At 68.8% G+C, this 57671-nt stretch carries 47 protein-coding genes and 7 pseudogenes (1 of these 54 cut by a window edge); 36 read left to right on the forward strand and 18 right to left on the reverse strand.

The window, feature by feature from the left end:
* Window positions 1–84: 84 nt before the first annotated feature.
* Window positions 85–492 (reverse strand): peptidoglycan-binding protein, encoded by a 408-nt coding sequence (locus ACFV8T_RS33250; protein WP_385334847.1) that lies wholly within the window; start codon window positions 490–492, stop codon window positions 85–87.
* A 290-nt stretch (window positions 493–782) separates the two neighbouring features.
* On the opposite strand from ACFV8T_RS33250, the gene ACFV8T_RS33255 reads away from it, so the two are divergent.
* The 3 genes and pseudogenes from ACFV8T_RS33255 to ACFV8T_RS33265 all read left to right on the forward strand — a co-directional run.
* Complete coding sequence (locus ACFV8T_RS33255; RefSeq protein ID WP_385334849.1) at window positions 783–1748, forward strand: helix-turn-helix domain-containing protein; 966 nt, start codon at window positions 783–785, stop codon at window positions 1746–1748.
* A gap of 452 nt (window positions 1749–2200) precedes the next feature.
* Window positions 2201–2494 (forward strand): hypothetical protein, encoded by a 294-nt coding sequence (locus ACFV8T_RS33260; RefSeq protein ID WP_385334851.1) that lies wholly within the window; start codon window positions 2201–2203, stop codon window positions 2492–2494.
* 302 nt (window positions 2495–2796) lie between these two features.
* Window positions 2797–3014 (forward strand): annotated as a pseudogene (locus tag ACFV8T_RS33265) (M55 family metallopeptidase); the annotation flags it as partial.
* 23 nt (window positions 3015–3037) lie between these two features.
* On the opposite strand, the gene ACFV8T_RS33270 reads toward ACFV8T_RS33265, so the two are convergent.
* Complete coding sequence (locus ACFV8T_RS33270; RefSeq protein ID WP_385334951.1) at window positions 3038–3322, reverse strand: hypothetical protein; 285 nt, start codon at window positions 3320–3322, stop codon at window positions 3038–3040.
* Window positions 3323–3752: 430 nt separating this feature from the next.
* On the opposite strand from ACFV8T_RS33270, the gene ACFV8T_RS33275 reads away from it, so the two are divergent.
* Both ACFV8T_RS33275 and ACFV8T_RS33280 read left to right on the forward strand, forming a co-directional pair.
* Window positions 3753–4061: a transposase gene (locus tag ACFV8T_RS33275; RefSeq protein ID WP_385334853.1), complete on the forward strand. Its 309-nt coding sequence runs from the start codon at window positions 3753–3755 to the stop codon at window positions 4059–4061.
* 497 nt (window positions 4062–4558) lie between these two features.
* Window positions 4559–4683, forward strand: a pseudogene (locus ACFV8T_RS33280) (IS5/IS1182 family transposase); the annotation flags it as partial.
* 258 nt (window positions 4684–4941) lie between these two features.
* Here ACFV8T_RS33280 and ACFV8T_RS33285 read toward each other — a convergent pair.
* Window positions 4942–6276, reverse strand: coding sequence for an aspartate aminotransferase family protein (locus tag ACFV8T_RS33285; protein WP_385334855.1), 1335 nt, complete (start codon window positions 6274–6276; stop codon window positions 4942–4944).
* A 90-nt stretch (window positions 6277–6366) separates the two neighbouring features.
* Here ACFV8T_RS33285 and ACFV8T_RS33290 point away from each other — a divergent pair, with 90 nt between their 5' ends.
* Entirely contained in the window at window positions 6367–7116 is a 750-nt protein-coding gene (locus ACFV8T_RS33290; RefSeq protein ID WP_385334857.1) for an SDR family oxidoreductase, read from the forward strand.
* A gap of 42 nt (window positions 7117–7158) precedes the next feature.
* On the opposite strand, the pseudogene ACFV8T_RS33295 reads toward ACFV8T_RS33290, so the two are convergent.
* From ACFV8T_RS33295 to ACFV8T_RS33320, 6 genes and pseudogenes are all read right to left on the reverse strand, one after another.
* Window positions 7159–7629, reverse strand: a pseudogene (locus tag ACFV8T_RS33295) (DUF6309 family protein); the annotation flags it as partial.
* Window positions 7626–8426, reverse strand: a complete 801-nt coding sequence (locus ACFV8T_RS33300; RefSeq protein ID WP_385334859.1) for a phytanoyl-CoA dioxygenase family protein — start codon at window positions 8424–8426, stop codon at window positions 7626–7628. The gene ACFV8T_RS33300 and the pseudogene ACFV8T_RS33295, both read right to left, overlap by 4 nt.
* Before the next feature lie 613 nt (window positions 8427–9039).
* Window positions 9040–9276 (reverse strand): alpha/beta hydrolase, encoded by a 237-nt coding sequence (locus tag ACFV8T_RS33305; RefSeq protein ID WP_385334861.1) that lies wholly within the window; start codon window positions 9274–9276, stop codon window positions 9040–9042.
* Window positions 9277–9420: 144 nt separating this feature from the next.
* A pseudogene (locus ACFV8T_RS33310) lies at window positions 9421–9735 on the reverse strand (transposase); the annotation flags it as partial.
* Between the two features lie 433 nt (window positions 9736–10168).
* Window positions 10169–10735, reverse strand: coding sequence for a hypothetical protein (locus tag ACFV8T_RS33315; RefSeq protein WP_385334863.1), 567 nt, complete (start codon window positions 10733–10735; stop codon window positions 10169–10171).
* Between the two features lie 339 nt (window positions 10736–11074).
* Window positions 11075–11380, reverse strand: a pseudogene (locus ACFV8T_RS33320) (IS701 family transposase); the annotation flags it as partial.
* Between the two features lie 4 nt (window positions 11381–11384).
* Here ACFV8T_RS33320 and ACFV8T_RS33325 point away from each other — a divergent pair.
* From ACFV8T_RS33325 to ACFV8T_RS33340, 4 genes and pseudogenes are all read left to right on the forward strand, one after another.
* Window positions 11385–11603, forward strand: a pseudogene (locus tag ACFV8T_RS33325) (SpoIIE family protein phosphatase); the annotation flags it as partial.
* A 246-nt stretch (window positions 11604–11849) separates the two neighbouring features.
* A complete protein-coding gene (locus ACFV8T_RS33330; RefSeq protein WP_385334865.1) occupies window positions 11850–12440 on the forward strand; it encodes a hypothetical protein in 591 nt (196 codons plus the stop codon).
* 16 nt (window positions 12441–12456) lie between these two features.
* Window positions 12457–13467 carry a hypothetical protein gene (locus ACFV8T_RS33335; protein WP_385334867.1) on the forward strand — a complete coding sequence of 337 codons (1011 nt, stop codon included), beginning with the start codon at window positions 12457–12459 and terminating at the stop codon, window positions 13465–13467.
* Between the two features lie 21 nt (window positions 13468–13488).
* Complete coding sequence (locus ACFV8T_RS33340) at window positions 13489–14823, forward strand: Dyp-type peroxidase (protein ID WP_385334869.1); 1335 nt, start codon at window positions 13489–13491, stop codon at window positions 14821–14823.
* Window positions 14824–15348: 525 nt separating this feature from the next.
* On the opposite strand, the gene ACFV8T_RS33345 is transcribed toward ACFV8T_RS33340, so the two are convergent.
* Window positions 15349–16470 carry a PP2C family protein-serine/threonine phosphatase gene (locus tag ACFV8T_RS33345; protein ID WP_385334871.1) on the reverse strand — a complete coding sequence of 374 codons (1122 nt, stop codon included), beginning with the start codon at window positions 16468–16470 and terminating at the stop codon, window positions 15349–15351.
* 168 nt (window positions 16471–16638) lie between these two features.
* On the opposite strand from ACFV8T_RS33345, the gene ACFV8T_RS33350 reads away from it, so the two are divergent.
* Together ACFV8T_RS33350 and ACFV8T_RS33355 are read left to right on the forward strand one after the other, a co-directional pair.
* Window positions 16639–17670, forward strand: a complete 1032-nt coding sequence (locus ACFV8T_RS33350) for a helix-turn-helix domain-containing protein (RefSeq protein WP_385334873.1) — start codon at window positions 16639–16641, stop codon at window positions 17668–17670.
* A gap of 137 nt (window positions 17671–17807) precedes the next feature.
* On the forward strand, window positions 17808–21203 hold the full coding sequence (locus tag ACFV8T_RS33355; RefSeq protein ID WP_385334875.1) for a S8 family serine peptidase: 3396 nt from the start codon (window positions 17808–17810) through the stop codon (window positions 21201–21203).
* Between the two features lie 23 nt (window positions 21204–21226).
* Here ACFV8T_RS33355 and ACFV8T_RS33360 read toward each other — a convergent pair whose 3' ends face one another.
* The 3 genes from ACFV8T_RS33360 to ACFV8T_RS33370 form a co-directional block, all read right to left on the reverse strand.
* On the reverse strand, window positions 21227–21625 hold the full coding sequence (locus tag ACFV8T_RS33360) for a hypothetical protein (RefSeq protein WP_385334877.1): 399 nt from the start codon (window positions 21623–21625) through the stop codon (window positions 21227–21229).
* Between the two features lie 351 nt (window positions 21626–21976).
* Window positions 21977–22996: a proline racemase family protein gene (locus ACFV8T_RS33365; RefSeq protein WP_385334879.1), complete on the reverse strand. Its 1020-nt coding sequence runs from the start codon at window positions 22994–22996 to the stop codon at window positions 21977–21979.
* A gap of 691 nt (window positions 22997–23687) precedes the next feature.
* Entirely contained in the window at window positions 23688–23885 is a 198-nt protein-coding gene (locus ACFV8T_RS33370) for a hypothetical protein (RefSeq protein WP_385334881.1), read from the reverse strand.
* A gap of 229 nt (window positions 23886–24114) precedes the next feature.
* Between ACFV8T_RS33370 and ACFV8T_RS33375 the strand changes: the two genes are divergently transcribed.
* From ACFV8T_RS33375 to ACFV8T_RS33390, 4 genes are all read left to right on the forward strand, one after another.
* Entirely contained in the window at window positions 24115–25098 is a 984-nt protein-coding gene (locus tag ACFV8T_RS33375) for an NAD(P)/FAD-dependent oxidoreductase (RefSeq protein WP_385334953.1), read from the forward strand.
* A gap of 103 nt (window positions 25099–25201) precedes the next feature.
* Window positions 25202–25618 (forward strand): thioredoxin family protein, encoded by a 417-nt coding sequence (locus tag ACFV8T_RS33380; RefSeq protein WP_385334883.1) that lies wholly within the window; start codon window positions 25202–25204, stop codon window positions 25616–25618.
* 494 nt (window positions 25619–26112) lie between these two features.
* Window positions 26113–26982, forward strand: coding sequence for a class I SAM-dependent methyltransferase (locus ACFV8T_RS33385; RefSeq protein ID WP_385334885.1), 870 nt, complete (start codon window positions 26113–26115; stop codon window positions 26980–26982).
* 110 nt (window positions 26983–27092) lie between these two features.
* On the forward strand, window positions 27093–27473 hold the full coding sequence (locus ACFV8T_RS33390; RefSeq protein WP_385334887.1) for a hypothetical protein: 381 nt from the start codon (window positions 27093–27095) through the stop codon (window positions 27471–27473).
* Between the two features lie 197 nt (window positions 27474–27670).
* Here the strand turns inward: ACFV8T_RS33390 and ACFV8T_RS33395 are convergent, their stop codons facing one another.
* Window positions 27671–28270 carry a helix-turn-helix domain-containing protein gene (locus tag ACFV8T_RS33395; RefSeq protein ID WP_385334889.1) on the reverse strand — a complete coding sequence of 200 codons (600 nt, stop codon included), beginning with the start codon at window positions 28268–28270 and terminating at the stop codon, window positions 27671–27673.
* A gap of 92 nt (window positions 28271–28362) precedes the next feature.
* Between ACFV8T_RS33395 and ACFV8T_RS33400 the strand changes: the two genes are divergently transcribed.
* Together ACFV8T_RS33400 and ACFV8T_RS33405 are read left to right on the forward strand one after the other, a co-directional pair.
* Window positions 28363–29343, forward strand: a complete 981-nt coding sequence (locus ACFV8T_RS33400; protein WP_385334891.1) for an NAD(P)/FAD-dependent oxidoreductase — start codon at window positions 28363–28365, stop codon at window positions 29341–29343.
* Between the two features lie 183 nt (window positions 29344–29526).
* Window positions 29527–30888 (forward strand): annotated as a pseudogene (locus ACFV8T_RS33405) (PLP-dependent aminotransferase family protein); the annotation flags it as partial.
* A gap of 283 nt (window positions 30889–31171) precedes the next feature.
* Here ACFV8T_RS33405 and sigJ read toward each other — a convergent pair.
* Window positions 31172–32113 (reverse strand): RNA polymerase sigma factor SigJ, encoded by a 942-nt coding sequence (sigJ, locus tag ACFV8T_RS33410; RefSeq protein ID WP_385334893.1) that lies wholly within the window; start codon window positions 32111–32113, stop codon window positions 31172–31174.
* Between the two features lie 180 nt (window positions 32114–32293).
* On the opposite strand from sigJ, the gene ACFV8T_RS33415 reads away from it, so the two are divergent.
* The 13 genes from ACFV8T_RS33415 (at window position 32294) to ACFV8T_RS33475 (ending at window position 48548) form a co-directional block, all read left to right on the forward strand.
* Window positions 32294–32731, forward strand: a complete 438-nt coding sequence (locus ACFV8T_RS33415; RefSeq protein WP_189281718.1) for a carboxymuconolactone decarboxylase family protein — start codon at window positions 32294–32296, stop codon at window positions 32729–32731.
* A gap of 257 nt (window positions 32732–32988) precedes the next feature.
* Window positions 32989–33591 carry a helix-turn-helix domain-containing protein gene (locus ACFV8T_RS33420; protein ID WP_385334895.1) on the forward strand — a complete coding sequence of 201 codons (603 nt, stop codon included), beginning with the start codon at window positions 32989–32991 and terminating at the stop codon, window positions 33589–33591.
* A gap of 387 nt (window positions 33592–33978) precedes the next feature.
* On the forward strand, window positions 33979–35355 hold the full coding sequence (locus ACFV8T_RS33425; protein WP_385334897.1) for a serine hydrolase domain-containing protein: 1377 nt from the start codon (window positions 33979–33981) through the stop codon (window positions 35353–35355).
* A gap of 226 nt (window positions 35356–35581) precedes the next feature.
* A complete protein-coding gene (locus ACFV8T_RS33430; RefSeq protein WP_385334955.1) occupies window positions 35582–37171 on the forward strand; it encodes an ABC transporter substrate-binding protein in 1590 nt (529 codons plus the stop codon).
* Between the two features lie 59 nt (window positions 37172–37230).
* The gene (locus ACFV8T_RS33435; protein ID WP_385334899.1) at window positions 37231–38196 is read left to right on the forward strand and encodes an ABC transporter permease; all 966 of its coding nucleotides are present in this window, start codon (window positions 37231–37233) and stop codon (window positions 38194–38196) included.
* Window positions 38193–39146, forward strand: a complete 954-nt coding sequence (locus ACFV8T_RS33440; protein ID WP_385334901.1) for an ABC transporter permease — start codon at window positions 38193–38195, stop codon at window positions 39144–39146. The genes ACFV8T_RS33435 and ACFV8T_RS33440 overlap by 4 nt, the downstream gene beginning before the upstream one ends.
* A complete protein-coding gene (locus tag ACFV8T_RS33445) occupies window positions 39143–40108 on the forward strand; it encodes an ABC transporter ATP-binding protein (protein WP_385334903.1) in 966 nt (321 codons plus the stop codon). The genes ACFV8T_RS33440 and ACFV8T_RS33445 overlap by 4 nt, the downstream gene beginning before the upstream one ends.
* Window positions 40105–41142, forward strand: coding sequence for an ABC transporter ATP-binding protein (locus tag ACFV8T_RS33450; RefSeq protein ID WP_385334905.1), 1038 nt, complete (start codon window positions 40105–40107; stop codon window positions 41140–41142). Before ACFV8T_RS33445 ends, ACFV8T_RS33450 begins: the two co-directional genes overlap by 4 nt.
* Window positions 41143–41212: 70 nt before the next feature.
* Complete coding sequence (locus ACFV8T_RS33455; protein ID WP_385334907.1) at window positions 41213–44593, forward strand: serine hydrolase; 3381 nt, start codon at window positions 41213–41215, stop codon at window positions 44591–44593.
* A gap of 1 nt (window position 44594) precedes the next feature.
* Entirely contained in the window at window positions 44595–45782 is a 1188-nt protein-coding gene (locus tag ACFV8T_RS33460) for a M20/M25/M40 family metallo-hydrolase (protein ID WP_385334909.1), read from the forward strand.
* 14 nt (window positions 45783–45796) lie between these two features.
* Entirely contained in the window at window positions 45797–46696 is a 900-nt protein-coding gene (locus tag ACFV8T_RS33465; RefSeq protein ID WP_385334911.1) for a GNAT family N-acetyltransferase, read from the forward strand.
* Complete coding sequence (gene menC / locus ACFV8T_RS33470; protein ID WP_385334913.1) at window positions 46693–47799, forward strand: o-succinylbenzoate synthase; 1107 nt, start codon at window positions 46693–46695, stop codon at window positions 47797–47799. Before ACFV8T_RS33465 ends, menC begins: the two co-directional genes overlap by 4 nt.
* Before the next feature lie 509 nt (window positions 47800–48308).
* Window positions 48309–48548 carry a hypothetical protein gene (locus ACFV8T_RS33475; RefSeq protein ID WP_385334915.1) on the forward strand — a complete coding sequence of 80 codons (240 nt, stop codon included), beginning with the start codon at window positions 48309–48311 and terminating at the stop codon, window positions 48546–48548.
* Between the two features lie 76 nt (window positions 48549–48624).
* Here the strand turns inward: ACFV8T_RS33475 and ACFV8T_RS33480 are convergent, their stop codons facing one another.
* Window positions 48625–50220, reverse strand: a complete 1596-nt coding sequence (locus ACFV8T_RS33480) for a PucR family transcriptional regulator (RefSeq protein ID WP_385334917.1) — start codon at window positions 50218–50220, stop codon at window positions 48625–48627.
* A 729-nt stretch (window positions 50221–50949) separates the two neighbouring features.
* Here ACFV8T_RS33480 and ACFV8T_RS33485 point away from each other — a divergent pair.
* From ACFV8T_RS33485 to ACFV8T_RS33500, 4 genes are all read left to right on the forward strand, one after another.
* The gene (locus ACFV8T_RS33485) at window positions 50950–51603 is read left to right on the forward strand and encodes a transcriptional regulator (protein WP_385334919.1); all 654 of its coding nucleotides are present in this window, start codon (window positions 50950–50952) and stop codon (window positions 51601–51603) included.
* Window positions 51600–52733, forward strand: a complete 1134-nt coding sequence (locus ACFV8T_RS33490) for an aminotransferase class I/II-fold pyridoxal phosphate-dependent enzyme (protein ID WP_385334921.1) — start codon at window positions 51600–51602, stop codon at window positions 52731–52733. The genes ACFV8T_RS33485 and ACFV8T_RS33490 overlap by 4 nt, the downstream gene beginning before the upstream one ends.
* A complete protein-coding gene (locus tag ACFV8T_RS33495) occupies window positions 52730–53671 on the forward strand; it encodes an ornithine cyclodeaminase family protein (protein WP_385334923.1) in 942 nt (313 codons plus the stop codon). Before ACFV8T_RS33490 ends, ACFV8T_RS33495 begins: the two co-directional genes overlap by 4 nt.
* Before the next feature lie 232 nt (window positions 53672–53903).
* Window positions 53904–55454 carry an alpha/beta hydrolase gene (locus tag ACFV8T_RS33500; protein ID WP_385334957.1) on the forward strand — a complete coding sequence of 517 codons (1551 nt, stop codon included), beginning with the start codon at window positions 53904–53906 and terminating at the stop codon, window positions 55452–55454.
* A gap of 30 nt (window positions 55455–55484) precedes the next feature.
* Here the strand turns inward: ACFV8T_RS33500 and ACFV8T_RS33505 are convergent, their stop codons facing one another.
* On the reverse strand, window positions 55485–56456 hold the full coding sequence (locus tag ACFV8T_RS33505; RefSeq protein WP_385334925.1) for a fumarylacetoacetate hydrolase family protein: 972 nt from the start codon (window positions 56454–56456) through the stop codon (window positions 55485–55487).
* Window positions 56457–56708: 252 nt separating this feature from the next.
* Window positions 56709–57080, reverse strand: coding sequence for a MerR family transcriptional regulator (locus ACFV8T_RS33510; protein WP_385334927.1), 372 nt, complete (start codon window positions 57078–57080; stop codon window positions 56709–56711).
* 67 nt (window positions 57081–57147) lie between these two features.
* Between ACFV8T_RS33510 and ACFV8T_RS33515 the strand changes: the two genes are divergently transcribed.
* Window positions 57148–57671 carry the start of an MFS transporter gene (locus tag ACFV8T_RS33515; RefSeq protein ID WP_385334929.1) on the forward strand. The gene runs 712 nt beyond the window's last position, so only the first 524 of its 1236 coding nucleotides appear in the window; the start codon lies at window positions 57148–57150; its stop codon lies beyond the right edge, outside the window.

Here is a 57671-nt window from a genome sequence, read left to right on the forward strand (position 1 = left end):
CTCCCCAGGGGGTTTTGTTGTTGTGGTTCCCCCCGGCTGGCCAGCCCCCCCCCCGCCCAGACCCACGCGGTATTCCGATGCGGTTCAGCAGCCAGTGGCGTTGAAGTCGGAGAACGCCGCCTTGGTACTCGATCCTGCGATCCCGTCGACCTTGAGGCCGTAGCCGAAGAGGTTCAGGTAGCGCTGCAGCCCCTTGATGGTGGTGGGTCCGACGACTCCGTCGACAGGGACGCCGAAGAGGCTCTGGGCCGCCTTCCAGCTGCTGCTGCCCAACTGTCCGTCGATCGAGCCGGGGTTGTGGCCCATGTCGCGCAGCCAGCACTGCCAGTTCTTGGCCCGGGTCGTGCTCAGGCCGAGGTTGTTCACCGCGAGGATCGAGACGTCTCCGGTGGTCACCGAGGCCTTGACGGCGGCTGGCTGGGACGCCGCGAAGCCGGCACTCGCGCCCGCCAGGCTCCCGGCGGCGATCCCGATGACGGCAGTGGCGCTCACGAGCGTCCTCGTCACAGCACGTCGCATTGTTTCCTCTTTTCCATCGTAGGAAGTTACGCAAGGCCGGCGATCCGGCCAGGCAGAATCAGCCTGTCGTTGAGCCCCGCATCTGTCATGAGCACTCAGCGCACTCGGCTTGGCGCACAGCGACCAACCGCAACCTTGGCCTTTCAAGGCTTCCGAGCAAGCCTCCTCGGTGCACGCGTCGATTGACGCAGAAGTCTCTTTCAATCGCACCGACAAGGGCCGAGACTGCGGATTACGCGATGCCGCGACGGGGGGGAATCATCATGGTGACCGTGCTGGATACCACCTGCCTGCCGCCAGCCGGGAGAACGACCGCGTGGGCGGAAACTACGGCGCTGGCCTTGGTGAATACTCGCTTCAGATTTCCCGATCCGGCGAATTTCGGAGCCTTCATACGCGCGACAACATTGGGTCCGGCACAACTGTCGATGATGTCCTACGCGCAGTTGTTCTCCTACCGCTCGGCACAACTGATACGTAAGTCGGATCCGGAGTTGTACCAGATCGCCATGATCACCGAAGGAGAACAGGTCATAGAGCAGGCGGGGAACAGAGCCGTTCTGGAACCCGGCGACATCGTTGTGTACGACAGCTCCCGGCCTTTTCAGGCATCCGCTCTAGGCGTGCGCGGCTGCAGTTCTGTGCTCCTGCAGTTTCCCCGGCACCTCATGCCGCTGCCTGACAAGGTGGTCGCACCCCTGTGCGGGACCGTCCTCAGCGGAGCCGCCGGTGTGGGGCATGTCTTCTGTCAGACCCTGGTCAGCATGGTGGCGGCGGAGCCCGAGCTCAGTGTGCATGACCGGCAAAGGCTCGGCACGACCGTCATCGACGTCGCGACCGCGGTCATCGCCCAGCACACCGACCGAGCACCCTTGCTGCAGCCGGAAACCCGGAAAGCGGCGTTGTACAGCGAGATCACCGCGTACATAAGCCGACACCTGCACGATCCGGACCTCAAGCCAACGGCCGTCGCCGCCGTGCACAACATCTCTCCGCGCTACCTGCACCGCGTCTTCCAGGACCACGGGACCACGGTGAACACATTCATCCGCCAAGGGCGGATCGCCCGTTGCCGGAGAGACCTCTTGGACCCTGCGCTGCACGACACACCCGTCAGCGCGATCGGTGCTCGCTGGGGCTATGCGCGGGCCTCCGATTTCACCCGTGCCTTCCGCACCGCGACAGGCATGACACCCACCGAGTACCGAGGCAGCAACAGCCGTGCATAGGCCTCGCACGGAACATCGCAGATCTGCGACGTTGCACCGTCGCGGCGGGACCGCGCCCTTGGACGACGAGTGCCGTCTGCCTGCAGCACGGTCCCGCGCTGCGTGCAGCAGCTGCCAACCGCTGCATCGGCGGGGCCGGCCCGCTACCCGAGCAGCACCCGTGTGCCGCCTGGCCCGTGCAAATGCTGCACACCACCGGCGCGCAGCACGACCGAGAGCAGCACCAGTGTCCTCTGACAAGCAATCTTGAACGCACTCAGAGGTCAGTACGGGAGCACGGGCGCGAGCTCCGTCCAACAGGCTCACAGCTCACCTCGTCTACCTGGGGAAACGGTCTGTGAACCTCATAGCCTCACAGCTTCGGCTGCCTGTGTGACACCTGGGCTCTTCCCCCGTCTGGCAGGCTGTGGTGCGCGGCGAGCTGGTGCGTCTCGCTGCGGAAAGGGGGTCCGGTGACCGGGTTCGACCGTGAGCCGGCGGAGGTACGGATACCGCGCCCGGCCCTGGATGCCATGGCCGCGGCGCTGAGCGTGCGCACGGTGGCGATGCGTACCTGGCCCGACGGCATCGAGTGGATGTACCCGCTCGGGACGTGGGAGGAGCCGCACCTGGAGGTGGCGCTCATGCCCGGCGGCGACGAGGTGTGGCTGCGGATGTCCACCGACCGTTCCAGCTTCGCCGTGTGGACCATCCAGCAGTGGCTGGACTTCGCCGGAGAGCTGCCCGGGGCCACGCCTCCGGACTGAACCGGCCGGAGCCGGTAGCCACGGGTGGATACGCGTTGCCGCCCGGGTGGCTACCGGTGGATACGGCCGTGGCTACGATGCGAAACGCCCTGACCACGGCAGTTGCGAGACACTGCTGGCGAATTCGGTTCAGAAGCTCCTGCTGATCCTTGCGTGACAGAAAGGTGTGCTCTGGTACAGGCGGATGAGTCCGAAGCAGCCGTGCCCGTCCAAGCCGAAACCAGGTGGTCGCGATCTGGTGCAGGAACCAGTGGATGAGTGAAAGGCGTCTCCCAGGCGATCAAGCTTGAGGAGATGGCAGAGTGCGGATCTACATCAGTGCGGACATGGAGGGCGTCACAGGGCTCGTCGACGCCGACGACGTCCAGCCCGGCGGTCGGGACTACGAGCGGGGACGGCTGATGATGGCTGAGGACGTCAACGCCGCCGTCCCTGGCGCCGTCGCGGCCGGCGCACCGAGATCACCGTCAACGATGCCCGCGGCCCGATGCGCAACCTCCTACCCGCTGCGGGAGATCCGCATCGCTGTGCAGACAGTCCAACTCACCGGTCAGCACCTTCGACCCGCGCGATCAAGGCGTCGACGGAGACAAGACCCCGGCCGGTTGTAGCGTCAGCCCGTCCCCGGATCGCTCCGGGAGCTCGGTTGAGCATCGCTGTCTTCCACCAGAGGCGCATCACGGCGGGAACTGCGGCCGCTTCGGCCGCCAGGACCTCCCGGTAGAACTGAGCACGCTCCTCACCACTCAGTGAGTCGCCGATGGCGTTGATGGTGAGCGGGATCGCCGGAATCCTGCCGCCCACTGGGTGATCGGGTTGAGCAGTCATTGCCATCCTCCTTCGTTGTCGAATCCTCAGTGTCCTACGTACTGCCGACGAATGGGACGAAGTCTCTGGACGTAGCCCACTTCGTCGTGCCGTGACCAGCTTCTCCTTGGTCACGGCATCACCGCACCTGCGACTTCCGTTTGAGCAGCTGTGCACGCAAGTCAGGAGTGGCTGGGGTGGCTGCCGCGTCGGCCCGCGGCGGGAGGCCAGTTCCACGTACGGGATCCACCCAGCATTGCCAGCCTCCAGGTCCTGGGTCGAGACCTGGCAGAGCTCCGTGATCCTGCGGTCAGTGAGCCGGCAGGCAAAGCGGATCCCGGCGAGGAAGCAGTGGCAGGCCGGCCTGCTGGGTCACCGAGCGCTGAGGTTCCCCCGAGATGCGGGGAAGGTGACAGCAGGTCAGATGGGTCTCATGAGAGGAGCCCGGACGATGCCTGCCCCGAGGAAATATCCGCTGGAGTTGCGTGAGCGGGCGGTGCGGATGTACCGGACCGCCGAGCCGAAGCCCGTGATCCGTCGTATGGCCGAGGAGCTCGGCGCGCATCACGAGGCCCTGCGCAACTGGATCCGGCAGGCCGAGGCCGACGCCGGCGAGCGGGACGACCTGCTCGCGAGCGAGGAGAAGGACGAGCTCGCCCAGTTGCGGCGCGAGGTGCGGGAACTTCGCCGGGCGAACGAGGTCCTGCGGACAGCCTCGGCATTTTTCGCCGCCCAGCTCGACCCGACCCGGCCCAGGTGACGGCGCTCGTCGACGAGCACCCGCATCTGGGGGTCGAGCCCGTACTCCGGGAACTGAACATCCCCTCCGCCACACGGAGCGCACAGCGGCGCAGTAGCACCTTGAACACAGGCTGAACTGACACGCTCGTGCCATCTTCTTGAGCGAGAACAGTGCCGGGCGGCTACCTGAAGCGGGTACGGCGATCCGTTATGAGTGACGCCTCACGTACCGGCTCTGTCCGGTGACGCGCTCTGTAGGCGGCCTGCCGGCACGCGGGTCGGTCGTAGATCGAATCACGCCGATGTCCGTGCCCCGGGGCGAACTGTCGGCCACATACGGGGGCAGTGCACCACAAGATCGGTCTCCACGCCCAGGGCGTTCCACAAGCCGATGGCGACGGCCTCGGCGTAGTCGCGGCGCCACCGGCGCGCAGCAGCTTTGCAGGCTGGGCTGCAGAACCGCTTGTCACTGCGAGCCTTCGCTGGCAGCGGCTTGGAGCAGGGGATGTACGCGCATGGCTGATGCACCACCGCCGCCTCGCCCGCGATTGGAAACCCACCCACACCGATCCGCAGCCGTGATCCAAATCGCCGCCATCAACCTCATGACCCGACGCCTCACCCACTGGCGTGACACCTAACCCCAAATGGAACGGACAACCGAGAATCGAACGCTCACTCACAGCCATCGCCGTGAACATCGAACGACTCAGCGGCCGGTCAGTCACAGAGGAAACCTCTTCGCCAAGACCGCCGACCGCCTTCCTGACCCTCCTGGATCAGAACGAGAGCCCCCGGCCAAAGTCCTGGCGAACCCTTGGCAGCTGAGATCCACCAACCAAGATCGCCGATAGAGTCAAGCTCAGCTGGGCCTGGCGCCGAGGAGCGATGTCAGCCGGTCACAGGGCGTTGAAGGCTTCTTCCACGGCCTCGCACGTGGCGTCCAGGTCGTCGTCCGTGACTGCGGCGGGGACGAACCAGCAGGCCATGGCGAAGGCATTGGCGTGGACTCCGCGTTTGAGGAGTTCGTGGCGAAAGGCGTGGTAGCGGGCCTGGTCGGAGCGGAGCAGGTCGCGGTACTGGCGGGTGGGTGTGCCGTCGGGGGTGAAGACGGTCTGGAACATGGCGCCGACGCCCTGGACTACGCAGGGGACGCGGCGGTCGTGCGCGGCACGGCGGATCGTTTCCATGAGCCGCTGGCCGCTGTCCTCGATGTGCTTGGTGACCCCCGGCTGGTGCAGGTGGCGCAGGGTGACCAGCGCGGACGTCGCGCACAGCGGCGAGGAGTTGTAGGTGCCGCCGTGCTTGACGTCCCCTCGCGCCAGAGGTTCCATCACGTGGCGCTGCCCGGCGAACGCGGCGATCGGCAGGCCGCCGCCCAGTGCCTTGGAGAAGACGGCGAGGTCGGGCACGACGTCGAACAGTGCCTGGGCTCCTCCGGGGCCGGTGCGGAATCCGGTGCAGACCTCGTCGAAGATGAGCACGATTCCGCGTGCTGTGCACTCCTCCCGCAGCAGGTCGAGATAGCCCGGATCGGGCATGGTGCAGGCGTTGTTGGCGACGATCGGCTCGCAGATGACCGCCGCGAGTTCCCCCCGGTGGGCGTCCAGTAGGGCGCGGAGTGCCGGGGGGTCGTTCCACGGACAGACGACGACGTCGTCGACGACCCCGGCCGGAATGCCCGGGGAGTGGGGTACGGGGTGCGGCGTGGCGTAGGGGCCGGCCTCTGAGGGATCGGGGCGGTTGGAGATGGCCAGGGTGTCGGACCATCCGTGATAGTGGCCCTCGAACTTGAGGATCTTCGAGCGCCCGGTGTATCCGCGGGCGGCACGCACGGCTCCTTGCACCGCCTCGCTTCCCGAGTTGGCGAACCGGACGAGCTCCGCACAGGGCACCATCTCGCAGATCAGCTCCGCGAGTTCCACTTCAACGGTGTTGCAGGTGCCGAACATCGCGCCCGTGCTCAGGACGGCGGTGAGTGCCTCGGTGAGCTCCGGGGCGGCATGGCCCAGGATCGCGCTGCCGTAGGAGATGAGGTAGTCGAGGTACTCGTTGCCGTCGATGTCCCGGATGCGTGTACCGGACCCGCTGGCGATATAGAGCGGGTAGGGGTGTGGGCCGGTCGAGGTCAGTCTGGAGGAGGAGCTGATGCCGCCCGCCAGCGATGCCTGGGCCCGTTTGAACCAGGTGCGACTGCCGTCGGTCCCACCCAACGCCTTTATATGGCCGGTCATATGTGTCTCCTGTTTGGGTGAGGGTTGCTTGGGCACGTTCGGAGAGCCCTTCATACGCAGGGGTTTGCTTGAGGAGAGGACGGGCGGGACGTGACTCGGAAGACAGCGGTCGTCACCGGCGCGGGCAGCGGAATCGGGAGGGCGTGTGCGCTCGGTCTGCTGGCGGACGGCTGGACGGTGGTCCTGGTGGGTCGGCGCAAGGAGCCGCTGGAGGAGACGGCGGCGCTCACGCCCGCCGTCGGCCGGGACCGCGCAGTCCCGTTCCCCGCCGACATCACCGATGCCACCGCGGTGGACGACCTGTTCAGGTCCGTAGCGGAACGGTTCGGCCGGGTGGACGTGCTGTTCAACAACGCCGCAGACGTCATGCCCTACACCCCGACGGAGGACGTGAGCGTCGAGGACTGGCACCGCGTGATGGACTCCATCGCCACCGGGACCTTCCTGTGTTCCCGCGCTGCCTTCCGCGTCATGAAGGAGCAGACCCCGCGCGGTGGACGGATCATCAACAACGGAGCGCCTTCCGCTCAGGCGCCCCGGCCGGACTCCCTCGCGTTCACCGCAGCCAAGCACGCGGTCGCGGGGATCACTCGCTCACTGTCCTTGGACGGCCGCCGCTACGACATCTCCTGCGGCCAGATCGACATTGGCAACGTCACCCCGGAGGACCGCCCTCAGCCAGCCGTCCTACAGGCCGACGGGTCACGGCGGGTCGAACCCACCATGGACGTGAAGCACGTCGTCGACATGGTGCGCACGATGGCCGCTCTGCCGCGCGGGGTGAACATTCAGTCCATCCTGGTCATGCCCAGCGCCATGCCCTACGTGGGCCGGGGATAGCCCGGCCACATAGGCGGGGAACCAGTTGCCGGGCACCAGTTGCCCGGCCTGGTCCCAGGCGAGCATGCGGTGCAGTCCGTCCAGATGGATCAACCCCTCGCGGACAGCCAAGCCTTCGTAGTCGCGTCCCGAAACGGGCCGTGTACTCAGGAACAACGGGCGGCGGGGGGCCGTGCTCTGCCGGGCGAGTTTGAGCGCACACATCGGATTGGAGCGCGTGTACGAGGCGCCCAACCCCGCCAGCCGCTCCGCCGCTGCGGCCACCGTCAGCCCCGCCTTGGGGACGAGCTCCACCTCTCCGTCCTCACCCAGGTGCCAGGGGAGCACCACACCGCACACTTCTGGGCCCTCCAGCAGCACCTGATGCCAACGGCCGCCCAACTCCCGCTGCCCGTTGCGGATGTGCCCTTCGGCCTCGTCGTTGGTGTTGGCCTGATCAGACGCGTCGAAGGGGTGCTCCTGGGCGAAGTGGCCGATGACCGTCTCGAACCGGACCGCTCCCACAATCCTCATCTGCTGTACCTTCCCGCCTCTTCGTACTCACCGAAGTGCCGTTCGGCGAACAGCTCCGGACGCCCTGCGTCCAGACCGCGCGAGCGCGCCACTCTCAGCACCTGCCGCCAGTACGGCTTGACCGGCGGCCACAAAGTGCCCGTACGACAGTACGAGCCGTCGATCATGTAACGCGGCCCCGCGCTCGGGTTCGAGGCGGACGCGGCCCGGCGGGTGTGAAAGAGCGCCGAGTGGAGTATGACGGTGGACCCGGGCGGTAAGTCGTCGACGAGCACCTCGCCCGGCAGGACTGCCGTGCCCAGGTGGCTGCGAGCGTCCTTCTCCGCGACTTCCCGGTGCGAACCCGGCAGCACGGCCAAGCCACCCAACTCCGGCTTGAGCCCGCCTATGTAGTGCAGGGCATGGATCATCGGTAAGCGGCGCTCGCGCTGCGGCCGTTGTTCGTAGTCGTGGTGCCAGCTCTTGCCGGCTCCCCCGGCCGGTCGCCGGTCGCTGTGCAGATGGTGGAAGACGAAGTGCTCCCCCAGCAGGTCGGGGTGGCCGAGCAGGTCCATGAGCGGCGGGTACACCGCGAGCTCACCGTGCGCTTCCAAGTCCAGTTCGACCACCTGCGGCGACTCAGTACCCGGATTCAGACAGCCATCGATGGATTTCTGACGCCAGCCTGTCTCCACCCACTTGTCGACCTCCGGCGCAAGTCGGCCGACGAGGTCGGCCGACAGGAATCCAGGTAGGACAAGAAAGCCGTCCTCGGTAAAGTTCTCGATCCGGACCTCTTTGGCACGAGTGCCACTCATCTGTCGGACCCCCCGGTTTACTCAGATGTTGCCCTACGGACGCCACAGTGCTCGGCGTTTCCTGTCCAAGGCCAACATGCGTCATGCGCATGACGGGGTGAATGGCCAGAAAGAGGCACTGGACGTGATTGGGTGACAGTTCTGCCCAGGACAACCCTCTGGCCGGAGCGGATGGTGCCTGCAGAAGGAGACACCGAAGCTACTTGCCCGGAGACGTCAGAACAGGTGTGATCACCGCCGACGGGATCCTCCCGAAAGCAGATACGGGCATCAAGCGTCACTCAGCGTGTGCGCTTTACGGAAAGCGAGTGAGTGCAGGGCGCTCATGACGTGGCGGGGTGTGGGGTGTGGTGTCGCAGGCCTGCTGAGAACGGGTAGTGGTGTCCATTGGCCCGGTGATGGGTCGGCTGACCTGGGGTTGTGCGCCAGCCTTTCGGGGTGCCGGGTGTTTGTGCAGTCCACGCACGCCGGCGGGGTCGCGCGCGCCGGTGCCTCGGTGTCTACCGCGACGCGGCGCACGGAGCGTCATGGCACCCGCCCAGCACCCCAGTGGCTGGTACACAACAACACGACGGCGGTCTCCGAGAGCAATCCTCGAAGGCGATGTCCTGGGCTACGCCTCGCAGGTCAGGTCGTGCGCGGGGAGCCGTCCCGTGCGCAGGTAGGCATTGACGCGCCCGTCGACGCAGGCGTTGCCGAACTCGCCGTACAGGCCGTGCTGGCGGGCGCCCTCCACAGTGAGCAGCCGGGAGCTCGGCCACTGCTCGCGCATGGCCTCGGCGCCGGCGTAGAGGGTGCGGGGGTCGCCGGTGGCGTTGACGAGCAGGGCCGGGATGTCATGGTCGAGCACGGTCGGCGCCTCGGCGGGCCGGTCCCAGAACTCGCAGGGGGTGATGTTGTTGGCCAGCGGCCCGGTGAGGGGGAACCGCTCGCGGGACTCCTCGACCGCGCGCCATTAGCTGCCGACGCCGCGCCGCTCGGCCACGTCGCCGCAGACGATCGCATCCTGGTCCACGGCCCGCCACAGGTAGTGCCGCACCCCGTTGATCTTCAGGAACACCTCGTCCAGGTGCCACTTGTCGCCGGCCCGGGGCCGGCGGCGGCGCAGGGCGGCCGCGTACCGGGGGCCGAACCGGTCGCACCACCGGCGGGTCGCCTCATGGGAGACGGTGAACCCGCGGGCCAGAAGCAGCTCCTCGACTTCGCGGAAGGAGAGCGGGAAGCGGTGGTACAGCCACACCGCGTGGGAGATGACCTCCGCCGGGAACCGGAACCCCTTGTACGACGGCCCGTCCCCGGCGCCCTCCACCACCAGCTCCTCCCGAACGATCAACAAACCCGGTCACCATCCCAGCCCGGAGACCACTCACTCAACTTGACAGTGCCCTCCTGCTCGCTCCACACCTTTGGTCTCCAGGCCGTCGCAAGGGTCCGCGAATGCGTGAGGGCATTTGCCGTAGCGGGTGGCCACCGAGGACTTACGCGCTGACCTGTCGCTCCCCTTGTAGCGGACGGAACGCACTGAACTGGAGCGGCTGCGCCGGGAGATGAACGAGGGGAACAAGCGGATACGAGAGCTGGAGATGGAGTGGTCCACCGCTCTCGCTGAATGTGCGCCAGAAACCTCTAGGAGCAGCGTTTGTCGACGGATCGCGGAGGCAGCCTCGGCGTCCGCACGCAGCATCCCGTCCTGGTCCCGGTTCCGGCACGACGAACGGCCCCTGGAGGAGGCGGAGGGCGGGTCAGTCGATCGGGTCCGGACCGGGAGGGAGCGGGGGGAGGCCGTGGGCGGCAAGGAGGCGGTCGGCGAAGCCCGAGTCGGAGAGGGGGACACCATGGGCGGCGAGGAGGGTGAACAGGTCTGTGAGCTGGCGCGGTTCGGTGCCCCGCAGTTGATGGCCGGCGGCGAGGCCGAGGACGCCGACGAGCGGTCCGCGGCCGGTAGCGGGGGTCGTGGTCAGGCGCAGACGCATCGTGAGGCGAGCTGCGTCCGAATCGGGGTCCTCGCCGAAGGTCATGTCCAGGCCTGTGATGTCGCGCCAGCAGTAGCGACGGCGTAGCAGTGCCCTGGAGAGGGTGAGGCCCTCGCTGTCGGCGCGCACCCAGAAGCTCATGGGTGCGGGCAGGGCCACAACGGGGACGACCGCGGCGACGACCAGCAGGCTGGGGCCGACGCCCAGCCGATTCACTGCGCCGCTCGCACCGAGGACGACAGCCACCAGAAGGGCCAAAAGGCAGCCGGGCCCTACGCCCGAGAAACGCCACAGGAAGCCCAGGCGCACGGTCCGGAACCGGTTCGTCGTGTCCACGGGCTCAACCTTGGAGCCTTGATGTCACCATTCCGCCACGCTTCCAGGGCTCTTGTGCAACAGAGCCACAGCTGCCAGACGGTGTTCGGAAACCGATGGCTCCACACCGCCGCCAACCCGCCCATTGCCGACTCCGTCGGGCCCGGCTAGTACTCCAGCAGGATTTTGCAGTCTGACCTGCGAGTTTCGCTGGGCGGCTGGAGTGTGACGGGCTGTGGGGCAGGCTGTGGAGCGGTCAGGGGCGGCTTCACGGTGGCCGCCCCTCGATCGTGCGACAACGCCGCATGTAATGACAGCGGCGGGCGACTGCCCGGCGTCGTCGGCGCCAGTTCGACCAGCTCACCGCGTGGTGTCGGCCTCGACGTCCGTGCAGGTGTGGGGGCCGGGGCCGACAAGTTGCCAGGAGTTGCCGAACCTCCGCCGCTGTGAGCTCGATGGTCCCGGCTGCCTCACCCGTTCTGTCCCCTTTTCGCGGGCCTGGTGTGCCGTGGCTGCCAGGAAGGCGTGCGCGAGTATCGCCAGGGTGATGTGCCGGTACCAACCCGGGTAACGGCGGACTTCGTACTGGTCCAGGCCACACTCGTTCTTCGCGGCCTGGAAACACTCCTCGATCGCCCACCGCGTCCCGGCGATGCGCACCATTTCCTGGGCGGTGTACCTGGCGGCGCAGGAGCACGCCCTGATCGGCGGCGACCTCTACGCCGCCGTCCGCACCCCCACCGGCACCCGGCTGATCATCGGCGATGGCCGGGGCAAGGGCCTGACCGCGATCAGCGACGCCGCCCTGCTGCTGGGAGCCTTCCGTGAGGCCGCGCACCGCCGGGCCGCGTTGCCCGCCCTCATGGCCTGCCTGGAGCACAGCGTCTGCTGCTCGCCCACGTCGGCGGGCACCTGGCCGACGACGCCGCCGTGATCGCCCTCCAGCACACCCACAGCCAGTTCCCCATCGAGCCGGACCGGCAAGTACACGAGCCTCGCCCGGTCGAGGAGACGGCGACGACGGTCCGAAGGAATCACTGCCCTTTGACGTCCCTCAGGCGGGGGCTGGCGCATGACGAAGGTACCGTCCTGCTCCGCTCACCCTTGGTTCACGTCTGTCCGGCAGGCGCGCCCGATGGTGGGGCGCGAAGATGGAATCGTCCCGGTCCGCTGGTCGGCGGGAGGAGTGGACATGGAGATCAGGCCTCAGGCGGTCGTCCTCCCAAGGGGGACGGATCATCTCGAACAGGGGAAGTACGGGCCCGTCTTTCCCAGGACTCCGGCGTGCTACGGGTTCACCATCGTTGCGCGGGTCAAGCCCGGCCACGCCGATGCCATGCGCGAGTACGGCTACTCGCTGGCCAAGGCGCTCGAACAGGATCCGTACCTTCTCGCGCCATTGAAACTGCACTACCTGCGGTGGGTTCTCTTCGACGATGACACGCGCTTCATGTACCAGGGGATCTTCGACACCGACTTCGACAAGTACACCGAGGACGCCATCGCGCTGTTCTCGAAGGTTGGCGTGAGCACGGCGTTCGAGCATCTGGAGGGATTCCCCGAGGACTGGCGGACCAATCCGGAGGCGTTCGTCGGATTCGTCCGTGAGCACCACTGTCCGAGCTTCATCGAGTACGGAGAGTATCCGTACGTGACGGCGGACGAGATCAAGAAGGCCCTGCGGATCAAGAGCGCTCTGTCGGAGATGCTCGACCAGATGCAGTGAGGCTGGGAGCTGGGCGATGAGTGAGGCCAGAACGGCGCGGACCTACAACGAGCGGCACAATCCCCGGAAGTACACCCCTGCCGGACGGCGTGTGAGCATCTACGTCTCGTGGAGCTATCCCGCCGAGGCGGGCCGGAACGCGGCCGAACTGGACAACCGGTTCTCCACCATGACTGAGGTCCGGCGGGTGGCGTGGCCGGCCTACGAGGACCCGAAGTGGTCGGACCCCTATCAGTTCCAGCAGGGCATCGCGGGATCGCTGGAGCTGTTCTTCCGGGCCTGGGTGCCGTTCCAGGAATTCGTCGCGGAGGTCACCGGGCATCCCGTCCCGGTCTACCAGCGCATCGACCAGGCCGGTTTCCACACCCCCCTCGATGAGCGGGTACTCGACGACACAGACGTCCTGTTCGTTTTCGGACTCGACCACATGATCACCGGACAGGAAGCCGAGCCCCACGAGATCGAGGCCCTGCGGTCATTCCTCTCGCGGGAGGACGCCCGCCTCGTCCTGGGACCCCATCACGACGTCGGCGCGTCGGACGACCTGTCCGTGCGCGAGGTGGAGTACCGCCACCACGGCGATCCCCTGGTGCCTCGCCAGCAACGGTTCGCCACCTACGTCAGGGACGTGATGAACGGCCTGGGTGTGCCGGTCATCAACCAGTACGGGCTGCGTCCCGCCACCGGTCAGGACAACCGGATCGCCCCCCTGTCGACCATCAGGGATCTGGACGAGAAGGGATGGCTGAACGGGGTTACGAATTTCAACTTCCACATGCACCTGCCGCACTACGCGGTGACGACCGACGAGCCGCAGGCCATCCATGTGCTGGCCCGGCAGCCGATCGACACGTCCCGGCCCCATCCGTTCACCAAGGACGGGAACACCGAGTTCAACATGTTCTTGTGGATGCCCCCTGGCGATGACCGCGCGGCAGATGTGCTGCTGGCCGATTCAACGATCTTCAGCACACTCTTCGGCGCCGACGACAGCCTGCGGAACTTCTGGCGCAACCTCGTCTCATAGCGATGCCGCAGGGAGGCCGACATGAGCGCACCCACGGACGTCACGCTGGAACTCGACGACATCCAGCGCGGGGTCCTCAGCCCGCGCCCCACCCCGTACGCGGCGACCTACCTGGTCTTCCGTATCGACGACCGCACCCAGGGCCGGGAGATGATGCGGCGGGCAAGCGCGGTGGCGACCTCCGCCGCCGACACCTCCGGCCCCCTCGGGGACACCTGGGTCAGTGTCGCCGTCACATACTGGGGCCTGGAGGCACTGGGTATGTCACGTTCATCGCTGGACACGTTCGCCTGGGAGTTCCGGCAGGGCATGGCCGCCCGCGCGCGGGCGCTTCGCGACGAGGGAGCGAGCAGCCCGCAGCACTGGGAAGCACCCCTCGGCACGCACGACGTTCACGTGGTGATCACGGCGGTCGCACCCGACCCCCTGAGCCTGGAGGCGGCCATCGACCGTGCCCGGCCCGCCTACGAACGCCTGTCCGGCGTGACAGCGATCTGGCGACAGGACTGCTACGCCCTGCCCACCGGGAAGGAACACTTCGGCTACCTCGACGGCGTCAGCCATCCGGCTGTCGAAGGCAGCGGCATCCCAGGGTCCAATAAGCTGGAAGCGCCTCTGAAGAGCGGGGAGTTCGTGCTCGGTTACCCGGATGAGATCGGCGGCGTCCAGACGCCGCAGCCGACCGTGCTGGGGCGCAACGGCAGCTACGCGGTCTTCCGGAAACTCCATCAGAGCGTTGCCGCATTCAGGCGCTACCTGAAGGACAACTCCATCGACGACCACGACGAGGAACTGATCGCCGCGAAGATCATGGGCCGCTGGCGCAGCGGGGCCCCACTGGCCCTCGCCCCGGAGCACGACGACCAAGCCCTCGGCGCCGACCCCTACCGCCGCAACACCTTCCTGTACGAACAGGACGACCCGACGGGATTCACCACTCCCGGTGGCTGCCACATCCGCCGCGCCAACCCACGGGACGCCTCAGTGGCCGGAGAGGTGCGGCTGCACCGCATGATCCGGCGTGGCGCCGTGTACGGCCCGCCACTACCGGAAGGAGTGCTGGAGGACGACGGAGCGGACCGTGGTCTGATGTTCGCGTTCATCGGCGCCCACCTGGGCCGGCAGTTCGAATTCGTCCAGTCGGAGTGGATGAACGACGGCGTCTTCTTCGGGTCCGGCAACACGAAGGACCCCGTCGTCGGCGCCGCGGACGGGCAGACCCGCTACACCATTCCTCGAAGGCCGGTGAGACGTCGCCTGGCCCCGCTGCCCCGGTTCGTCGTCACCCGAGGAGGCGAGTACTGCTTCCTGCCGAGCCTGAGCGCCCTGCGCCGGCTCGGGGACCTCCACGACTGACAGGGTGGGCAAGCGCCATGGACACCCTGCATCTCGTCCTCAACACCGTCACCGTCATTTTCATTGCGGCCACCATGTTCGCCGCCGGCCTACGAGCCACCGTCCCGGCACTGCGCGGCGTCTTCGCCGACCAACCCGCTGCCCTCGGCACGCTCGATGCCATCCTCGCCGGGGTCGCGATTCTTGCCGGATTCGGACCCGGACCCGGACCCGGACTCGGATTCGGACTCGGATTCGGCGCGCGGTGGGCCGCATCCGGATCGGCTGCCGCCGGCTCCGTGCCGTCGGCCGCGGCACCCCGGGGCGTCACTTCCAGCCGGCGGACCGGGAGGGAACAGCCGGTGCGCTCGCCCTCGGTATGCCAGAGGTGGGTGCCTTGCCCAGGCGAGGTACAGCTCGCGAAGGACCAGCCCCCAGAAGGTCGAGCAGCAGCGGCGCCAGGAACAGCAGTAGGTGGCTGTCCGCGCCGACGAACCAGGGCTCGTGTGCTGTGTGTGGGACTTCGCGTGTACAACGAACACCCTCTCAGCGGTGCGGCGTCCGTCGCACAGTCAGTACCGCCACGTCGTCGTGCTGACCGCCGCGCCCGGCGAATACGCGCGCGTCGTCGTAGAGCGCACGCGGCAGGTCGGTGGGGGAGAGCGACACGCGCCGGGTGAGGCTCTCGGTGAGGGGGTAGAAAGCACCGTCCGCGGCGCGGGTCTCGGTGAGTCCGTCCGTGGTCAGTAGCAGGGTCGCGCCGGGCGGGAAGACGAACCAGTCGACCGTCGCCGGTTCGTCTGCGAGCTCGGCGAGACCGAGGGGGACACCGGACGTGAGGGCCGGTGTCGTGACGGTGGCGTCCTGCAGCACCTGCGGCAGGACGTGACCGCAGTTGATGGCCTGCACCTCCGCACCCGCGTCGATATTGATGACGAGCGCGGTGACGAACCGTTCGTCGTCGCCGGTCTGCGCGGCATAGGAGTTGTGCCGCACGACGGAGGCGTCCAGGGCGTCGACGAGCGCGGTCAGGGTGGGCTCGCGGTGGGCCGTCGCACGGAAGGCGCCGATGACGGCGAATGCGGCGCCGACCGCCGGGAGGCCCTTTCCCTGGACGTCGCCGATCAGCACCCGGGTTCCCCACGGTGAGTCGACGACGTCGTAGATGTCCCCGCCGACCAGACGGTCCTCCTGTACGGGCTCGTACACGCCGTTCACCAGGACATCGTCGGTGAGCATGGGCAGCGGGCGCAGGATGTGGCGCTGCATCGCGGCCGCAGTGGAGCGCAGCCGCAGCATCTCCTGCTCACGGCTGATGCGGCGGTGGCACGCGTAGACGGAGGCCGCACCCAGGACGAGGGTGAGCAGGATCATGAGGATCCTGTCGAGCCACGGCCGCCCGTCACCATGCCGGACCAGCATGGTGACGATGACGACGAGTCCGGTCCAGGCGAACACGAACTTCGTCTGGCGGACGGTGCACAGTGCCGACGCCGCCCCCGGAAGAAACACGAGGAGTCCGAGAAGCCACACCGGGGACTGCGACAGGGCCCCCAGAATCATCACCAGCAGGGTGACTGAGGCGACGACGATCACGACCTCGGCCTCGCTCGGCGGTGCGATGGCCTCGACGGGGCGCGCCGGCCTCTTCGAATGGTTACGGAGCATGGGACCTCCGGGGCAGATGGTGCATTTTCTCTTTACCGTAGGCAGGCCCCGACCGCGGGGCGGCCACGCCCCGCCGGACGACCGCGCCCCTCCTGGCGGCAGCCATTCCGGGCCGGCACATGGCGCGCCGGGCGGCGGGGATAGGGTTCCCCTGATGGGGGGAGTTGGATGCTGCAGGCACTGGGACTGGGTCCGGCCGAAGAGGCTGTCTACACCGCTCTGCTGCCCCGGCCGTCCGCCTCGGCCCAGGACCTCGTCCGGCAGACCGGACTGGATCTGGCCGAAGTCGCCCGCGTCCTGCGCGACCTGGCGGTACGCGGCCTGGTCGCGGCGGTGTCCGAGGCGGGCGGGGAGACGCCCGCCCCGGTCGGCCGGGGAGCCGACGGCGGACCCGCCGCCCGGTACCGGCTCACGCCACCGTCCGTGGCCCTCGCCCCGCTGCTCGTCGAGCAGCGCAACGCACTGCAGCGGGCCGAGACCGCGTTCTCGGTACTGACCGAGCAGTACCGGAGCACCGCCGCACACCCTGCGGGCAGTGTGGTGGAGGTGGTCGTCGGCGTGGAGCAGGTCGCCCACCGGTTCCACCAACTGCAGCGCGGCGCGCAGCGGGAGCTGCTCGTGTTCCTTGTGGGCGAGCCGATCGCCGTGCCGCGCGAGGACACCGACATGGCGGAGAGTTCCGCGCTGGACCGCGGGGTCGAATTCCGGGTCGTGGCCACGAAGGACTACCTCGACGGACACGAGGTGGCACCGGACATGCGGGCGGCCATCACAGCAGGGCTGGAACTCCGCCTGGTCGAGGCCTTGCCGCTGAAGATGGTCGTGTCGGACCGGGAGCGCGCCATGGTGCCGCTGGAGGTGACCGGTCCTTGTGGCGAGCCGAGCGCCATCGTGGTGCACCGCAGCGGCCTGCTCACCGCCTTGGTGCACCTGTTCGAGAAGGAATGGGACCGGGCCCGGCCGCTGTACCCCACCGCCTCGGGTGTACGGGTGCAGGCGGCGGCGGAGCAATGGCCGACCGAGGGTGAACTCGAAGTCCTGGCCCTGCTGTTGGCTGGAATCTCCGACCGGCGTGCGGCTTCGCAGCTCGGTGTCTCCATCCGGACCGTGGAACGGCGGACGCGCCGCCTGATGGACCTCGCGGGAGCGGATTCCCGGCTGCAGCTCGGCTGGCACGCCGCCCGCGCGGGCTGGCTGTGACCGGCACTCCGTCGTGACCGTCTGACGGAAACCCGACATGCGGGAAACCCGTCATGCGCAGGCATCCCTACGCCATCTGCATGTCTGCCAGGCTGCAGCCGCACCACGGCATTTCATTGCGTCAAGTAGGGAGATTCATGCGTCCCATCACGCGTATAGCCATGGGCGCGGCGTCCGCCGCGGCCCTGGCCTTCACGGCAGTCACGCCGTCCGGGGCGGCTGATGCGCCGCATGACGCCGCCTCGGGGCCGGGGAAGAGACCCGTCGTCGGCAGCGAGGCTGCGCAGGGCCTCGGCAAGCAGACGGCGGTCACGCTCGTCACCGGCGACAAGGTCCTTGTGACCACGGACAGAACGGGCCGCCGCTCCGCGGCGGTGCTGCCCCGCAAGGACGGCACGCAGCCGATGTTCCGGACCTACCAGTCGGGCAAGGACCTGTACGTCTACCCCGAGGGCGCCTCCCAGGCGGTCGCCGAGGGCAGGGTCGACGAGCAGTTGTTCAACGTCACCGGGCTCATCCGCCAGGGATATGACGACGGGCACACCGACACGCTCCCGCTGATCGCCACTTACGGGAACAGCGTGAACGTCGCCAAGAGCACACCGGAGGCGCCTCGCGGCTCCGAACGGAGTCTGTCGCTTCCCGCAGTGGGCGGCGTCGCGCTCACGGCGGACAAGGACACCGCCGCCACGTTCTGGCGGGACGTCACGGACTCCCGCTCGCGTTCCGCCTCCGCGCTGAAGAAGCTGTGGCTGGACGGCAAGGTCGAGGCCACGCTGGACCGGTCCACCAAGCAGGTCCACGCGCCGGAGGCCTGGGCGGCCGGCTACGACGGCAAGAACACCAAGGTCGCCGTGCTGGACACGGGCGTGGACGCCGAGCACCCGGACCTCGTCGACCGGGTCGCTGTCTCCAAGAACTTCACGGACTCCACGACCAGCGCAGACCGGGTGGGCCACGGCACCCACACCGCCTCCACGGTCGGCGGGTCCGGAGCCGCCAGCGAAGGCCGCAAGAAGGGCGTGGCCCCGGGCGCCTCCCTGCTCATCGGCAAGGTCCTCAACGACGGTGGGTACGGCCAGGACTCCTGGGTCATCGCAGGCATGCAGTGGGCCGTCGACCAGCGGGCCGACGTCGTCTCCATGAGTCTGGGCAGCCCCGCGGCCGGGGACTGCACCGATCCGGTGGCCCAGGCGGCGAAGCAGCTCGCGCAGAGCACCCGCACCCTGTTCGTCGTCGCCGCGGGCAATGCCGGCTCCGGCACCGAGACCGTCACTTCGCCCGGGTGCGTGCCCGACGTGCTGACCGTCGGCGCCGTGGACCGGGACGACAGCACCGCCTGGTTCTCCAGCCGCGGCCCCGCAGCCGTCACGCACACGCTCAAGCCCGAGATCGCCGCCCCCGGCGTCGACATCTCGGCGGCCAACGCGGGCGGCCGCGGCGTCTACGCGTACCAGTCGATGTCCGGCACCTCGATGGCGACCCCGCACGTCGCGGGCGCCGCGGCCATCCTCCGCCAGGCCCACCCGGGCTGGACCGCACAGCAGATCAAGGCCGCGCTCGTCTCCTCGGCCCGCACCGGCGGGAAGGTGGCCGGCGCCGACCAGACCGGCGGCGGCGTGCTCGACGTGTTCACCGCGGTGAACCAGAAGGTGCTCTCCGCACCCGCCGTCCAGGCCGGCAGCTACAACTGGCCGCAGGACGCATCGGACCGCACCACGGTGCAGGTGCCCTTCACCAACATCAGCGACAGCGACCTCACCCTGAACCTGAAGGTCAGCGGCGTGCACGGCAACGACGGCAGCACGGTCCGCTCCGGCATCATCAAGCCGGAGCAGCGCAAGGTGACGGTCCCCGCCGGGGCCACCGCCCGGGTGCCGGTGCGGATCGACCCCACCGCCCCTATCGAGGACTCCCAGTACGGCGCGGTCACCGGCCGGATCCTGGCCACCGGCGGCGACGTGCGCGTCTCCGTGCCGGTCACGCTCTACGTCCAGCCGGAGACGGTCACGCTCCGGGTCAAGATGGTGGACCGCAACGGCAAGCCCGCGACCGGCCCCTCCTCCGTGGACCTCGTCAGCCTGGATACCGACAAGGGGCAGCGCCGCAGCAACTCCGGAGCGGCCGAGCAGACCTACAGCGTCCGCCCCGGCAACTACTCCCTCAGCGGCTTCGTGGCTACGTACGACGTCGATAACGCGCCCGAATCGATCAGCTACCTCGCACAGCCCCAGCTCCGGATCACCCGGGACACCACCCTCGTCCTCGACGCCCGCCGGGCCCACCGGCTGAGCCTGCACACCGACCGGCCCGCGAAGGTCAACACCACCACGCTCAGCTACGCCCGCACCTGGGACGACACCTGGCAGATCTCCGGCTCGCTCACAGCCGGCGAAACCGTCCAGAAGTTCTACGCGGACATCGACGGACGTGCCAATAGCGGCACCTTCGAGTTCCGGCCCACCTGGCGGGCGACCGGCTCCCAGGACGGCTCGCCCTACGTCTACAACCTGACGTTCCCGACCCAGGGGCCGCTGCACAGCGACCAGGTCCACCGGCCCAAGGACTCCCGACTGGCCCGGGTCACCGAGACCTGGAACGCCATGGGCGAGGAAGGGGACTACCTCGACACCCTGTTCGTACGTCGCTCCGAAGGCGGCAGCGAGTACATCCCCGTGAGTTCGTTCCGCGCGGTGCACGTCCCCACGACCCGCACCGCCTACTACACGACCGGCGACGACGTCTGGTACCACGGCGCGATGACCAGCTTCCCGTTCGCCGCGTTCATGGGCGACCAGGAGCGCACCTACCGCACCGGGCAGCGGAGCGCCGAGGAGTGGTACCGCGGCCCGCTGCGGCCCGCGGCGATGCGTGACGCCGACGGCAAGCCCTCGCTGGCCGCCGAGCGGCAGGGCAACCTGATCGGTATCCAGACCGCTCTCTGGCTCGACGGATCCGGCGACCACTGGTCCTCCGGCGGATCGTTCGGAGACCTCGGTAACCTCGCGTTGAAGCGCAACGGTGAACAGATCGCCACCAGCGCCTGGCCCTACGACGCGTTCAAGGTGCCGGACGAGGACTCCACCTACGAACTCACCCAGAACCTGGAGAAGGTCCCCACCTCCGACCCGAACTGGCGGCGCTCCACCGCCGTCACCACATCCTGGACCTTCCGCTCCCACCGGGAACCGGACGTCTACTCGCGCGGTCTGCCGCTCCTCTTCCCGGCGTACGACGTTCCGGTCGACGTCATGAACACTCTTCCCGCGACGAAGGGGCTGAAGGTCGGCCTGTCGGTCGAGGGGCATGCCGGATACACCCCGGGCGCGATCACGGCGGCCACACTGTCCTACTCCTACGACGGTGGCACCACCTGGACCCAGGCGCCGACCGAACAGCATGACGGCCACTGGACGGCCCTCCTCGACCACACCGGAGCCTCCGGCAAACAGGTCATGATGAAGGCTGCCGTCACCGACGCCAACGGCAACGCGGTCACCCAGACGATCACCCGCGCCTACGACGTCCGGTAATCACCTGGTCCGGGCCGCGTGGGTCAGTACGTCGACCACGCGGCCCTTTTGGGCGAAGCCCGTTCACCGGCCGCCGTCCGTCCCAGTCCGCAGGGTGGGGTACAGGACACCCCACGGACCGCAATGGGGCAGAGCATCACGAGCGGAGCGAACGGAACGAACGTCGAGGCGCTCAGGTGTTCGTGGGAGATGAGGGGGCTCGTGGTGCGCGGCGGCGTCGGGGCAGCCCGGTTGGCCGGGGGCTGGGGCGGTGGAGGGCCGGGGTGGGGGAGAGGCTGGAAGGGGAGGGTGCCGCGGAAGCCGGTCGCGCATGCGAGCTGGTGCCCGGCCAGGCGGCGGGCATCGTCGAGGGACGGGGCATCGGGGTCGGTGAGGAGCCGGTTCGTCAGGCCGTCGAGGAGTGCCATGGCGATGGTGGCCACGTCGTGGGGGTGCGCAGTCGTCGCTTGAGGCTCGTGCTGATCAATCGTCAGTACAGCACCGGAGCAGGAGAGTTGGCGGCGGCTCTGCCGTGGTGCGGCCGAGTCGGTGCGGCTGTGGTAGGGCAGCACCGGTGAGATGGGTAAGGCCGTTCTGGAGGAACACATCGAGACAGCGGACGCGGTCGAGGCTGGCGACTCAAGTCCGGACGCCGAACTCGGGCACGAGCATCTTGCCCACAGCCGTGGCATCCGGGCAGTCGGGCGGGACAGTCCGAGACGGACTCCTGAGTGAGAGGCGTACGCGGGACGTCGGCACCGCGCACGCGCTTGCTCAGCCGGTCGGCGGGGCGGCTACCGCAGGACGAAGCCGGTGCCGAGGTCGTCCGCGGGATTGAGCTCGAAGCGGTGCTCGCCGGTCCGGTAAGCCTTCCCCGTGACCTCCGTAACGACGGCGGGGTAGCCGTCGACGGCCGACTCCGCGACGATCCGCGCGTGGAAGCGGGTGCCGACGATCGAGTCGTGGACGAGGATCTGGCCTGGCTTGAGGTGGCCGGTCGCTGCGAGTACGGCGACGCGGGAGCAGGTGCCGGAGCCGCACGGGGAACGGTCGACCTGGCCGTCGGCGAAGACGGTGACGTTGCGCTGGTGCGGGTTGCCGTTCGCGTCGATGCCGAGGTCGTCGTACAGGATGGTCCCGTAGATGCCGCTGAGGCGGTCGTCGGCAGGGTGACGGGCGTACTCGCTGTCGTTCAGCGCCCATTTGACCTCGCGTCCGATCGCGATGAGGCCGGAGTAGTGCTCGGGAGTGACGGCCAGTCCTACGCTGGACGCGTCCAGATGCGCGTAGATGGCGCCGCCGTAGGCGACATCGACGACGACGCCCCCGCCGGACGTGGCAACGCTGACGCGTTCGGCGAGCCGGTAGCAGGGGACGTTGACGAAGTCGACTCCGGTGATCTGCTCGCCGGTGGTGTGCACGCGCAGGGTGACCCGGCCTGAGGGGACGTCGATGACGACCGTGGTGGTGCCGGAGGGGTCGCGGGCGACGCGGCCGGTCTGCACGGCCCAGACGGCGAGCGCGATGGAACCGTGGCCGCAGGCTGTTGAGAAGCCGTCCTTGTGCCAGAACAGCACGCCGAAGTGAGCACCCTCGTCGTCGGGTGGGGTGATGAACCCGCCGTACATGTCGGCGTGTCCGCGGGGTTCGAAGCACAGCAGCTTGCGCAGGTCGTCCACGTCGGGGTTGCCGATGGCGAACATACGGCGTTCGGCGACGGTGGCTCCTTCGATGGCGACCGGCGGTTCGGGGACGATGCGGAACGGTTCGCCGCCGGTGTGATAGTCGGTGGTGAGTACCTGGTGGATGGTCATGAGGTCCTCCACAGAGCTGGTGAGGGCAGGGTGTGAGGCGGTCAGAACCGACCGGCGTCGACGAACTCGGCCAGTTCGGGATCGCGTGAGGTCGAGAGCCGAGGCGAGTACGGCGGAGCAGACCTCCGGTGAACCTGATGCCGGTGACAATGCTGTCAGCCGGCGAACCGGGCCATCCATGTCTCGACCCAGTTCTCGTGACCGTCCTCGGTGACGACCAGGCCGTCCTCGATCCGGACGCCGATGCCGCGCCGCTCTCGGGCGCGGTGAGGTCGTCCGGATGGGCCGGCGCCGTTCCTTCGCCGAGCCGGAGCTCGTGCTCGGTCTGCCCTGCCGGGGCGTCCGTGCCCCGGCCGGCGACCTGGCTGCCGTCTCCGGTGCGCCGACCGGGATCGTCCACGGTCTCGACCCGTCGGTGAATCCGCGCACCGCGGAGTCCACGGCCTTGTGGAGTTCGGTGTTTTCCCAGCCACCTCGGACGAGGCGGAGATCGCTGAGCGCCTCTTCGAGTTCGACGTCACGTTCCTCCTCGGTGGTGACGGCGGCCTCCCGGCGCGGCTCGGGCCACCTCGCTGCCGCCGTTCGGCGGCTCCCGGACGGTATCCCGGACCGTGTCCGAACGGTGCCCAGGAGTGCCACTGGCACGGATCAGCCACGGTCGGCGGGCTGCTTCATCCCTCGATGGCCGCGGTCACGAGCCCCGTCCGCAGTGCGGCGAGCCGCGCCGCGCGGACGCGGCTGCGGATGCCGCCGAGGAGCCGGCGTCGCGGGCCTTGATCGCTTCGTGTGCCTGGGCAGGGGTGCCGGCGATGCTCAGCCGGCGAACCCAGCCGGTGGGCGTGGTCTGTGCGAACTGCTGGGCGTCGGCGCAGGCGGCGTGGTGTCGCAACTGCGTGGCACGAACTCCTCCTCCATGTGGTCTCGGCGAGGGCGGACAGGGTCACACCACGCTGCGTGCGGATCTCACGGAGCCGTGCGTCGTCCTGGACGACGCACGGCGGCGATGGGGGATTGCTCGTCCGTGAGTCCCTTTCAATCAGAGACGTCCCGGAAATGGCAACAGAAGTTGCTCGTGGTGCGGTGCTGGAGCACTTTGGGGACCGGAGGTGATCGTGGTGATCAAGACGACGGTGAATACACGCGACGGCGGCGCGGCTCTGCGTGGCGACGAGGTTCACGATGTGGCGGTGATCGGTGCCGGAGCAGCAGGTCTGAATGCCGCGCTTCTGCTGGGGCGTGCCCGTCGCAGGGTGGTGGTGATCGATGCGGGCGAGCCCCGCAATGCCCCCGCCGCGCACATGCACGGCTTCCTGTCCCGTGACGGCTTGCCCCCGGCAACCCTGCTCGACCTGGGGCGGGCGGAGATCGACCGCTACGGAGTCGATATCGTCCGGGGCCGGGTGGAGCACGTTGAGCCCGGCTACGAGGTGCGCCTGGAGGGCGGCCCGGTGCTCAGGACCCGCCGTCTCCTGGTCGCCACCGGGCTGCGCGATGAACTGCCCGACCTTCCCGGCGTCCGGGAACGTTGGGGCAAGGATCTGCTGCACTGCCCGTATTGCCACGCCTACGAGGTCCGTGACCAGCCCCTTGCCGTTCTCGGGACGCACCCGGGGGCCGTGCACCAGGCGCTGCTTCTGCGTCAGTGGAGCGAGGACGTCGTCCTCCTCACGCACACGCTCGAACTCTCCCCGCAGGAGCGGGAACAGCTGGATGCGTTCGGTGTGAACATCGTGGAAGGCAGGGCCGTGCGGCTCGTCGTCGATGACGACCGCCTGCGCGGCGTCGAGCTCACCGACGGCCGGGTGATCCCGCGGACAGCTGCCTTCCTCTTCCCTCGACCGGCCCCGCGCGACGACCTCTTGACTCTGCTCGGCTGCGCCGAGGACGACCAGGGCTGGGTCGTGACGGACCGGACCGGCCGTACCAGCGTGCCGGGAGTGTGGGCCGCCGGGAACGTCGTCGACCCACGCGCCCAGGTCATCGCCGCAGCAGGCATGGGCTCCACCGCTGCGTTCGCCATCAACGCCGACCTGCTCCACGAGGACGTGGAGCTCGCCGTCGCACGACACCGCGCACACCGCGCCACGGCTGCCCTGACATGACCGCTCGGCAGGCCACGGGCGATGTAGTCGTGGCAGCCCGTATTACTCCGCGAGGGACCAGGGCGACCGGGCGGCCGAGCAGGCCCGGTCCAGGTGCCGTGCGTTGATCTCCGCGACCGAACCGTCCCTCGGCGTCGCGGTACTCGTTCACGAACACATCGACAAGGAGAGTTTCACCATGGCAGCAAAGCGCAGTGGTCCGGTGGACAGTGTCACCGAGCAGACGTTTCCCGTCCGCGTACTGCAAGCAAAGCGACCCGTCCTGATCCAGTTCTGGGCCCCTTGGTGCGGGCCGTGCATCAAGATCACTCCCATCGTTGAGGAGGTGGCCGCCGAGCGTGCGGGTGTCCTGGACGTCGTCAAGATCAACGTCGATGAGGAGCCCGGACTGGCGGACCAGCACGGAGTGTCCTCGATCCCCGCTTTCGTGGTCTACGCCGACGGCGTCCCCGCGAAGGCATGGACGGGCGCCGTCCCCAAACCCTTCCTGGAACGAAGCCTCGGCCCCTTCCTTCGCTGAGCTCCGGCGGGCATCACGCATGCCGGCGCGGCGGGGGCTGGGCAGAGTGCGTGGTGCCTGCGGTCCGCACTTCTGAAATCGAGGAATCACGGACTCGTATCACGATCAGGACGTCGCATGGGGCGCCCTGGGACGCATCTGGAACCGCGAGGCCGAACCGAGCGCACCCACCCTCAATCGGACCATGGACTGGTTGCGGGATCTGTTGCGGATCAGCGTCGGCGAACACACATGATTCCACCGGGTACTGGACATCGGCCTGGCGCATCCAGGCCTGCTGCCGCTCCCAAGCCCACACTCGAAACCCTCACCCCCTACCTGGGCCAGTCCCTGCCCGGCAGGCCATGACGTAGGCGTTGTCGTCGGCAACCGACGACAACGCCGCAGACGGGTGTGCCAGACCTCGCTCACCTGGGCTGACAGTCGGCCGCCGGTTTGCTGCGCCTTGCTCCCGCTGCTCGGACAAACCATCCTTCTCCGGATCGGAGCACCTCATGCATCACCACGCTCACCGCCACACCCATGAGCACGTCCACGACATCGACTGGGGCGCCCTCTGCTCCCATCTGGAACGCGAGGCCGAACTGCATACGCCCGCGCTCACCCAGGCCACAACCTGGCTGCGCGATCTGCTGGGTGGCGTCAGCGTGGGGCGTGTACTCGATGTCGGCAGTGGGCCGGGCGTGGTCGCCGGCCTGCTCGCCGACGCCTTCCCGGGCGCAGAGGTGGTCGCCGTCGACCAGTCGCCTGCCTTGCTGGAGCGGGCCCGTACACGTTCGTCCGGCCGAATCGCCACCCAACAGGCCGACCTCCCTGACGAGTTCGGCAGGCTCGGCACGGCCGATCTGATCTGGTCCGCCAACGCCATCCACCACCTCGGCGACCAGCAGGCAGCGTTGACCGCCCTCGCCGCCTCCCTGCGCCCCGGCGGGCTGCTCGCCGTGGCCGAACGCGGCCTGCCCGTGCGCTTCCTTCCCCGTGACATCGGCCTGGGCCGCCCAGGACTCCAGGCCCGCCTGGACGCCGGCAACGAGGACGGCTTCACCGCCATGCGCACCGAACTCCCGGGCGTGGATGAGGTTGAGGACTGGCCCGCCATGCTGGCTCGGGCCGGTCTCGTTCCCACCGGCACGCGCACCTTTCTCACCGACTCGCCGGCGCCGCTCGGACTCCCGGCTCGCGAGTACCTGCACACCCGTCTCGCCCGGCAGCGCGACCAGTTCGGCGAGCACCTGAACGACGAGGACCGCGCGACCGTGGAGGCCCTCCTGCACGCCGACGCCCCTACCAGCATCCTCTGGCGCCCCGACGCCTTCTACCTCACCGCCACCACCGTCCACACCGCCCGCGCCTGCACTGCCTAGAAGATCACGGAAAACGTTTCAGGGTTTGGCCTCGTCCGCTCCGGCGCGAGGCCAAACTGCTCTGTGCCCAGAGGAAATGGGACGAGGGGCCGGTCGGGGGCGGTGTCCGGGTGACCTGCCGGGAACTGATCTCCGCCGTCCCGCACGAGCGCTACGCCCCGACCCCCTACCGGCTGCATCCGGTCGGCGTCAGCCAGTACCTTGACCGACGGCCATCGGCCTTGGCAACAGGCAGCTCACTTCTGCACCTGCTCGGTCGCACCCTCGGCAGCGTCGCGCTGTACGCCCCCTCGGGGCTCTTCTCAGGCGACATCGTCTACGACGACCTGCTGCTCGACGACATCCACGGGGGCGATCAGAAAGACTACGTCGCCACCATCGCCCGGCTGCGCGACCTACCCGTCACCGTCGTCCGCCCCGGGCACGGGTCCTCCTTCGACAGAACCCGGCCATGCGAGATCGCCGACGCCTGCACTACCGCCCGTCCCTGAAACCGCCGACCACTCACCCCGCCTCGGCACCGAAGGACCTTTGCCGGGGCGCTTGGCACAGGCAGCCAGTGGTGGTGCTCCTGGGCAGCGGTACTGGGGAGTCTTCGACTGCCCCCGTACCGAAGGACGTCCGCGTGCGTCACTGGAGCACCTTGCGGTGCCTCCCGAAGGGTGTCCTTGGCAAGGGATGTCTCCGGTCAGGCCGGCGGCTCCGCCCGGGAGTGGGGTTTGGCCCGGACGTGCATGCGTTCTCCCTGGGGGCCGAACAGGTTGAGGATCTCCACCGGGGATTCGCCCGCGGGGCCGAACCAGTGCGGCAGGCGGGTGTCGAACTCGGCTGCCTCGCCCGGTTCCATGATCAGGTCGTGGTCGGCCAGGATGAGCCGCAGGCGTCCGGACAGTACATACAGCCACTCGTACCCCTCGTGCGTGACGGGGTCAGGCCGGTTGTGTTCCGCGGGGATGATCGACTTCCAGGCTTGCAGGCGCCCCGGCTGAGTCGACAGCGGAATCACCGTACGACCGCGGTGGACGCGGGGCTTGCAGCGGATCCGCGGGTCGCCGACTTCCGGCGCCGCGACGAGTTCATCCAGGGGTACCTGGTGGGCCTGTGCGATGGGCAGCAGCAACTCCAGGCTCGGGCGGCGCTGCCCCGACTCCAGCCTTGACAGTGTGCTCTTGGAGATGCCGGTGGCCTCGGCCAGCGCCGACAGGGTCACGCCGCGCTGGGTGCGGATGCGCCTGAGGCGGGTGCCGACCTGGGCCAGCGTGGCGGCGATCGGTGATTGCTCGTCCATACTCCCCATTCCACCCCCCGCGTCCCAGAAATAGCAACAGATGTTGTCGTCCGATGGCCTGGCGCGCACGATCGCGACAGGAGGTTGTTCCCATGATCAATACGACGAACGACAAGAACAGCAGGGTGTGGCACGGCGGCGTCGACGAGGTCCACGACGTGGTGGTGGTCGGCGCCGGAGCGGCCGGACTCAACGCCGCCCTGCTCCTGGGCCGCGCTCGCCGCAAGGTGGTGGTGATCGATGCCGGCGAGCCGCGCAACGCGCCGGCCTCGCACATGCACGGCTTCCTGTCCCGCGACGGCCTGCCTCCCGCGACCCTGCTCGACCTCGGACGGGCCGAGATCGCCCGCTACGGCATCCCGGTCCTCCGGGGCCGGGTGGAACAGATCGACCACGGCTACTACGTCCGCATGGCGGGCGGGGTGGTGCTCAAGGCTCGCCGCGTCCTGATCGCGACCGGGCTGCGTGACGAGTTGCCCGACATTCCCGGCGTCCGCGAACGGTGGGGGAGGGACCTGCTGCACTGCCCGTACTGCCACGCCTACGAAGTCCGCGACCAGCCCCTCGCGGTCCTCGGCACGCACCCGGGAGCGGTCCACCAGGCTCTGCTCCTGCGCCAGTGGAGCGACGACATCGTCTTCCTCCCGCACACCCTGGACCTGACCGCGCAGGACCGGGAACAACTGGAGGCACGCGGTCTTCACCTGATCGACGGAGAGATCAAGCACCTCGTCGTCGACGACGATCGGCTGCGCGGAATCGAACTCGCCGACGGCCGCGTCGTGCCCCGCACTGCCGCCTTTCTCTTCCCGCGTTTCGTCCCGCACGACGAACTGCTGACCCGGCTGGGATGCGACAAGGACGGCGTCGGCTGGGTCGTCACCGACCGCACCGGCCGTACGAGCGTCACGGGCGTCTGGGCCGCCGGCAACGTCATCGACCCACGCGCGCAGGTCGTGGCCGCAGCCGGCATGGGATCCACCGCCGCCTTCGCCATCAACACCGACCTCCTGGACGAGGACGTCGACCGCGCCGTCGAACAGCACCGCCACGCAGCTGCCGCCGTCCGGTAGCCCACAGCACGGCAACGCCAGACCTCACACCCCTACCCGTACGAGACAGGAAGCTCGCGCATGACCGCACATGCCCCACGTCCGGTGGACAGTGTCACCGAGCAGACGTTCACCGCACGCGTCCTCCAAGCGGAGCGACCCGTCCTGGAGACGAAGAGGACGGCGGGATTGCGGGCCGGGCTCATGGATGCCTTGCGTGAGGCCGTGCGCACGGGGAGGGTGCCCCCCGGCACCCGGCTGCCGTCCTCCCGGAGCCTCGCTGCCGATCTCGGCATCGCCCGGAACACCGTCGCCGACGCGTATGCGGAGCTGGTGGCCGAGGGCTGGCTCACCGCCCGGCAGGGATCGGGCACCCGGGTGGCGCAGCGGGCCGAGCCACCGCGGGCCGAGTCGCCCCGGGCCGAGTCGCCCCGGGCGACGGGCGGGGCGGCGGGCCGGGCGCCGCTCCCTACGGTGCGCCCGCGACCCGCGCATGACCTGATGCCCGGCTCGCCGGACCTCTCCACCTTCCCGCGCGCCGAGTGGCTCAAGGCGTCCCGGCGCGCCCTGACCGCCGCCCCCAACGACGCCTTCGGCTACGGGGATCCGCGCGGGCGCGTGGAACTGCGCACCGAGCTCGCCGGCTATCTGGCCCGCGCCCGCGGCGTGTACGCGGACCCGGAACGGATCGTGATATCCGCGGGCTTCGTGCACGCGCTGAAACTGATGGGGGCGGTGTTGCTCAAGCGGCGGGTGCGCGAGGTGGCCGTCGAGTCGTACGGACTGGACGTGCACTGGCGGCTGCTCACGGAAGCGGGTCTGCGCATCCCGCACCTCCCGATGGACGAATCCGGGGCCAGGACCGATGACTTGGGCGGGATGCCTGGGACCGGGGCCGTGCTGCTGACACCGGCCCACCAGTTCCCGACGGGTGTACCGCTCCACCCCGACCGGCGGGCCGCGGCGGTCGACTGGGCGCGTCGCACGGGCGGGCTGATCCTGGAGGACGACTACGACGGCGACTTCCGTTACGACAGGCAACCGGTCGGCGCCCTGCAAGGGCTCGACCCGGAACACGTCGTACACCTGGGCACGACGAGCAAGTCCCTGGCACCCGGGCTGCGGCTGGGGTGGATGGTACTGCCGGAGAACCTGGTGACGGAGGTGGTCGAGACGAAGGGCATCAGCGACTGCTCGGCGAGTGCACTGGAGCAGCTGACGCTTGCGGAGTTCATAAAGTCGGGTGCGTACGACCGCCATGTGCGCTCGATGCGGCTGCGCTACCGGCGCCGACGCGACCAACTTGTCGCGGACCTCGCGGAACGGGCCCCCAAGGTCCGGGTCATCGGCATAGCCGCCGGCCTGCACGCCGTGCTCGAACTCCCTGAGGGAGGCGAAGCGTCGGCGCTGCGCGCGGCGGCGTGGCAGGGACTGGCGCTGGAGGGGTTCTCGCGATTCCGTCACCCGGACGCGGCACCGGGCCGTGACGCCCTGGTCATCGGCTACGGGACGCCGACCGACAGCGCCTGGGCGGGCGCGCTGGACGCACTCTGCCGGGCGCTCCCGCAATCGTCTTTTTCGTCGTCAAGCCCGACCGCGCCCGGCTCGCCGACCTGCCCCAGCGACTCAGGGACGGACGACTCAAACCGGTCGTCGGCGAGATGAGGCCGCTGTCCGAAGCACCCGCCGCGTTCACCTCCGGCCGGCCCCCGGCAAGACCATCATCCGGGTCACGGACGGCGGATAGCCGGCCGCAGGGCGCACGGACTCCCTGCTCTCCCGGTCTCCCGGCCGGCGGGAACCCGCCCCCAGAGCCGCCGAACCGGGTGGGCCCCGGACCGTGGCAGCTTCAGGGATGGGAGGTGCGCAGGCCTGGCCAGCGTGTCAGTTTCGCGGGATTCCACTGGATCCACACGCGTGTGATCCGGTCGCCGTCCACCAGCAGGTTGACCATCCCTGTGACCGCTCCGTCCCGCACCAAGGCGATTCCGGGACCGTACTCGGTCAGCCGGGGGACGGGGCGTACGTCGGGCTGCTTGGCCAGCACACCCAGCAGGAAGCGCGCCACCTTCGAGGCGCCGGTGATGGGGTTGAGCGCGGCCCGCACCACGCCACCGCCGTCGGAGCGCAGCGTCACGGTGGGATCGAGCGACGCCACCAGTGCTTCAAGGTTTCCCATTCGGCACGCCGCCGTGAAAGCGGTGACGACCCGCGTGTGGGCGGCCTGGTCGACGGGGCGCCTGCGCTGTGCGCGTACCCGCCTACGAGCCGAGCTCGCCAGTTGCCGGGTCGCATCGGTGGAGCGTCCCACGACCTCGGCGATCTCGGCGTACGGCATCGCGAAGACGTCGTGGAGGACGAGCGCCACCCGTTCGGCGGGGGTCATCGATTCCAGGACGACCAGCAGCGCCGTACTGACCGACTCGTCCACCACCACCCGATCGAGCGGGTCCCCGGGGGCGTGCTGTCCCAGAGTCGAGCCCGCGATGCCGGGGAAGGTTCCCTCCGGCACGGGTTCGGGCAGCCAGGGGCCGACGTACTGCTCACGGCGCACGCGCGCACTGCCCAGGACATCGAGGCAGACACGACTGGTTACGCGGGTCAGCCACCCCGCGGGGTTGGTGACGGCGGCCCGCTCCACGTCACTGAGGCGATACCAGCGCAGATACGACTCCTGCACCGCATCCTCGGCCTCGCCGACCGTGCCGAGCATGCGGTAGGCCAGCCCCACGAGACGGCGCCGCTCGGTGTGCGCCTCGTCACCGCGCGGACCGGTCGGCTCTGTTCCCATTCACGCCTCCAATTGAGCACGGCCCGCCGATTCTCCGAGAAAAGGATTCCGGGCGCCCACGCGATCCCGACACCTCACATTCTGCCCGGCTGTCTCGTCAGACCTGGTGGCGGTCCCACCGGCCGGATGACGACCGGGCCCACCGCCGCTTGAACGAACGCACCTCAGCAAAGGAAGACCATGAGCACTGTGAACCTCGGCAAGCAGCACCCTGCCACCTACAAGAACCTGGGGGCGCTCGACGCTCAGGCCGACACCGCCGCGCGGGAGGCGGGGCTCGATCCACTGCTTGCCGAGCTGGTGAGAGTCCGGGTCTCGCAGCTCAACGGCTGCGCCTTCTGCTTGCGCATGCACACCCGCGACGCCCTCGCCAAGGGCGAGAGCACCGACCGCCTCGCTGTCCTGGCTGCCTGGTGGGAGTCGCAGTACTTCACCGCCCAGGAACGCGCGGCCCTCGCGCTGGCCGAGCAGGTCACCGAACTGACCGTCCCGGAGCGGCGCACTTGGGACGACGGTTCCCTCACCGACGAGCAGGTCTCCGCAGTCAGCTGGCTCGCAATCGTCATGAACGCCTGGAATCGGGTCGCCATCAGCAGCCACTATCCGGTCACCCCCTGAAGCCGGTGCGATGCCGCGGGCAACGCCCCGCTCGTCCCAGAAGGCTCCTGATCGGCCGTGATCGATCCCGGCGAAGTCCGAGGCTGACACGCTGCGGCCTGGGCCTGCGGCGGTAGGTCCCTGGCTCGGAGTGAGGAGCGTCCGAGGCGACAGACGGCGGCTTCGGACGCCCTTCCCGTATATGGCCTGCGGATACTGAGGTTCTCGCATCGTCGTCGGGTGGTGGCTATTGGTGATCCCTGCGGTATGCCGGAGAGATGCGGTATGCGGAGGGTGGGGGCCTGACTGCTGAGCGGCGGGCGTTTCGTGAACAGGTGCGGTTGGAGGCCGGCAGGCGGTTCGCGGCGGGTGAGAAGACCGCAGTGATCGCGAAAGAGCTGCGGGTGAGCGAGCGTTCGGTGGAACGCCGGCACCGGGCTCGGCGGGAGGGTGGTCCGCAGGCCCTGCGTTCCGCTGGGCCGGGGTCGGGCCGGACGGTGACCCCTGGGACCTCGACGCCTTCTTTGCCTCGGGCCTTGCCGACGTCCTGGACGGCATCGCCGCCGACATCGCAGGGCGTCACACCGGGGCATGAGCTGTCGCGGCGGGCCGTCGACTGTGGTTGGGCCCGGCACGTAGGCCGAGTGGCCGGCTGCCGCGCTCGCGAGTGCTGTCGTGCGCCAGCCGCGTACGGGTCCGCGCACACCGCGCCCGGTGGGCAGCGGCCCAAGGCGCGGAGTCCTCAGGAACGGTCACTGACCCCACAACTCAAGGCGCCTGTGGACAACATCCGCCGGACAGGCCCCACACGTGCCGCAGCTGAGAAGGCGATGAGGCTGTTCACCGCATGGGAGGCCATCAGGTACGACGTGCTCGGCTGAACCTGCCGTGCAACAGGATCCTCGGAGGCGCGTCCAGACCTAACGGGGGCCTGCTTGGCCAACTGCGTCCGGCCCCGAAAATTGCCGGGCCGGGCCGGGCCGCTGGGGGATCCGGCTACCTGCCGCCTGAACCGCCGTCGGCGAGCACCTCCATCCGACACGGACAGCGCGCCGTTTGGCCGATTCCACAAGGCTTCGAAGGAACTTCTGAAATCGCGTCCAACGAAGACGCTTACCCACCGGTCCAGACTTTCCCCGTGGCAGCGACTGCACCTGCCGCGCCCCACGGCCGGTGCTGTTTCCGGACATCAGCGCCGCATACACGGCAACACACAGCTGCAAGGCCATCCGACCCGATCCGTACTCGCTGAACAGGGTGATCTCGCGATGAACTCCATGTCCCATCCACCGGCACCATCGCCCCTCAAGGCCGTCGAGAGCGCCGAGCGTGCATTGCGCGAAGCGCCGTTTGCCGCCGGGCTGTCGATGGCCGTGACCAACCGCACCGGCGTCATGTCGTCGAGCGTGCACGGGCTCGCCGACGTCGCCGCCGGGCGGCCGGTCACCGCCGACACGCTCTTCGAGATCGGCTCGGTCTCGAAAGGATTCACCTGTGCGCTGCTGCTGCAAGCCCAGGACGCGGGGCTGATCGACCTCGATCAGCCGGTGGCCCGGTACCTGCCGTGGTTCCGGGTGCGCTCGCGCTTCGCACCCGTCACCGTACGGCACCTGATGACGCACACCGCGGGGATCATCGAGGGCTCGGACTTCTCGGGGGAAGCGGCGTTCGAGGTCTGGTCGCTGCGCGAAACTGAGGCGACGTCTCCACCGGGGACCTGGTTTCACTACTCCAACGTCGGCTACAAGGCGCTGGGCCTTGTCCTGGAAGCCGTCCACGAGCGGCCCTACCACCAGATTCTGCGAGAGCTCCTGCTGGCTCCGCTGGGCATGACGTCTGCGGTGCCCGCGATCACCGACGGGGTGCGGCCCCGGCTGGCGGTGGGGTACGAACCGCGCTCCGGCGGCAGTGCCCTGACCGCAACCGACGGTCTGATACCCGCGACCTGGCTCGAAACCGCCACCGCGGACGGCAGCATCGCCGCCACCGCGCTGGACATGACGGCTTGGCTGAGACTGCTGCTCGGGACGGGCACCGGCCGCCTGCTGTCGGACCAGGGCCGAGATGAGATGTTCCTCCCCGCAATCGCCATCGACGACGACCACTCCGGCTCCTCCTACGGCCTGGGCATCAGGACGGGCGAGATCGACGGGCGCCATCATGTCTGGCATTCCGGCGGCATGATCGGCTACTACTCAGCAGTCGCCTGCGACCTCGACTCGGGGATCGGAGCCGTCGTCCTTGCCAACGGACCCGGGCCCTGGCAGGAAGCAGCCCTGCACGCTCTCGCCACCGCACGCGCCGAAGCTGCCGGAGCGCCGGTCCCCGAGTTCACCGTTCTGCCGCACGACGAGGAGCCTCCCCGCGCCGACCCCCCGCCTCCGGCGTGGGCGCCGTTCGTCGGCCACTACCGCTGTCACAACCCCTGGCTGCCCGGCCTGCGCGTCATCGCGCGCGACGGCAGGCTGTGGGCCTGGCTGGGCGACGGTGACGAGCAGGTGCTCACCCAACTGCCGGACGGCAGCTTCCGGATCGGCGCGGACGAACGGTCACCAGAGCGTCTGCGGTTCGACACCGTGATCGGCGGCACCGCGACCCGCGCCACACACTCCGGGTGCGCTCTCTACCGGTCGTTCACCCCCTGAGGACGGAACCGGACGACCCCTGCGGCGCGACGAGTGTCACCGGATCGCCGAGCACCGATCGCCGAAGCGGTCGCGTTCCCCCTCCCCGCAGGGCCACAGGATCTCCACTCCCACCCGTACCCGAGGTGATGTCCCCATGAGGCTCAGACGCACCTTCGCTCCTTGCCCTGCCCGGTCACGTGGACCGAGCCGCCTGCGGCGAAGTGGCGTTGCCGTCGCCGTCGTGATGGCTCTCTGCTTCAGTGCCGCCTGCGACAGTGCCGCCACCCGGAACGTCTTCCGGCTCGGCGGCACCGAGCCGATCGACTCGATGAACCCGTTCGTGGCCGTGAACTCGTCGTCGTACTCGGTCTTCGAGAACATCTATCCGTCCCTGGTACAGGTCGACCCCGCGCTGAAGACCGTGCCGGACTTCGCCGACAACTGGCGGATGTCGCCGGACGGAAAGACCTGGACGTTCCACACCAAGCCCGACGCGAAATGGTCCGACGGCGAACCACTGACAGCCGCGGACGCGGCCTGGACCTTCGAAACGGTCATCAAGCACCAGGAAGGGCCCACGGGCAGCCTGGCCGGCTACGTCGCCTATATGGAGAGCGCCACCGCGCCCGATCCCAACACTCTGGTGCTGAAGTACTCCCGGCCGGTCGCCAACGTCCTCGCCCAGATGTCGGGCATACAAATCCTGCCCGAGCACATATGGGCGAGATACGCGGTCGGCAACGGCAAGGGCCTGCTCACCTTCACCAATCCGGCACCGGTCGTTTCCGGCGGCCCGTTCACCCTGGTCAAGTACGCCCAGGGCCGCATCGCACTGCTGAAGCGCAACCCGCGGTACTACGGCCCCGCGCCGCACATCGACGGACTCGGCCTGCAATTCTTCGACACCGACGACGCGATGATCACCGCACTGAAAAGCGGTCGGCTCGACGGGGTGCAGTCGGTGGCGCCGACTTCGGTGGCCACGCTGAAAGCGGCGGGCCTCACCGTGGCGTCAGCTGCCGGAGCGGCATTCGACGACCTCATCGTCAACGCGAACCCGAAGCAGGCGGCCGACCATCGTGAGCTGGTCAACCCGCTGGTCAGGGAGGCATTCGACCGAGCGATCGACAGGAACGCGATCGTCAGGACGGCACTGCTCGGCTTCGGCCGGCCCGGGGCGTCGATCATCCCGCCGTCGACCGGGCACTGGAGTGACCCGACGATCAAGCCGACCCCGTACGACCCGGCCGCGGCGAACCGTTTCCTGGACGAAGCCGGTTACCGCATGGGGCCCAACAAGATCCGGATCGCGAACGGCCACCCGATGTCGTACACCGTGATCATGCCCTCCAGCATCACTAACGGGTACGGGGCCCGCTCGTTCCAGATCATTCAGGCCGGCTTCAAGAAGATCGGCGTCCGGCTCGTCCCGAAGCACATGGACGTCTCGGCTGCCAACGAGGCTCTCTTCGCCAAGAAGTACCGGAATTTCGAGGCCGCGATGTGGGGCTTCTCGCTCACGACCGACCCGGACGGGATGCTCTCCTATCTGACCTGCCGGTCCCGGTACAGCCTCAACGACACCGGGTACTGCACCAAGTCCTGGGACGGGCTGTACGCGAAGCAGGCCACGGCGATGAACCCGGCGGTCCGGCAGCGGATCGTCCATCAGATGCAACAGACCGCCGCCCGGGAGCATTTGTACCTGGTGCTGGACTATCCGGATTCGATCGAGGCGCACTCCCCCTCCTGGACCGACCTGCCAATGATCGAGGGCGGTTCGTTCTCGGCAACCTCGAAGATCCCGTTCCAGACCGTCCACCGGGTCGGGTGAGCGATGAGCCACGAAACGCGGAGTCGGCCCGCCCACTCCCCGGCTGAAGGGGGAGGCTCGTGAACCGCACGGAACATCTGTTGAAGCGAGTGGCGTTCGCGCTGACCACGATCTTTGTAGCGGTTACGACCAACTTCTTCCTCTTTCGCGTGCTGCCGGGTGACGCGGTGACGAACATGGCCCGGGTGCCGCACGCCAGCCCTCAGCTCAAGCACGCGCTGACCGCGGAGTTCGGGCTGGACAAATCGAAATGGGAGCAGTACCTGATCTATTTGCGCAACCTCTGCCACGGGGACATGGGTATTTCGTTCGCCCATCGGCAGCCGGTGCGCGAGTTGCTGATCGCGGACCTGATGAACACGGTGCCCATGGTGCTGGCCGGTACCGTCGCCGCGATCGTCGCGGGCGTCCTCTCGGGAGTCATTTCTGCCTGGCGGCGCGCGTCAGTAGCCGATCACCTGAGCACGAACCTGGCGATCTTCGCGTACGCGCTGCCCAGCCAGTGGCTCGGTCTGGTGCTCCTGATCCTGTTCGCCGGGGTCCTCCCGTCGGGCGGGATGATGAACGAGTTCCTCTTCGAGCCCGCGCCGTTCTGGCAACACCTGGGTGACATCGGTACACACGCGATCCTGCCGGTCGTCACACTGATGCTGACCGCCTACGGCGGCTACACGCTGGTCGTGCGCTCGTCGATGCTGGAGATCCTCGGAGAGGACTACGTCCTGACCGCGCGGGCCAAGGGCCTGCCGGCCCGGCGCATCGTCTGGAGGCATGCGGTGCGCAACGCGATGCTGCCGGTGGTCACGCTGATCGCTCTGGACCTCGGATACATAGTCGGCGGCGCCGTGCTGATCGAGGTGCTCTTCAGCTGGCCCGGTATCGGCCTGGCCATGTACACCGCACTCAGCCAGCGGGACTACCCCATGCTGCAAGGCGGATTCCTGATCCTGACCGTCTCGGTGATCCTGCTGAACTTCCTCGCCGACCTGGTCTACGCCCGACTCGACCCAAGGATCCAGCGATGAGTGTGCAGATCGGCAAAGCGTCACCCAGCGCGGAGGTCGTCGGTCCACACCGGAGCGGTTTCCTTCGCACCGCGTTGCGTGAGCACAAGGCCGCGGTCGCGGGCCTTGCCGTCATCGTGTTCTTCGTCGTTCTGTCCGTGATCGGGCCCTACATATCGCCGTACAGCGCGACAGCACAGACCTGCGCGGTCTACGCCCCGCCGTCGGCGCAGCACTGGCTCGGTTGTGACGACGGTGGCATCGACATGTTGTCGGAACTCATACAGGGCGGGCGTGTCTCGCTGTTGGTCGGCTTCGCCGCCACCCTGATCTCCATGGTGATCGGTGGCGGATTCGGGATCCTCTCCGGTTACTTCGGCGGCTGGGTCGATACCTCGCTGATGCGGATCACCGACTACCTGCTGGTCATTCCCGACCTGGTGCTCGCCATGGTGATCGCCGAAGTGTGGGGGGCGAGTCTGCTCCACGTGATCATGGTGATCGGCATCCTCGAGTGGACCTCCACGGCCCGGATCATCCGAGCCGAGGTCATGTCGATCCGCGAGCGTGTCTACATCAAACGCACGCGCGGACTGGGCGCCGGCAACGCCCGCATCATCGGACGGCACATCCTGCCGCAGGTCGGACCGCTCCTGGTCGCCAACACCGTGCTGACCGTGGCCGTGGCGATCTACCTGGAGACAGCACTGGCGTTCCTGGGCCTGGAGGACCCCGGCGTGACGACCTGGGGGACCATCCTGAACAACGCGTTCCAGCGCACCGCGATCAGCTCCGGCGCCTGGTGGGCGATCGTCCCGGACGGATTCGTGATCGCCGCGGTGATCGTCGGCTGCTTCCTGCTCGGCCAGGCCATCGAAGACACCCTCAACCCCCGGTTGAAGGTTGCCCATCTCTCAGTACGCCGCTGGCGGCTGCGCCCGCTGATCGGAAGAGGCGAGGACGCGATATGAGCCTTCTGGAGTGCAGGGACCTGCATGTCTGGTTCGACCAGACGCACGGCGGCCAGGTGCACGCGGTCAACGGGGTGAGCTTCGACCTGGATGCGGGGCAACGGTTCGGCCTCGTGGGTGAGTCCGGTTGCGGCAAGACCACGACGATCCTGGCGCTGATGGGGCTGTTGCCGCCGACCGCCTCGGTGGCGGGCGAGGTCCGTATCGACGGCACCGACATTCTGTGCGGCGGCGAGGAATCGGTCCGCCCGTTCCGCTGGCGGGACATCGCCATGGTGTTCCAGGGCGCGATGAACGCCTTCAACCCGATGAAGACCGTCGCCTGGCAAATCGCCGAACCGATGGTCTACCACGGCGTCGCGGACCGGGCAGAGGCCCGCAGCCGCGCCAGTGAACTACTGGAGCTGGTCGGAATCCCCGCCGTGGCCGGGAAACGCTATCCGCACGAGTTCTCCGGTGGCATGCGCCAACGTGCGGCGATCGCGATGGCCCTCGCCTGTGAGCCGAAGATCCTGCTCGCCGACGAGCCGACCACCGCGCTGGACGTGATGGTCCAGGCGCAGGTCCTGGAACTGCTGACCCGTCTCTCCGACGAGCTGGGCCTCGCGCTGATTCTGGTGACGCACGATCTGCCGGTGGTCGCTCAGACCTGTGAGCGGGCCGCCGTCATGTACGGCGGCGAGATCGTGGAGGACGGGCCGGTCGCCGATCTCTACCATGCCGCCCGCCATCCCTACACCCGGCTGCTGTTCGCCGCCACACCCGACCTCTACGGGGAGGAGCGGATCACCACGATCCCCGGGGGGCCGCCTCGGCTGGACTCCGTCATCGCCGGCTGCCCGTTCCGGCCACGGTGCGACGTGCCAATGGAGCGGTGCGACGGCGAGCACCCAACGCTGAGTATCACCGGCCCGGACCACCGTGCCGCTTGTCACCGCAACGAACTCCAGGGGGCGAAATGAGCACACCGCACGCGGCGGCACCAGCGGCGGAATCACTGCTGGAAGTGGAGGGACTGACGGCACGCTACCCGGTGCGTCGCGGACTGACCCAAGTACTGGCACGCCAAACAAGGCGCTGGGTGCATGCAGTCGACGGAGTCAGCCTCAGCCTGGCCCGCGGCGAGATGGTCGCCCTGGTCGGCGAGTCCGGCTGCGGGAAGACCACGACTGTCCAGACGATCAGCGGCATGGTCACGCCGTCCTCCGGATCGATCCAGCTGGACGGAGCCGAGGTCGTCGGCCTGTCCGAACGGCGGCTGCGCCCCCTGCGCAGACGGATGCAGATGATCTACCAGGACCCCTACGAATCACTGGATCCACGGTTCCGGGTCAGTCAGACGCTGGTGGAACCGATGCTCATCCACGGCATCGGCGGTTCTCGGAGCGACCGGGCCAGGCTTGCCGCCGAGGCCCTGGAACGGGCGGGCCTCGCGCCGGCGGGGGCCTTCCTCGACCGCTACCCGCACGAGCTGTCCGGCGGGCAGCGTCAGCGGGTGGCGATCGCCGCGGCACTGGTCCTGGGCCCTGATCTGCTGCTCGCCGACGAACCGGTGTCCATGCTCGACGTCTCGGTCCGTGCCGGGGTCCTCGCCCTCCTCGACGCGCTGCGCCGCGACCCCGGGATGGGAATCCTGATGATCACTCACGACCTCTCCACCGCAGCCCACTTCGCGGACCGCATCGCGGTCATGTACCTGGGCCGCATCGTCGAGCAGGGGCCGGCGCAGACGGTGGTCCGCGCCCCGCGCCACCCTTACACCCGGGCCCTGCTTTCGGTGGTTCCCGACCGGGACCCCCGCAAGGCCGGGACGCCACAGATTCTGACCGGCGAGGCCCCCGACCCGGCCAACGTGCCGTCCGGCTGCCGGTTCCGCACCCGCTGCCCCGTCGCCGAAGCGCAATGCACGACGGCCGATCCACACCTGCGATTCCCGTCGGACGCGACAGACCCGGCCCACGAGGTCGCCTGCCATCTCGCCTCGGGACAGCCCTGAGGCCCTCACGCCGTAGGACACCTGCTGATTCCGAAGATCCCCGGCACACCCTCCGACCGAGAAGAAGCCCATGACACTGACCAAGCCCTCGCGCGCGCCACGCCGCCAGCGCATCGACGACCTGACCACGTTCGCCGTTCCGGAGCAGCCGGCACTGTCGCCGGACGGCAACGAGTGCCTCTACGTGCTGCGCACCTGCGACGCGGAAGCCGACCGGAACGTGCGCGCCATCTGGCGCGTCGGCACTCGCACCGGCCGGCCGCGGCAACTGACCCACGGCACGGCCGACACCTCACCCGCATGGTCACCGGACGGCGGACGCATCGCCTTCCTGCGCACGCGGGACGAGGCACCGCAGATATGGCTGCTCCCCGCCGACGGCGGGGAGGCCGAGCAACTGACCACACTGCCACTCGGGGCCGGTGCGCCCGTGTGGAGCCCGGACGGCTCGAAGGTCGCCTTCGTGGCAGCGGTGGATCCGCTCGTGGCCGACTCGGACGGCATGTCGCCCGCGGCCCGTGCGAGCGCGCCGCTCGTCGCGGACCGGCTCACCTATCAGGAGGACGGCGCGGGTCTGCTGGGCGTCGTACGCCGTCACCTGCACGTCCTCGACCTGGCCACCGGGCGGTGCCGCCAGGTGACCGAGGGGGACTGGCATGCCAACTATCCTGCCTGGTCACCGGACTCGACACGGCTGGCGTTCGCCGCGGCGATGGCTCCGGACGCGGATCTGCGGGCCCGCATGCCCGTGTACGTCCTCGACGTGACCAGCGAGTCGGCGAGGCCGGAGCCCGCCGGCCTGCCCGACGGGTTCGCCGGTCCGGTCCTGTGGACGCCGGACGCAACGGCACTCCTCGTCGTGGGGACTGCCGGCGAACCGGCCGGCCACGCCCGCCTCCTGCGCGTTCCGCTCGACGGCGGCACACCGGTCGAACCGGCCGCCGCACTGGACCGCAACGTGATGCCGGGTGCCCCGAGCTACCCCGGGGCCCTGCCGCAGTTCGGCGACGGCGGTCGCACGATCCTGTTCTGCGTCCGCGATCGTGGCTGTACCCACCTGTACGCGGTGTCCGCCGACGGTGGCACACCCCGCCCACTCGTCGCGGGCACCGGGCGGAACGTCCACGGCCTGTCGGTGGCGGGTGACACGGCCGTCATCGTGCTCGGCACGCCGACCTCGTTCGGCGAGATCGTCACCGTGGACCTCGCGACGGGCGTGGAAACAGTCCGGACCGAACACGGAGAGGGCCTGGCCGACATCGAACTGTTCCCGCGCGAGGAACGGGAGTTCACCGTCTCCGACGGCACGGTCGTCCACGGCTGGCTCATCCACGATCCTGCCGAGGAAGGACCACGCCCCCTGCTCCTGGACATCCATGGCGGACCGCACAACGCATGGAACGGTGCCGCCAACGAGGTGGAGCTCTACCACCAGGAACTCGTGGCACGTGGCTGGGCCGTTCTGCTGCTGAACCCGCGTGGCAGCGACGGGTACGGCGAGCAGTACTGGAATGCCGCGCTCGGTGCCTGGGGCGAGGCCGACGCGAAGGACCTCCTGGAACCCATCGACGATCTCGTGGCAGCGGGGATCGCCGACCCTGCCAGGCTGGCTGTCTCCGGCTACAGCTACGGGGGATATCTGACCTGCTACCTCACCAGCCGGGACGACCGGTTCGCGGCCGCGGTGACGGGCGGAGTGATCAGCGACCTCGTCAGCCTGGCCGGCACCGCCGATGACGCCCACCTGTTCGGCCTGTCCGAACTCGGTGCCCTTCCGTGGACCGCCCCGGACCGCTACGCGGCGATGTCACCACTGACCCGGGTCGACCAGGTCAGGACGCCGACCCTGATCCTGCACGGCGCGGCAGACCTGGGCTGCCCGGTCGGCCAGGCCCAGCAGTGGCACACGGCGCTGCGGGGGCGCGGCGTACCCACCCGGCTCGTGCTCTACCCGGAGGCATCGCACCTGTTCGTCCTCGACGGGCCGCCGTCGCAGCGGATCGACTTCAACCGCCGCATTGTGGACTGGGTCGAGCAGTACGCCGGCAGTGGCTCCGGACCTGCACGGCCCCGCCTCGACGCCGCGCACTGGCAGCGCCGGCTGACCACGCTGGCCGAGCACCACCACGTACCCGGAGCCACGCTCGGCATCCTGCGGATGGGTTCCGGCAGGGAGGACGAGCTCGTCGAAGCCGCGTACGGCGTGCTCAACAAGGACACCGGTGTCGAGACGACGACCGACTCCATATTCCAGATCGGCTCGATCACCAAGGTCTGGACGACGACGGTCGTCATGCAGCTCGTCGACGAGGGTCTGCTGCACCTCGACACCCCGATCGCCGAAGTCCTGCCCGAACTGCGGCTTTCCGAGCCGGACGTCGCCAAGCGCGTGACCATGCGGCATCTGCTCACGCACACGAGCGGCATCGACGGCGACGTCTTCACCGACACGGGACGAGGAGACGACTGCCTGGAGAAGTACGTGGCATTGCTGGCCGACGTGGCGCAGAACCATCCGCTGGATGCGACCTGGTCCTACTGCAACGCCGGTTTCTCGCTGGCCGGCCGGGTGATCGAGAAGCTGACCGGCGACACGTGGGACGAGGCCGTACGGAAGCGGCTCTTCACCCCACTGGGCCTTGAGCGCACGGTGATGCTGCCCGAGGAGGCGCTGCTGCACCGCACCGCCGTTGGGCACGTGACCGACGGCGTGACCGAGCCAGTGCGCGCACCGGTGTGGGGACTGCCACGAGCGGTGGCGCCCGCCGGCCTGATCAGCTCGACCGTCGCCGACGTGCTCACGTTCGCGCGAATGCACCTCGCCGGCGGGCTGGCGCGCGGTGGCACCCGGCTGCTCACCGAGGCGAGCGCCGCGGCAATGGCCGATTCCCAGGTGGAACTGCCGGACCACTTCGACCTCGCCGACTCATGGGGCCTCGGCTGGTCCCGTATCGGCTGGGACGGTCGCCGGCTCCTCGGGCACGACGGCTCGACGATCGGACAGGACGCCTACCTGCGCCTGCTGCCCGACGAGCGTCTCGCAGTCGCTCTGCTCACCAACGGCGGCAACACGACGGGGCTGTACGAGGACCTGTTCGGCGAGATCTTTGCCGAGCTCGCCGACGTCGCGGTACCGCCACCGCTCGGCCCACCGGCCCTGCCCGTGCCGCAGGACGTACGACCCCATCTGGGCACGTACGAGCGGGCGGGCGTCCGGATGGAGGTGCTCGACGGGGACGACGGTCCGATCCTGCGGACGACGGTCACCGGCCCGCCGGCCGAGCTGATGCCCGGTCCGGAGACCGAGCAGGCGATGGTGTCGGTCAAGGAGAACCTGTTCGTCGTCCACGAGCCCGAGGAGCAGTCCTGGGTTCCGGTGACCTTCTACGCCCTGCCGACCGGCGAGCGGTATCTGCACGTCGCCTCGCGTGCTACACCGAAGACAGGCTGACATGGACCTCACAACTCTTGGCGCCGACATGACCGCCGCGCTGCCGGAGATGCTCGCCGACATCGAGGCGCTCGTGACATGCGAGTCGCCGTCCAGCGACCTGGCCGCGCTCGCCAGAAGCGCGGACACGGTGGCACGGATCGGCGCACAGCGGCTCGGAGTGGCCCCGGAACGCATCGTCCTGGACGGGCGCACGCACCTGCGCTGGCGCCTTGGTGACGGGCCGCCCCGCGTGCTGCTGCTCGGGCACCACGACACCGTGTGGCCGATCGGGACGCTGACGACCCATCCGTTCGCGGTCGCCGACGGCGTGCTGCGCGGACCGGGCTGCTTCGACATGAAGGCAGGTCTGGTGTTGGCGATGCACGCCGCGGCCCGCCTTCCCGACCCCTCGGGCGTGACGATTCTGATCAACGCCGACGAAGAGATTGGCTCGCCCAGCTCGCGAACGCTCATCGAGACCGAGGCCACCGGCCTGGCCGCGGCTCTGGTGCTTGAAGCGGCAGCCGACGGCGGCGCGCTCAAGACCGAGCGCAAGGGCGTCTCGCAGTACGAGGTGGCCGTCTCGGGCCGGGCCGCCCACGCCGGTCTGGAACCCGAGCGCGGTGTCAACGCCACTGTCGAGACAGCTCATCAGGTGCTGGCAGTGACCGCGTTCGCCGCCCCGGACCGGGGCACGACGGTCACACCGACGCTGATGTCGGCGGGTCTCACGTCGAACACCGTGCCGGCCGCCGGGAAGTTCACGGTCGACGTGAGGGTCCGTGACATCGCCGAGCAGCACCGGATCGACGCCGCGATGCGCGCCCTGCAGCCGACGCTGGAAGGTGCGCGCGTGGAGATCACGGGCGGCCCGAACTGTCCGCCGCTGGCCGCGGAGGCGTCAGCAGCCCTGTACGCGCGCGCCGTGGCCGTGGCCGCCGACCTCGGACTGCCGCCACCAATCCGTGCCGCGGTGGGTGGCGGCTCGGACGGCAACTTCACCGCCGGAGTTGGCACACCCACGCTGGACGGGCTCGGCGCGGTGGGCGGCGGAGCCCACGCCGACGACGAGCATGTGCTGGTTGCCGAGTTGCCGGCGTGTGCCGCCCTGGTTGCTGCGCTCGTCGCGGGGTTGCTCGACGAGGCGTCGGCCGGTCCCTCCCCAGCGGGCCGATCACGACGTTCCCGGACGAGGTCACGAAAATGAGAATGGAGCGGGTGGTGGATTCGTACAGTCTCCGCGCCGGTGCGGATCCGGGCGCTGATGCCGCGGTGAACGCCGCAGACCTGGCCGCGCGCGCAGCGGGCGTTCACGTCCGGGAGGTCGTCGAACTCGGTGAACTCGAAGCGGTGCACAGGCTTTACGACACGATCTGGCGCCCCGACCCGTCGAGCCCGCCGGTGACGTCCGAACTCCTGCGAGCCCTGGCCAAGGCTGGAAACTACGTCACCGGCGCGTTCGATGGCCCCCAGCTGGTGGGCGCGTGTGTCGGCTTCTTCCGCCCACCTGCGGAGGAGGCGATGCACAGCCACATCGCCGGGGTGTCCGCGGCGGCACACGGCCGGAGCGTCGGCTTCGCCCTCAAGCTGCACCAGCGCGCCTGGGCGATGACGCGTGGCGTCTCGGAGATCGCGTGGACCTTCGACCCGCTCGTCAGCCGTAACGCGTACTTCAATCTGGCCAAACTCGCCGCCGGGGCTCCGGAGTACCTGACCAACTTCTACGGCGGCGTGCACGACGGCATCAACGGAGACGACGACACCGACCGGCTGTTCGTCCGGTGGTCCTTGCGCACGCCCGACGTGGCAGCCGCCTGCGCCGGAACAGTCCGGCCGTGCGACGCGGAGTCCGAGCAGCGACGCGGAGCCGTGGTGGCGCTCGCCTGCTCCGACGACGGGTCGCCGGTGCCTGGCGTGCCGGATGGCGACACGCTGCTGGTGGCCGTGCCGCCGGACATCGCGTCGCTGCGCGCGGCAGAGCCCGAACGCGGCCGGGCGTGGCGCACCGCGGTACGTGAGGTGCTCACGGCAGCGATGGCGGATGGCCTCCACATCGCCGGATTCGACAAATCCGGTTGGTACGTCCTCAAGCGCGACACAACAGAAGGGCAGCACGCATGAAACTGACCGGAGTAGAACTCCGCCGGATCCGCCTGCCACTCGTGGCACCGTTCCGTACCTCATTCGGCACCGAGACGGAGCGCGAAGCCCTGCTCCTGCGTGTGGTTGCCGACGAGGCGGAGGGCTGGGGAGAATGCGTAGCCACGGTCGATCCGCTGTACTCCTCCGAGTACGCCGACGCCGCGGTGGATGTACTGAGCCGCTTCCTCATTCCCGCCCTCGCGGCGCACGATCGGCTGAGCGCCAACGCCGTCGCACCCGCACTGGCCCGGTTTAAGGGACACCGGATGGCCAAGGCGGCGCTCGAGATGGGCGTGCTCGACGCCGAACTGCGTTCCCTGGGCCGGCCGCTGGCGCAGGAGCTGGGTGCCGCACATGACCGTGTCCCCTGCGGGGTCTCGGTCGGCATCATGTCCTCCATCGGCGAGCTCCTCGACGCCGTCGGAGGCTACCTCGATGAGGGATACGTCCGCATCAAGCTGAAGATCGAACCCGGATGGGACATCGAACCGGTACGCGCGGTACGCGAGCGGTTCGGCGATGACGTGCTGCTGCAGGTCGACGCGAACACGGCGTACACACGCGCCGATGCACGCCATCTCGCAAGGCTCGACTCCTTCGGCCTGCTGCTGATCGAGCAGCCGCTCGACGAAGAAGACATCCTCGGCCACGCCGAGCTGGCCAAAGCTGTCCGCACGCCCATCTGCCTGGACGAGTCCATCACATCGGCCCGCGCAGCTGCTGACGCGATCAGGCTTGGCGCGTGTTCGATCGTCAACGTCAAGCCCGGACGCGTCGGTGGGTACTTCGAGGCTCGCCGCATCCACGACGTCTGCGTCGCTCACGGCGTGCCGGTGTGGTGCGGTGGGATGCTGGAGACCGGACTGGGCCGGGCGGCGAACATCGCACTGGCAGCACTGCCCGGCTTCACACTGCCCGGCGACACATCCGCCTCGGATCGTTACTACCGAACGGACATCACTGCCCCGTTCGTCCTGAGTGACGGCCACCTTCCGGTGCCGACAGGCCCCGGTATCGGCGTCATGCCCCTCGTCGACGAGCTGAAGGCAGTCACCACCAGTACCCAGTGGCTGCCTCTGTAGGCCGCCGGACGCGATCTGGCCGTTCGGTGGGCAGTAGTTGGAGCCGCTGAAGCCCACGGATCGTCCGAGATCCGAACTCTGAACGCAGACCGGCTCAGCGGTTTCAGGACGCCGGGAGGGGCTGGGCGTACTCGTCGGGGGTTCCCGCGACCTGGACCCCTTGAACGTTGAGGCCAGCTGCCGCTCCTCCCGCCGTCGCGGCCAGGTTGCCGAGGGTCGGCGTCGGCACAACGCCCTCTGTTGATCCGGGCTTCGCCCCCGGAAAAAGACTGGCGGGTGCTGACGCTCGCGCTCGGCAACATGACCGGGCACCTGATCCGACCGTTGACGCTTGTGGTCCGAGTCGGGGTACTCCTGGACCGGGCGCCAGCACACCGCCGTTACCAGGGAGAAGATCACCGCGCAGGTGATCCGTGCCCTGGCGAAGGAGGTGATGGTCCTCAAACGAGTACATCGCAGAGCTCGACAAGCTCAGTGCGGCCCGGTTTCGCGAGCAGGAACTCGCCGAAGTGATCTCCAGCATGCCCGGCATCGGCCCGCTGCTGGGCGCGGAGTTCTTCGCCGCCACCGCCGGCGTCATGTGCCGATACGGCACCGCCGACCGCCGCCGATACTACCACCGCGGCCTGCAACGCGTCGCTACGCTCCGCGATCGTCAGCGTCCGCAACTGCCGTGCTTCTACGAGCGCAAGCGCGCCAAGGTACGCGGCGCACCCGGGCTGTTCTCGCGCCGGCTCGGCGACGGGTGATCGTCCTGTGGGCCCTGATCCGCGTCGGACGGTGCTTCCCACGTGAACTCCCGGCCACAGGTGCGGCTTGACAGCGTCATTGTGTGGTGAACCGGTTGCTGACCCGGAGCTGGATCCAGAGCAGGAGGCGCTCATCCTGGTCGGCAAGGCTGAATCGGAAGATTTCCTCGGCGCGCGTGATCCGGTATCGGCATGTGTTCGGATGCACGTTGAGCCGGCGGGAGGCGGCGGCGATGTCGCTGTTGGCGTCCAGGTACGTGAGCAGCGTTCTGGCGTAGGCCGTAGCGTGCTCGCGGTCGTAGACCCGAATGGCAGGTCCCAGCCCTTGCATCATCCGGGGATTGCCGGCGAGGTCCTCGGTCAGCTCCAGAAGGGTCGCGCTCGCCCGGACCTCGTCGATCGTGGCGACGGAGGGCATGTCAGGCTCGGCCGGCCGCTCAGCGAGGACCTTTAGCACCACATCGGCATCCTGGCGTGAGCGGGCCGCCAGGTGCAGCCCGGCGACGTGGGAACCGAGTGCGGCATGGATGGGAATCCGAAGGGCCAACATCGCCCGCCGGGCGATGTTGGCCACGAAGTCGTGGTACGACTGCCCGGCAGGCCCCGTTGGCAACAGCGCGTAGACGGTGCCTTCGATCAGCGCGCACCCGTGCCGCCCGTAATGCGCCTCGACGTACACGCTGACGAGGTCCGCCAGCCGCGTGGCCGCCTGCGCGGTGGCGATGCCATCGCCGTCGCGGGGCACAACGACGAAGGCGGCCACGGCCACGGAGACGTCCGGGTTCAGGCTGAGCTGCGGCGCCACGATGTTGACGGCAGCCGGGTCGGCCAGCAGCCGTCGGAGCACATCGGCGCGCTGGCGGCGGGCGACATCAGCGGCTGTACGCGCCGCCAGCAGGTGCAACGCGGCGGTCGACGCGGCCTGTGAGAGGGCTTGCACGGCATCGTGGTCGAGAGTGCCGGCGTCGACCACCCAGATCGACCCGAGCAGTTCGCTCCCGGCGTGCACACTGACGGCCAGGCGAGGCAGGCCACTCGGGTCGGTGAACCTCTGAACCAACGTGGTGCCGTGCACCTCGCGGTATAGTGCACCGTTCGCCGGGAGTTCGGGTACCTGCAGGCCGAGAATGCCCTGTCGTCGGTCTTCATCGATCGGCTGGTCGGGCAGAGTGGAGTACGCCAGGATTCGCTGGCGCGGGTCTTCTATGGTCGTCGCGCCGCCAACCATGGCCGCGATCGCGTTGGCCAGGGCGAACAGGTCCCCGACGGCTGGCGCACCAGCCCCATGAATGGTGCGCCCGGTTTCCGCCAGAACGGAGGAGACCAGGGCATCAAGATGATGCCAGGCCATGTCCTCGTCCGCTGCCAGAAGCGAGATCCCTGTCTCCGATGCGGTGGCCACCAGTTGGCCGACTGACTCGCCGTAGCGCTTGATGACCAAGCATGTGTAACCTGCCAGCGCCGCTTGCCCGAGCAACTCGCCGGCTTCGACGCTCGTCGGCCGCACGCCCACAGCGAAGAGCATGGCGTTTCGCATCGGTGGCAGCGGCGCACGCGGTTCGTGGATCAGCGCGCCGGACACCGGTACATCGGCTCCGTCCTGCGCAGTCAGAAGGTGCAGCGGCGCCGGTCCCAGCGCTTCGAGGATTTGCCTGAGCACCGATACCGTCATCCGAAGATGCACCCCCTATTTGGCTTGCTTCCCAGTATTCGTCCGGAACCTCCGGCTGTGGCCCGGCCGGAGCCGGACGCTCCCGCTTGGCTGACCCCGGTTGAAGCAGGGCAGTACCTTGCCGGCTGCGGCCCAAGACACCTTCGCGCTCACCTGAACCGCCCGTGACGCGCCACTACTTGAACGGTGCGCAAGAGGCCTCACCGTACCCGTGGGCGGCGAGCGAGCTGGGGCCCCGCCGACGGGGGCGCCATTATCCGCAGAGAGAAGGGCATCCGCTGCGGCGGCAGACCGGCCCTCGCGCCGTGATCAAGAACCCTGCAAGCCTTCTTGGCTTGAGGCGGTGTGCCGCAACAACCGCTGAGCTGGCCGGCGTTGTGAGTATCTCGGCGGTGTCCAGGGCTGGACGAGTATCGAAGGGAGCCTGTTGGGTTGCTTTCCGCGGAGCAGGTTCGATCGCCGCTCAAGTGTCAATCCCCTCGAACCGTGGAGATCTTCTGAGCGGCCAGCTCCAACGCGGGGTTGGCCCGGTGGTCGTGCTGGATGACCGCGCCCATTCGCAGGTCCGCCGCCGCGTGGACGAACCGGTGTACCGCCGCGACGGCGTCGTCGTCCGCTGCGTGGCTTCTTCGGTGGCGCTCTTCAGCCGAGTAGATGACGGCATTACCGCAAGAGGATCCCGGTGGACTGGTGTGGACTTTTTGTCTGACCTGGATGTACTGTCCAAATGTGGAGAACGTGGAAGAGGGCCGGGACCCTCGTGTGCGGACGTGGGCGCCGGTGTGCCGGGCCGTCGCGCTGTTGCTTGGCCCGTACGCCGAGGTCGTACTGCATGATCCCGAGACCGACCGAGTCCTGGAGATCTGGAACCCGATGACTTCCCGCCGCCCGGGGGATCCTTCGCTGCTCGGCGAACTGGACGAGCTCGACCCGTCGGCGCGGGACGTGTACGGGCCGTACGAGAAGCTGCTCGCGGACGGCCGCCGTCTGTCATCGGTCAGCGCGGTCCTGCGGGATGCGCGGGATGAGCCGTCCGCGGTGCTGTGCATCAATCTCGACCGCACCCCGCTGGAACAGGCCGCGGCGGTCCTGTCCGCCTTCGGCGCGCCGACCGTGCAGAGCCCCGAACCGCTGTTCGAGCAGGACTGGTCCGAGCGCGTCCAGCACGTGATCGGCACCTACGTCCGCGAAACGGGCCGCCCCGTCGAACGCATGACCCGCCAGGACCGCCTGGCCGTCCTCGGCCGCCTCGACGAGGCCCGGGTGTTCGCGGTGCGCCGCGCCACCCCTGCCGTCGCCGGGGCGCTGCGGGTGTCCCGGTCCACCGTCTACGGCCTGCTGGCCGAACTCAGAGCACCCAGCGCAAAGGACCGACAACCATGACCCGGCTGCCTGACTTCCGCCTGGAAACGTACTTCTCCCGCTGGGAATTCACCGCCCGCCACCACCTGACCGCCTCCGACGTCCAGACCATGACACTCAGCGAACTGCTCGCCCTGGCCGAGGACAAGGATCGCGAGGCCTTCGAGAACCTGTCCCTGGGCTACACCGAGACCTTCGGCGACCCGGCCCTGCGCGAGGTGATCGCCCAGGGCTACGAGCACGCCGACGCGGACGACGTCATTTGCTTCGCGGGTGCAGAGGAAGCCCTCTACCTGGCGATGAACGTCCTGCTTGACGCGGGCGACCACGCGGTGGTGGTGACTCCGAACTACCAGGCCGCCGAGACCTTGCCTCTGGCGCTGTGCGAGGTCACCGGCGTGGCCCTCGATCCGGACCGGGACTGGGCCTTGGACCTCGACATGGTGGCGGCGGCCATCCGGCCCAACACCCGGGTCGTGTCGGTGAACTTCCCCAACAACCCCACCGGCAAGGTCATCGACACCGCCGACTTCACCGCCCTCGCGGGCCTGTGCGACGAGCGCGGCATCCACCTGTTCAGCGACGAGGTCTACCGCGGACTCGAACGCGACCCCGCCCGCACCCTGCCGCAGGCCGCAGACCTGTCCGAGCGCGCACTGTCATTGAACGTGACCTCGAAGTCGTTGGGGCTGCCCGGGTTGCGCATCGGCTGGATCACCTGCCGCGACCGCACCCTGCGCTCGCGCCTGGAGCGGGCCAAGCACTACACCACCATCTGCAACTCCGCGCCCAGCGAGGTCCTGGCTCGCATCGCACTGAAGGCCCGCGAGACGATCCTGGCCCGCAACTGCGCCCTGATCGCGGCCAACCTGCCGGCCTTCGAGGCGTTCTTCGCCGAGTTCGCGGACGACTTCGAGTGGCAGGCGCCGGACGGCGGATGCGTCGCCTACCCCCGCTACCTCGGCGCCGACGGGGTAGCGGAGTTCTGCACCCGCCTGGTGGAGGAAGCCGGTGTCCTGCTGCTGCCCGCGAGCATCTACCGCTCCGAACTCACTGCCACCCCCACCGACCGGTTCCGCATCGGCATGGGCCGCCGCAACCCGGAAGAAGGCCTGGCCGCCTTCGCCGAGTGGATGCGAGCGCGCCGATGACCCTCGCCGTCTTCGACACGGCCGCCATCAAGAAGACCGCCACCTTACAACTGGTCCTCGACACCGTCCGCGACGCGCTGGTCGCGCACGCCGAGGGCCGCACCAGCGTGCCGACGCCGCTGCACATGGACCTCCCCGAAGCCGACGGGGACTGCCACGTCAAAGCCGGCTGGATCACCGGCGCCACCGACTTCACCGTCAAGATCGCCACCGGCTTCTACCGCAACCCCGCCCTCGGCCTTCCGACCAACCACGGACTGGTCTGCGTCGTCAGCGCCCGCACCGGACAGGTACGCGCGCTCCTGGACGACCGCGGTCTGCTGACTGCCTGGCGTACGGCCGCCGCGGGCGCGCTCATCACCCATGCCATGGCCCGGCCCGGCGCCGTCACCCTGGCCGTCTTCGGCACCGGCGAACAGGCCCGCCTCCAGGCGACCTGGCTGGCCAAACTCCGCCCGGTCAGCGCGGTGCTCGTCCATGGCCGCAACCCGCACAAAGCCGCCGCCCTGTGCAACGACCTCAAAGCGCGCGGCCTGCCTGCCCGGCCGGCTTCGGCACGACAGGCGGTCACCGCCGACATGGTCATCACCACGACTCCGGCGACAGTCCCCGTCCTGGATGCCGCCCAGGTACGCGAGGGAGCACACGTGACCGGCATCGGTACGGACATGCCGCACAAGAACGAGCTCCCGCCGGCGCTTTTCCACCGCGCTGAGCTCATCGCCACCGACGACCACGCCCAGTGCCTCGACCACGGCGACTTCGGCCACGCCGTCCGCGCCGGTGCCACCGCCCCGGACGGCGACATCGCGGCCGGCCTGCTGCTCAAAACACCCGTCGACCGTCCCGACACCGCGATCACGGTCGCCGACCTCACCGGCGTCGGAGCACTCGACGCGGCACTCGCCTCAGCCGTCCTCGATCAACTCCTGCTCTGAAAGCCCAACTGGAAGGGAACGTGTGATTCGGACGGTGTGAGGCTTATACGGAACAGGCCGAAGAGACCCCCCTTTGGCAGGTGTCAACCGGACCGGTCCCCAATACCCTTGGCCACCGCGGCGGCCGGTGCGGCGGTTGCCGTACCCACGGGGAACGCGGCGCATGCGTAGGCACTCCCGACCCCGACACCCAGCATCTCAAGGAGACTTCGTGATCACCCCCAGTCCTGCCATGCGCCGCACCTCGGCTGTGGGCCTCGCCCTCGCCGCCTGCCTCGGCGCCGTCCCCACCGCCACGGCAACGGCGGCCCCCACCGCGCCGAAGTACGGAGCCGGGCTCGACCGTTACTACGATCAGCGCCTGGGCTGGGGCAACTGTGCCAAGGGGCCGGGCGACACCAAGGGCCGCGATCTGGACAAGGCCGGCGTGCAGTGCGCGGACGTCACCGTGCCGCTCGACTACGCCGACCCCCGGGGCCGTACGATCACGGTCGCGATATCCCGGCTCAAGGCCACCGACACCCGGCACCGCATCGGCTCGATCCTGCTCAACAACGGCGGTCCCGGTGGCACCGCCCTTGAGTCCCCGCCGGAATTCCACGCGCGGATGAAGGAGACCGGCCCGCGCTACGACATCGTCGGCTTCGACCCGCGCTTCGTCGGCCGCAGCACCCCGCTGGACTGTGGCTGGTCCGTCGGCACCAATCTCTTCTCGGCCGGTCTCAGCCGGGCGAGCTTCGAGCGCCAGGTCGCCCTCCAGAAGGATCTGGCCGCCAAGTGCCGCGCCACCAACGCCTCCGTGCTGCCGCACGTCAGCACCCGCAACACGGCTCGCGACATGGACGTCATCCGCGGCGCGCTCGGCGAGAAGAAGATCTCCTACTTCGGCTACTCGTACGGCACCTACCTGGGAACCGTATACACCCAGATGTTCCCCGGCCGCACCGACCGCGTGATCCTGGACGGCGCCATCGACCCACGCAAGTACGGCCCCCGGTTGCTGAAGGGCGCCGTCGGCGAGAACGAGCAGGTGCTGGCCGACTGGGCCACATGGGCTGCCGTCCGCAACGACACCTACGGTATCGGCCGCACCCGCGCCCAGGTCCTCGCCACCATTGACCGCGTCATCAAGGCATCCGCGCGCGGCCCACTGACCGTCGGCACCGCCCCAGAGAGCTTCCAACTCGACGACACCCACATCCCGTTGGTCCTGCTCGTCGGGGGCGACAGCGACACCGACACGTCCCGGGCATCCCTCGCTGAGCAGGTGTCCGTGCTGAACAAGGCCGCGGCCGGGCAGCCGACCCAGCTGTCGCCGCAGTTCGCCGCGACCCTGCGGTTCACGATGACCGCCGAACAGTCGCACCACGGCAGCGTGCAGTCCGCGATCATCTGCGGGGACAGGGCGGCCCCGCGTGACCCCGAGGTCTACTGGCGGGACATCGAGCGAAGCCGGACCACGTACCCGCGCTTCGGCGCGCTGACCAACAACATCAGCCCGTGTGCCTTCTGGGACCGGCCCCGCGAGGAGCCCACCGAGGTGAAGCACGACGCCAAAATGCTGATCGTGTCCGCCACCGGCGACCCGCGCACCCCGCACAAGGGTGCCGTTGCCCTGCACGGCCTGCTGCCGAGCTCCAAGCTGGTCACCCTCAAGGGCGCCAACCGGCACGCGATCTACGGCGTCTACGAGAACCGCTGCGTCGACAACAAGGTCAATCGGTACCTGGCCACCGGCAAGCTGCCCACCCATGACCAGATCTGCTCCAAGCAGGCCGGATAGCGCTGTGACTGCACAGGTTCGCCGGGTTGTTCAGGCCGCAGTTTCGAGAGGGCGTCCGAGATCCCCGCATCCCCGAGTGGGCAGGGACGGAAGACGGGCGTGAACACCCGTCGCAGGCAGGGCCGTTGTCGTGTGGTCCGGCATGCAGACGCGTGCACGTCGTGGCATGGGGCAGGCCGGGTGTTCTTGCGGTCGGGTGGTCGTCTCGTGCCGGGGCGGGAAGAAGGAGCACGCCTGCCCACACCGGTTGTGGTCAGGAAGGTCGGGGTGCGGCCGTGGGGGTTCGTTCCGACCCGGTAGACGCCGTGTTCGGGATGGAAGGCTCACGGCGGCCGCGAAGCCTCTTCGCGGGTCTGGCCGAAATTCCCGGTCGTGCAGAGTCACGCGAACGTCCCGATCGACGGTGGGCGTCGGCACGTCCGCGGCCCTCGATCGCAACCGGAAGCCCTTCCCCCGGAGCACCTGCATCTGGAGGGGAGACGACAGTCCGGCGCCAAGGACCACGTCGCGCGCGGTGACATCGTTGGCGATCATGTAGCCGACGATGTGCCCGGAAGCATCGCCCGGCGCGATCCGCCGGCCAGCCCGGCCGATCACGACGGCCAGTTCGATCCCGTAGTCGAGGGCCGCCGTTTCGGGCGGTTTGACCAGCGGGTCGTAGGGCCCGCACACGCTGTCCGGCAGCTTGAGGAAGAGCACGGGTTCGGCGGGCGTCGCGAGGTCACCGAGCACCGCGTGGGAGTGCAGCGGATAGTCGAACCCCACGGCGATTACTTTGCCGGGGCGGGGCACCGGCCGCCCGAGGCGCACGCCCGCCCGTGCGATCCGGTGCTCCGGACGCTGGTGATGGCCGTCATCGTGCCGGAGGGCGACCGCCTCACACAGCTGCTTCAGCGCGGCGGAGTGATAGGCGAACCGGTCATGCCCCAGCGTGCGGCGTCCGCCTCCTGGCGCACCTCGACCAGCTCCTCCTCCGCCGCCGCCCGCCGAACGCGGCAGCAATCCGCTCCTGCGCGACCGGCGTGCTCGGGCAGTCAGGAACTGTCAGTACGTGATCCGCATGGTGGTTGTCCCGGTGCTGTCTACGCCTCTGCGCCCGCGCTCAGAGACCGCGCCGGCACCCATCGCGCTTTCGGCGCAGCGTACGGACTGCGAGGGGCCGGAGCCGGACAAGACGAGCTGCTCGCCGTCCTCAATCGGAGCGGGCCGATGAGGCCGGTCTCTGGTCAGCGTTCCAACCTCGCGCGGTCAAAGTCATTCCTCTGAGGCGTGCCGCTCGGTCGCGTCGAGATACGCGTTGATGGCGTCGTGGTTACGGATGAGATAGCGGATCTTCTCGGCCATCCGATCGCGTTCGTACTCAAGCCTTTCGACCATGTCGGGCGTGATGTAGGGCATGTGGATTGTCTGGGGCTCATTCAGGCACGGCAAGATCTGCCTGATCACGCGTGTGGGGAGACCGACGTCGAGCAGGCCGCGAATCTGGTGCACCCGGTCGACTAGGTGCTCGTCGTACTCACGGTAGCCGTTCGGCATGCGGTCTGGCTCGATCAGGCCCTGCTCCTCGTAGTACCTCAGCAGGCGAATCGGGGTGTCTGTGCGCCGGGCGATCTCTCCGATCTTCATCGGTCCCCTCTCGTGCGGCATGTTCGATTTGACCCTCACATAGGTGTGAGCCTTCAGGGTTGAGTCTATGGACACTCAGATCCGCACTCAACGTCGTCCCGGCAGGGCCAAGGCGAGCTCGTCAGAGCGACTCCCACTCTCCGGGCTCCTGGCGCTCGCCACGGCCGGATTCATCACCTTGCTCACCGAGACAATGCCCGCCGGGGTGCTTCCCACCATGGCGCGGGACCTGGACGTAACCATCTCGGCGGCAGGACAGAATGTCACCGTGTATGCGATCGGCTCGCTGATCGCGGCGCTCCCGCTCATGAAGGCGACTGCGGGTTGGCCGCGGCGTCGATTGCTGTTGGCCGCTGTCGCGGGGTTCATCATCTCAAACACTGTGACGGCGCTGTCGAGCAACTTCGTGCTTACCCTGGGATCACGGTTTCTCGCCGGGGTGGTCTCTGCGCTCATCTGGGCGCTGCTCGCCGGATACGCGAGGCGTATGGTCGCACCGCATCGGCGTGGTCGCGCACTGGCGATCGCCTCGGCGGGCACGCCGGTCGCGCTCGCGCTAGGTGTTCCGGCGGGTACGTTCCTCGCGCAAGT

The sequence above is a fragment of the Streptomyces sp. NPDC059832 genome (assembly GCF_042731715.1).
GTDB lineage: Bacteria > Actinomycetota > Actinomycetes > Streptomycetales > Streptomycetaceae > Streptomyces.

Coding starts and splice junctions, on each gene's coding strand:
- ACFV8T_RS33460 (WP_385334909.1), top strand. CDS start 44,595: ATGGACCTCACAACTCTTGGCGCCGACATGACCGCCGCGCTGCCGGAG.
- ACFV8T_RS33330 (WP_385334865.1), top strand. CDS start 11,850: ATGGTGGGGCGCGAAGATGGAATCGTCCCGGTCCGCTGGTCGGCGGGA.
- ACFV8T_RS33480 (WP_385334917.1), bottom strand. CDS start 50,220: ATGACGGTATCGGTGCTCAGGCAAATCCTCGAAGCGCTGGGACCGGCG.
- ACFV8T_RS33450 (WP_385334905.1), top strand. CDS start 40,105: ATGAGCACACCGCACGCGGCGGCACCAGCGGCGGAATCACTGCTGGAA.
- ACFV8T_RS33415 (WP_189281718.1), top strand. CDS start 32,294: ATGAGCACTGTGAACCTCGGCAAGCAGCACCCTGCCACCTACAAGAAC.
- ACFV8T_RS33440 (WP_385334901.1), top strand. CDS start 38,193: ATGAGTGTGCAGATCGGCAAAGCGTCACCCAGCGCGGAGGTCGTCGGT.
- ACFV8T_RS33490 (WP_385334921.1), top strand. CDS start 51,600: ATGACCCGGCTGCCTGACTTCCGCCTGGAAACGTACTTCTCCCGCTGG.
- ACFV8T_RS33275 (WP_385334853.1), top strand. CDS start 3,753: ATGCCTGCCCCGAGGAAATATCCGCTGGAGTTGCGTGAGCGGGCGGTG.
- sigJ (WP_385334893.1), bottom strand. CDS start 32,113: ATGGGAACAGAGCCGACCGGTCCGCGCGGTGACGAGGCGCACACCGAG.
- ACFV8T_RS33420 (WP_385334895.1), top strand. CDS start 32,989: ATGCGGTATGCGGAGGGTGGGGGCCTGACTGCTGAGCGGCGGGCGTTT.
- ACFV8T_RS33345 (WP_385334871.1), bottom strand. CDS start 16,470: ATGCTCCGTAACCATTCGAAGAGGCCGGCGCGCCCCGTCGAGGCCATC.
- ACFV8T_RS33285 (WP_385334855.1), bottom strand. CDS start 6,276: ATGACCGGCCATATAAAGGCGTTGGGTGGGACCGACGGCAGTCGCACC.
- ACFV8T_RS33385 (WP_385334885.1), top strand. CDS start 26,113: ATGCATCACCACGCTCACCGCCACACCCATGAGCACGTCCACGACATC.
- ACFV8T_RS33255 (WP_385334849.1), top strand. CDS start 783: ATGGTGACCGTGCTGGATACCACCTGCCTGCCGCCAGCCGGGAGAACG.
- ACFV8T_RS33350 (WP_385334873.1), top strand. CDS start 16,639: ATGCTGCAGGCACTGGGACTGGGTCCGGCCGAAGAGGCTGTCTACACC.
- ACFV8T_RS33510 (WP_385334927.1), bottom strand. CDS start 57,080: ATGAAGATCGGAGAGATCGCCCGGCGCACAGACACCCCGATTCGCCTG.
- ACFV8T_RS33425 (WP_385334897.1), top strand. CDS start 33,979: ATGAACTCCATGTCCCATCCACCGGCACCATCGCCCCTCAAGGCCGTC.
- ACFV8T_RS33395 (WP_385334889.1), bottom strand. CDS start 28,270: ATGGACGAGCAATCACCGATCGCCGCCACGCTGGCCCAGGTCGGCACC.
- menC (WP_385334913.1), top strand. CDS start 46,693: ATGAAACTGACCGGAGTAGAACTCCGCCGGATCCGCCTGCCACTCGTG.
- ACFV8T_RS33355 (WP_385334875.1), top strand. CDS start 17,808: ATGCGTCCCATCACGCGTATAGCCATGGGCGCGGCGTCCGCCGCGGCC.
- ACFV8T_RS33455 (WP_385334907.1), top strand. CDS start 41,213: ATGACACTGACCAAGCCCTCGCGCGCGCCACGCCGCCAGCGCATCGAC.
- ACFV8T_RS33365 (WP_385334879.1), bottom strand. CDS start 22,996: ATGACCATCCACCAGGTACTCACCACCGACTATCACACCGGCGGCGAA.
- ACFV8T_RS33300 (WP_385334859.1), bottom strand. CDS start 8,426: ATGAGTGGCACTCGTGCCAAAGAGGTCCGGATCGAGAACTTTACCGAG.
- ACFV8T_RS33340 (WP_385334869.1), top strand. CDS start 13,489: ATGAGCGCACCCACGGACGTCACGCTGGAACTCGACGACATCCAGCGC.
- ACFV8T_RS33400 (WP_385334891.1), top strand. CDS start 28,363: ATGATCAATACGACGAACGACAAGAACAGCAGGGTGTGGCACGGCGGC.
- ACFV8T_RS33270 (WP_385334951.1), bottom strand. CDS start 3,322: ATGACTGCTCAACCCGATCACCCAGTGGGCGGCAGGATTCCGGCGATC.
- ACFV8T_RS33500 (WP_385334957.1), top strand. CDS start 53,904: ATGCGCCGCACCTCGGCTGTGGGCCTCGCCCTCGCCGCCTGCCTCGGC.
- ACFV8T_RS33445 (WP_385334903.1), top strand. CDS start 39,143: ATGAGCCTTCTGGAGTGCAGGGACCTGCATGTCTGGTTCGACCAGACG.
- ACFV8T_RS33335 (WP_385334867.1), top strand. CDS start 12,457: ATGAGTGAGGCCAGAACGGCGCGGACCTACAACGAGCGGCACAATCCC.
- ACFV8T_RS33430 (WP_385334955.1), top strand. CDS start 35,582: ATGGCTCTCTGCTTCAGTGCCGCCTGCGACAGTGCCGCCACCCGGAAC.
- ACFV8T_RS33495 (WP_385334923.1), top strand. CDS start 52,730: ATGACCCTCGCCGTCTTCGACACGGCCGCCATCAAGAAGACCGCCACC.